Below are 46386 nucleotides of genomic sequence, written 5' to 3'. Positions count from 1 at the left end.
TACGCACAGCAATGTGTTCAGGTGACTGGTACTAATCGGCCGAGGACTTACCAACAACACCCACAACATCACCAAACACGACAGTGTTCCTGGTTGGTGTTCGCATCCACTATGTACTTCTGAAACAACACACAACAAACAAATAAACACTGTTGTGTGACAGTTGTTTCACAGAGTTACGGCGGCTATAGCGGAGGGGAAACGCCCGGCCCCATTCCGAACCCGGAAGCTAAGCCCTCCAGCGCCAATGGTACTGCACCCTAATCAGTGTGGGAGAGTAGGACACCGCCGAACACAATTTCAGAAAGGCCCCGCAACCCTCGTGGTTGCGGGGCCTTTCTCATTGGTGATCAGCTCAGGTGGTGGACGTCCGCCAAGCCGTATACGGGCGTGGGGATTCCTTCATATCGCGCCTTCAGCTGTAGGGCGAGATACAGCGAATAGTGGCGCGACTGGTGCAGATTTCCGCCGTGGAACCACAGGCCCGGTTGCTGGGTGGGCTTCCACATGTTCCGCTGTTCGCCCTCCCAGGGGCCCGGGTCCTTGGTCGTCTCGGAACCGAGTCCCCACACCTTTCCGACACGGTCGGCGACCTCCTGTCCCATGAGGTCGGCGGCCCAGCCGTTCATCGATCCGTACCCCGTGGCGTAGACGACCACGTCGGCGTCGATCTCGGTCCCGTCGGCGAGCACCACCGAATTCTCGGTGAGGTGGTCCAGTTGACCGTGGACCAGCTTGATCGTTCCGTCGGCGATGAGTTCGCTCGCGCCCACGTCGATGTAGTAGCCGGACCCGCGGCGTAGGTACTTCATGAAGAGTCCGGAGTCGTCGTCGCCGAAGTCGAGCTCGAAGCCGGCCGCCTCGAGTCGTTCGTAGAATTCCTTGTCCTGTTGGCGGATCTGGTCATACACGGGTATCTGGAACTGGTGCATGATCCGGTAGGGCAACGAGGCGAAGGTGAGATCGGCCTTCTTGGTCGTCATCCCGGAGGCGACCGCCTCCTCGCTGTACAGGGAACCGAGGGCGATGGACCGCAGCGAGTCGGATTTCACGATGTGGGTCGAGGAGCGCTGCACCATCGTGGCGTCGACGCCGTTGTCCACCAGCGCCTTGCAGATGTCGTGCGCGGAGTTGTTGGAGCCGATGACGACGACCTTCTTGCCGAGGTAGCCGTCCGGTCCGGGATGTGCGCTCGAGTGGTGTTGCTCGCCGGCGAACACATCCTGCCCGGGGACCGAAGGGACGGCAGGTTTGCCGGACATCCCGGTCGCGAGGACCAGCTGCGTCGGATGGAGCGTGAGGCGCTCACCGTCCCGGTCGACCTCAACCGTCCACCGTGACTCGGCCTCGTCGTACTCAGCGGACAGACACGTCGTCTTACTCCAGTACGGAACCTCCATGACCTTGGTGTAAAACTCGAGCCAGTCGCCGATCTTGTCCTTGGGTGCGAAGACCGGCCAGTTGTCGGGGAACGGCAGGTACGGGAGATGGTCGTACCAAACCGGGTCGTGCAGGCACAGCGACTTGTAGCGTTTGCGCCACTGGTCCCCGGGACGGTCATGGCGATCGACGACGACCGACGGCACGCCGAGCTGGCGGAGTCGTGCGCCGAGCGCGATACCGCCCTGCCCGCCGCCGATCACCAGCACGTACGGTTGCGCCGACCGTCCGAGCGACAGTTCCTCGTCGGCCTTCTTCTCCGCCCAGGAACGGGTGTCGGGGTCGGAACCGTGCACCGCCCCGAGCGGTCGATTCGGGCCGGCCGACTCCTCGTGTCCCTTGAGTTCCTGCATCGTCGTCAGCAGCGTCCAGGCCTTGTCCTCCCCGGCGTCGCGCCCGCCACCGTCGGTGCCGTCGTCGTCGCGACGGATGCGCAGGTGTCCCTCACACCGTCCGACGGCGGTCTCGAACGCGATGAACGCCGAGACGACGCCGTCCCCGTCGTCGGTGGCCGGTTCAGTGGTGGTGAAGTTCGACGGGCGGGTGTCCGCGAGACGCGCGGTCAGCATGTCGGCGATCTGCTCGTGGCCCTCCACCGTCTTGATGTTCCAGGTGAATGCTGTCAGGTCGCGCCAGTAGCTGTCGGTCAGAAACGCGTTCGTCGCGCGGGCGATGTCGTCTGCGGCGAGTGCGGATTCGAACTCACGCAGCCAGGCGTCCATCCGCTCCTGCGGGGTGCGGTCGAGATGGACCAGCGGTTCCAATGTCTGAGTCATGATGCCTCCTCGAGATGTGCCCCGCGAACGTGATGTGGAACACAGCGGGTTGTGGACAGCAGACGCCCCGGCGCCGGGTGGCGGCAAGGGTTGCAGGGGGTTGCGAGGGGCGGGGTACGTTGTCGTCGTCTGTGACGTGACGCACAATCGAAGAGATGAACGCTTACGAGTCGGCCTCCGAGCTGGAGCCCGCGGTGCACGCCGGCGACGATCCGCGCGAGTTCGCGTCCGTTCTCAGCGCGGTTCACGACGCGGCGATGTCGGGCGGGCGCATGCCGGCGCGTCCGCGGAGCGTCATCGACGACTCGTGGCAGCGACTCCGGCGTGCCGGTCTCGACCCGGACGTGGACTGTGCCGGGGAACGGACGCTTCAGCTCGAGGAGCTCGAGGAACGCCGCCGACGCTCCGGCCTGGCGGAGGTCGTGGACGAGCTGGCACGTGGCCTCGACTCGCTGATCGCCGATGGCGACAACATCCTGGTCGTCTCGGATGCCGATGGGCACGTGCTATGGCGGAGCGGATCGTCGAGGGTGCTCACGCGCGCGGACACCCTCGGGTTCGTCGAGGGTGCCGACTGGGCCGAGGGCTCGGTGGGGACCAACGCGATCGGTACGGCACTGATGTCCGGGCGTTCGGTGCAGGTGTTCTCTGCCGAACACTTCGTGCGCAGTCATCATTCGTGGACCTGTACCGGTGCACCGATCAAGGACCCGCGGACCGGTGAGATGTTGGGGGTGGTCGATGTGAGTGGTCCGGCCGCCACCATCCATCCGACCACCTTGGCGCTGGTGCATGCGGTCGCCCGGCTGGCCGAATCGCAACTACGCGAGAGCCACCACCGACGGCTCGATTCGTTGCGGGCGGTGGCCGCGCCGATCCTCGCCCGCATGCCCGGCCCAGCGTTGGCGGTCGACACCGACGGGTGGGTCGCCGCCGTCGACACCGTGTCCCCGCGATCGCGACTGATCCTGCCGCCGCGGCTCGGCCCCGGCCGCATCTTCGTGAATGCGCTGGGGGAGTGCGACGTCGAGGCGTTGCCCGGCGGGTGGTTGGTGCGCGTCGCGGAGACCTCGGACGCATCGACCACACGGGTGACCGTGCGGGTACCGCCGGACGCGCCGGGTATCCGAAACGTCGAGGTCACCGTCGAAGGCGCGAGCGGTGCCTGGACCCATCGCTGTTCGCCCCGGCACGGCGAGATCCTCACCCTCCTGGCGCGACGGCCCGGCGGCGTCACCGCGGCCCAGATGTCGAACCATTTGTTCGGCGTCGACGACCGAACGGTCACCGTCCGGGCCGAGATGTCCCGGCTGCGCAAGCACTTCGGTGGTCTGCTCGTGGCGGGCCCGTACCGGTTCGTCGACGGGGTCGACGTCGAGGTGCTCGCCCCCGAGATCACCACCGTGCACGACTGATCTACACGGGCTCAGTCGTACTCGGCGACCACGAGCCCACGGTCGAAGGCGTATACGATCGCCGCCGCCCGGTCGCGGAGGTCGAGCTTCGTGAAGATGTGGTTGATGTGGCTCTTCACGGTCACCTGCGAGATACCGAGGGCCGCACCGATTTCCGCGTTGGTGCGGCCCCGCGCGATCAGGCGGAGGACATCGGTCTCGCGGTCGGTGAGCCCGGGCACGGCGCTCACCTGCTCGCGACCCGACCGTCGGAAGCCATGGAGAACGCGTTCGGTCACCGCCGGATCCAGGAACGCGCCGTCGCGAACCACCGCGCGGACCGCCCAGATCAGCGCCTCGGCCGGCGAATCCTTGAGGATGAACCCGGCCGCTCCGGCGCGCAGGGCACGGGACAACAGGGCGTCGTCGTCGAAGGTGGTCAGGATCAGCACCGGCGGCGGCTCCCGCAGGGTGCGCACCATCGTGGTGGCGGTGATGCCGTCGACGTCACGCATCCGCAGATCCATCAGGACGATGTCGGGCCGGTGTTCGGCGATCCCCGCGAGGACCCCGGAACCGTCCGCGCATTCACCCACGATGTCGAAGCCGTCGCGCAGGCGCAGGATGCGACGCAGGCCCGTACGGATGAGCTCCTGGTCGTCGACGAGGAGGACCCGGATCGGGTCGGTCGCGGGATCGGTGGGCGCGGTCGTCGTCATACGGGCACCCCTGCGGTGACCGGTCGCGACGGCAGCGTCGCGTGTACCGACCAGGTGCCTGCGCGATGTGATGTGTGGAGCGTGCCGCCGAGCAGTGCCGCGCGCTGGGTCATTCCCTCGATACCGGTGCCGTCGCATTCTCGAGGCCGATCCTCGGTCGCCGGGTTCTCGACCGTGAGAGCCACCGCATCGGCCACCGACACCGAGACCGAGGCCTGCTTGGCCACCGAGTGTCTGACGACGTTGGCCAGGGACTCCTGGGTGATCCGATACAGCGCCGCACCGACCGGACGTGGCAGCTCGGTGAGGTCGCCGACGAGGCTGAAGTCGATGTCGACGCCGGCCTTGCGGTAGTCCTCGACGAGCCGGACGAGGTCTCCGGCGCCCGGTGACGGGGCCGTCGATCCCGTCGGCTCGGTCGTCCCCAATACGTGGACGATGGTGCGGATCTCGGTCATCGCCTGTCGACCTTGGCGTTCGGCGTCGGAGAGTGCCTCCAGTGCCTCCTCGATGTCACGATCCTGTTCGAGCACGCGACGGGCGCCGGTGACGTTGAGCATGGTGATCGACAGGGAATGCGCGATGACATCGTGGATCTCGCGGGCGATCCGCTGTCGTTCGTCGCTCGCGGCGCGGTCGGCACGCTCGGCGAGCACCCGGGCCCGGTTGTCGGCCAGACGCTTCTGGATCAGCATCATGTAGCCGATCAGCCAACCGCACGCGACGCCGAGCGCGTAGATGGCCGGTGACTCGAGACCGCCGACGGCGCCGAACCACACGATGACGGCGAAGCAGGCCGCCGTCACGATCAGTCCGCCGAGAAGGGGATACATCGCGGCGGCGATCGCCGCCACCAGGACGAGTTGGAGTGGGGCGGCGTCGGTGGGCGTCGGGACCATGAGGAAGCAGACCGTACTGGTGATCACCGCAGAGCACGGGTACGAGGTCGGCGGCAGGGTCAGGTCGAGCACCAGCGAGAGCACGGCGAGGACCAGCGCCGCGATCACCCACCCGATCTGATCGAACGGGAAACGTTGTGCCGTCGACACCAGGGTGACCACGACGCTCGACGACAGGATCACCGCGGGGTACAGCGGCGGGTAGTCGCCGCCCGCCCGTTCGATCCGCCGGCGCAGCCCCGCGCCCATCTCCGCTGTGAAGCCCGTCACCGTTCCAGGATAGTTCCGCAGAACTGCCGAACGTCCGCCTCACGGTGGATTCGGCTGTCCACCCTGGGGTGGAGAACCGGTCAACCCGCGGGATGGCGACTCGGGACTTTGGCCTCCATAGCGTTGTGAGCAGCCGATATCGCCGACCGAGGAGGACATCATGAGCACGCTGCGGACACGACCCCGGCGCTGGGAGCGCCTCGAGACCCGACCAGGGCCGACAGATCCCGCCCTGGCCCCGCCGATCGACGCGGTGCGTGGCGTACCGGTGCCGGGCCACGCGGGGTTCGGCCGTCCGGTCGTCGTCGGAGTCGACGGGAGTGACGCCTCACTGCGTGCGGTGAAGGTCGCCGTTCGACTGCTCGGCGATTCCGGCGACCTGATCCTGATCTGCGCCACGCGGCGTCGTCGGAAAGAAGCGAGCACCACGCTGCACGACGCCCTCAAGGACGAGTCCTATCTGCTCTCCGGTCAGGCGAGAGTCGACGAGACCCTGCGGACCGCCGCCGAACTCGCGAGGTGGCACGGTGCACGGACGGTGTCGACCATGAGCGAGGTCGGCGACCCGACGACGGTCCTGCACCGGGCGGCCGGACGGGTGCGGGCCGGTGCCGTCGTCATCGGTACCGGTGGGACACGACCGGGCTGGACCGCCCGACGTCTCGCCGGACGACTCGACGCCGACGTCACTCTGATTGTCACCGACGGGTCGGTCCATCTGCGCCGACGGGCGGCGCGGCTCGACGATGTCCGCGACACCACCTGGACCTTCCCCTGGCCGGCGCCCGCACCGCGACCCGCGTAGCAACGGCCGCGTGACACGATGTGCAGATGCACATCACCGACGAGTCGAGGCTGCGGGAGATCGTCGGCCATCCGATGGAGATCATCCGCGACAAGGCGCGGAACTCACTCGCCGACGTCGACCGGGAATGGCTCGCGGAGTCGCCGATGGTGTTCCTGGCGACCGCCGACGAACTCGGACGGATCGACGTGTCGCCCAAGGGCGACCCGGCCGGCAAGGTCGTCCACGTCATCGACGACCGGCACATCGCGATACCCGAGCGGCCGGGCAACCGTCGTGTCGACGGCTACGTGAACATACTCCGGAACCCCAACGCGGGCACCATCTTCGTCGTACCCGGTCGCGGGGACACGCTGCGGATCAACGGCCGCGCCCGCATCGTCGACGACGCCGACTACTTCGACGACCTCACGGTCAGCGGTAAGCGACCGATCCTCGCGGTGGAGATCACCGTCGACGAGGTGTTCTACCACTGTCCCAAGGCGTTCCTCCGGTCCGATCTGTGGAAGCCGGACTCATGGCGACCCGACGCGCTGCCCTCGGTCGCGGAGATCACCCGGCGCGTGATGCCCGAAGCGGGCAACGAACGGTTCACCGAGGACAGCTTCCGTCCCTACCTCTACTGAGGGCGGCGAGCTACGCCGAGGTGTCGTCGAAAGCGCCGACGAGTGCATCAGCGATCTCGTCCGCGGGTTCGAGGGGAACAGTGTGATGACTGCCGCTGTGCAGCATCGTCACCCGCGCCGAGGGCAACAATGCCCGTACACGCCGTGAGACGACCCTCGGATCGTGCGCCCGGCTGTCGGGGGCGACTATCACGGTCACCGACCCGCCGTCTCCCAGTGCCGAGAGTGCTTCATCGGTGGGCCGTTTCGGAACCACGGTCGGCGCGGTGGGGAACCGGGCTCCGGCGCAGTACATGTCACGCCAGTCGGGGTTCAACGCGGCCCCACCGGTCTCCCATCGGAGGAAACGCCGGAGCCGCCCGGGGTTGGGAGACAACAAGACTGGCAGAGCCCGCAGGAGATAGGTCGTGCGCAGGCCGGTGAAGGACGAGGTGGGGTCGACGAGCGCGAGCCGGTCCACCCGGTCCTTGCCGGGACCGACCGCGTAGGCCAGCGCGACCATGGCACCGTAGGAGTGGCCGGCGAGGTCGACGCGTGCGGCGCCGAGCCCGTCGAGGACGGACGACAGCCAGTCGAGTAGGTCGCCTGCGGTGTCCGGGGGCCGGGTCACGTGGGAACGGCCGACGTCGTTGATGAGGTCGACTGCGTGTACCCGGCGTGTTCGTGCGAGGGAGCCGGCGACGTTCACCCAGGCCATCGAGGTCGCCCCGCCGCCTGGCAGCAAAATCACCGGTCTGGTCCCGGCCGGTCCGAAACTGTTGACTCGCGTGGTGCCGAACCGACTGCCGATGTCGAGTGGTGTGGCGGACGACCTCTGCACGAGGGCGTCGTAGTGGGCGAAGAACGTGGCGCCGTCGGGCGTGGCGGCAAAGGTGTCGATCGTCGGGCGGACCTTGGCGAACATCGGACTCCCTCCGGCAAATTACTCGATTATCGAGATACTAGACTGTCGAGTGGTGACGAGTACAGTAACCGTGTGAACAACGACGACCTCGTGCACCGGTTGCGATCGTTGACCTTGGAGCTCGATGTGTTCGGCTCCGCTTTCGCCGCCCGAAACGAATTGCACGCCACCGATCTCCGAGCCCTCGTCGCGCTGTTGGACCGGCAGCGGTCAGGCGACGTCGCGTCGCCGGGTTGGCTGGCCGGTCATCTCGGCCTCAACAGCGCATCGACGACGGCCCTGATAGATCGCCTGGAGACGAAGGGCCTGGTTTCGCGCTCGCGGGACGGCACCGACCGTCGGAAGGTGGCGCTGCACGTCACCGACGCGGCTCAGCAGATGGGGTGGTCGTTCTTCGGACCGCTCATCGAGCAGGTCATCGCCGTGGCCGACGGATTCTCCGACGATGAACTTGCCGCCATCCGCACCTTCCTCGATCGGGTCACGACTGCGGTGGCCGACGCTCGCAGCCGCTGACCGAGACCGGGCATCTCATTTTCGTGGTGACGGTCATACCGATACCCTCGAAGGGCGATGCGGCACCGACGACACCGGTGCCCTCACCGACGACGGCGAAGGGATGGCCATGGGCCGGTACATCGAAGCGTTCACACGGGCAGCCGACGATCGGGAGGCGTTCTGGCTCGACGCCGCCACCGGCGTCGAATGGATCACCCCACCCACCTCCGCACTCGACGACTCGGCCGCCCCGCTCTACCGCTGGTTCCCGGACGCGACGCTGAACACCTGCGCCAACGCCCTTGATCGCCATGTGTCGGCGGGACACGGCGACCGGATCGCGCTGATCTGGGATTCGGCGATGGTGGGCGAGGTCCGTCGGTACTCCTACGCCGAACTGCTCGACGAGGTCTCACGATTCGCCGGTGTCCTCACCGGGCAGGGGATCGGTTACGGCGATCGCGTGGTGATCTACATGCCGATGATCCCCGAGGCGGCCGTCGCGATGCTGGCGTGCGCGCGGATCGGCGCGGTGCACTCGGTGGTCTTCGGCGGTTTCGCCGCTCGTGAGCTCGCGACCCGTATTGACGACGCCGAGCCGGTCGCCGTCCTCACCGCCTCGGGCGGTCTGGAACCGGGCCGGGTCGTCGAGTATCTGCCGATGGTGGCCAAGGCCATCGAGTTGTCGGCCACGCCGCCGCGTGTCGTCATCGTCAAGGACCGTCCCGAGATCGGTGGTGCCGCAGCAGATCACGAGGGATGGCTCGACTGGGACGACGCGCTCGCCGGGGCCGATCCGGTCGAGCCGGTTCCGGTGAAGGCCACGGACCCGCTGTACATCCTCTACACCTCGGGGACCACCGGGAAGCCCAAGGGCGTCGTCCGCGACAACGGCGGGCATGCGGTGGCCCTGACATGGTCGATGGCGAACATCTACGACATCTCTGCCGGCGACGTGTGGTGGACCGCCTCGGATGTGGGGTGGGTCGTCGGACACTCCTACATCGTGTACGGGCCCCTCCTCGTCGGAGCGACATCGGTGATGTACGAGGGAAAGCCGGTCGGTACCCCGGACGCGGGCGCGTTCTGGCGTGTCATCGGTGAACACGGGGTGAAGGCGTTGTTCACCGCACCCACCGCGATCCGCGCCATCCGCAAGGCGGACCCGGACGCCACCGAACTGAGCAAGTACGACGTGTCTTCGATCGAGATGTTGTTCGCGGCGGGCGAGCGACTCGACCCGGACACTTTCACGTGGGCCTCGGAGGTGCTCGGTGTCCCGGTCGTGGACCACTGGTGGCAGACCGAGACCGGTTGGGCGATCGCGGCGAATCTCCGTGGGCTGGAGCCGATGCCGATCAAGGCGGGCTCGCCGACGGTCGCCGTTCCCGGCTACCGCGTGGGCGTCGTCGACGCCGAGGGCAATTCGCTGGACCCGGGCGAGGAGGGCAACATCGTCATCGGTCTGCCGCTGCCGCCCGGAACCCTCGCCGGGTTGTGGCGCGACGAGGAGCGGTACCGCAAGTCCTACCTGGCCGCCTTCGACGGCTATTACCTGACCGGCGACTCCGGCTACATCGACGAAGACGGCTACGTGTTCGTCCTCGGCCGCTCGGACGACGTGATCAACGTTGCCGGACACCGGCTTTCGACCGGAAGCATCGAGGCCGTCGTGGCCTCGCATCCGGCGGTCGCCGAGTGCGCGGTCATCGGCATCCACGACGACCTCAAGGGTCAGCGACCCAGTGGTTACGTGGTGCTGAAGTCGGGTGTCGACATCGAGGCGGACACGCTGCGCGACGAGCTGGTGGCCAAGGTGCGCAACGAGATCGGTGCGGTCGCGACCTTCCGCGACGTCACGGTGGTGTCGGCACTGCCCAAGACGCGGTCGGGCAAGATCCTGCGGAAGACGATGCGCCAGATCGCCGATCACGAGGAGTACACCGTCCCGTCGACCATCGAGGACCCGGACGTGCTGACCGCCCTCGCCGAGCAGCTCAAGGGCTGACGGGCGTCGAGGACGTGCGCGACCGCATCCTCCGCACTGCGATAGCCCTCGTCCCGTTCGTCGGGCTGGTCGGCACGATCGTCATGACGGTGATCGATGCGCTGTCGCCGGGAGGCGAACTCGGCCGGGATCTGCTCGAGAACTCGGTGCTGTGGATGATCGGCGTCCAGGGCTGGATGACCGGTTGCGGCCACATGTTTTTCGGCGAGCCGATCGCGGAATCGATCGGCTGGCCGTCCAAGACGCCGTGGCAGTGGGAGGTCGGTCTCGCGAGTCTGGCGACCGGCGTGCTCGGTGTCCTCGCCTCCGGTTTCGGTGACGAGTTCACCCTGGCCACGATCCTCGCGTTCTCCGTGTTCTATCTCGGTGCGGCCGTCGGACATGTACGGGAGATGGTGACCCGCCGGAACTTCAAGGCGGGCAATGCCGGACCGATCTTCTTCTTCGACGTGCTGGTGCCGGTCTACCTGATCGTGTTGTACACGGTCGTCGCCTAGCGCAGACTTGGTCGCGTGCAGATGGACAAGCACGACGAGCTCCCCGTCGATCCCGACGAACGCCCGCTGCACTTACGCGTGCACGCCCTCGCGTGGGTGTTCGCGGGAGGGCTGATCGGTACGGGCGTGCGGTACTGGGCGGAGAAGACATTTCCGGTCGCCGACGGGCATTGGCCGTGGGCGACCTTCGCGGTCAACGTCATCGGCGCTTTCGTTCTCGGTGCGTTGCTGGAGCTTCTTGCGCGGCTGGGGCATGACGAGGGCTGGCGTCAGCGGGTTCGGCTGTTCGGCGGCACCGGCATCTGCGGGGCGCTGACCACCTACAGCACGTTCGCGCTGGAGATCTCGGAGCTGACGCGCGCCTCGGCGGTGGCGACGGCACTTGCGTACGCGGTGGTCAGCGTCGTGCTGGGTCTGCTCGCGGCAGGCGGCGGGATCGCACTCGCCTTGAAATTCACGACCCGATGGGCGGCGCGGTGATCGCACTGGCCGTCATGGCGGCCGGCGCGCTGGGTGCGGTGACGCGGTTCGTCGTCGACGGTGCCGTCAAGTGGAGATGGCCGACGATCACGCCGTGGGGAACCTTCGTGATCAACGTCACCGGTTCGGCACTGCTCGGGGTCCTCGCCGGCCTGGTGCTCTTCCACGGTGCGCCACATGAGCTGCAGGCCATCCTCGGGACCGGATTCTGTGGCGGCTACACGACTTTCAGCACTGCCAGCTTCGAGGTGGTCCGCCTGGCGGAGAACAGGCAGCGGCTGGTCGCCGGCGGGTACGCCGTCATCACGCTGCTCGCCTCGGTGGCGGCATGCGCCGCGGGCATGGCCGCGGCCTGGACGGTGTGAGAGAGACCCGCCCAGAACGCGATTCGGCCCCGCCGCCTCGACGAGGGAGCGGGGCCGAATACTGTGGGTCAGCGGCTCATTTGAGCTCGGCGCTGCTCTTGTTGAGCACCCGCCGGGCGATGATCAGATTCTGGATCTGCTGGGTCCCCTCGAAGATGTCCAGGATCTTCGAGTCGCGTGCCCATTTCTCCACCAGCAACCGCTCCGAGTAGCCGAGGGTGCCGGTGAGTTCGACGACCTTGTTGGTGACGTCGGTGGCGGTGCGGCCCGCCTTCGCCTTCGACATCGACGCCTCGGTGGAGTTGGGCTGCTTGTTGTCGGCCATCCAGGTTGCGCGCATCGTGTGCAGGTAGGCGGCCTCGAAGTCGGCCTCCATGCGCAGGAACTCGGCGGCAGCGGCATGCTGGTCGGCGGCGGGACGGTCGTAGTCGACCTCGATGCCGGCCTCGTCGAGCACGCGGCGCAGTTCCTCGAGCGCGGCCCGCGCGACTCCGACAGCCATTCCCGCGACGAGGGGACGGGTGTTGTCGAAGGTCTGCATGACCCCGCCGAATCCCTTCTTGGTGTCCACCTCCGGGGAGCCGAGCAGGTTCTCCTTGGGGATCCGGCAGTTCTCGAAGCGGATGACCGCGGTGTCGGAGACGCGGATGCCCAGCTTGTGTTCCAGGCGAACGACTTCGACGCCCGGATGCTCGCGCGGGACCACGAAGCTCTTGATGGCGGCGCGGCCGAGGCTCTTGTCGACGGTCGCCCACACGACGATGTGGGTGGCACGCGAGCCGGCGGTTACGAAGATCTTCTCGCCGTTGATGACGTACTCGTCGCCGTCGAGGGTCGCGGTGGTGCTCACGGCAGCGGAGTCGGAGCCGAAGCTCGGTTCGGTGATGGCCATCGCGGCCCACACCTTGCCGAACCGTTCGAGCTGCTGGTCGGTGGCCACCGCGGCGATGGCCGAGTTCCCCAACCCCTGGTAGGGGATGCTCAGCATGAGACCGAGGTCGCCCCAGCATGTTTCGATCACATTGAGGGCCGACTGCATGTTGCCGCCGTTGACCACCGCACCCTCTTCGCGCGGCTTGGCCTTCTTCTGCTGGCTACGTCCGCCGTCGGCGCCCGCGCCGGCCTGGCCGGTCTCGGCGAGTCCGTCGTACAGGCTGGCCAGGGTGTCGAGCTCGACCGGGTAATCATGCTCGCGCAGATCGTATTTGCGCGAAATGGGCCGGAAGATCTCCGCCGCCGCCTGGTGTGCCTGGTCGATGGTGACGTGCAGCTTCTTCGGGAGTTCGAGATTGATGCTCATGTCAGTTTCCTTCGGTCACAGGCGGTCTAGAGGACGACGATGCCTTCGCCGATGCCGGCGCCGCGGAGGTCGCGGTACCAGCGCTCGACCGGGTGCTCCTTGGTGAAGCCGTGGCCGCCGAGGAGCTGGACGCCGTCGAGGCCGATCTGCAGGCCCTTGTCGATGGTGAGTTTGCGGGCGAGGGCGGCTTCGCGGGCGAAGCTCAGGCCCTGCTCGGCGCGTGCGGCGCCGCGCAGCGTCACGAGGCGGATCGAGTCGACCTCGGTGGCGATGTTGGCGACCATGAACGCGACCGCCTGGCGGTTGGAGATCGGCTCGCCGAAGGCCTCACGCTCGTTGACGTAGGGGATCACGTAGTCGAGGACGGCGCGTGCGGTGCCGGCGGCCAGCGCCGACCAGCCCAGGCGCGACAGGCGCACCACGTCACGGTAGGCCGCGAAAGCCGCGTCGCGCTCGCCGGCGATCAGCGCCGATTCGGGAACGGCGACGTCTTGCAGCAGGAGTCGGCCCATGCCGGCGGCGCGGACACCCATGCCGGGATCGGCTTCGACGATGAGGCCCTTCGAGTCGGACTCGACCAGGAACAGGGCGGGCTTGCCGTCGAGCTGGGCGCCGACGACGAACAGCTCCGACGAACCGGCGGCCGGGACGAAGGACTTCACGCCGTTGAGGCGGTAGCCGCTGGGTACGCGGGTTACCTTGGTGCTCAACGCGAATGCATCGAACAGCGGCTTCGGCTCGGCGATCACGACAGCGGACTGCGGCACGTTCTCGCCCGCGAAGTCGGGCAGGTAGGTGCGCTGCTGGGTGTCGGTGCCGAAGTTGGTGAGGGTGGTGGCCACGCCGCTCGGTGCGAGGAGCGGGAGCGCCAGGCCCATGTCGCCGTAGGCCATCGCTTCGGCGACGAGCGCGTTGGTGACGACCCCGCGCTCGGAGGCCGCGCCGTCGAAGTCCTCCGGCACGTTGATCATCGTGATGCCGAGCTCGGCAGACCGCTTGACCAGGTCTTCGGGGGCCGCCGCGGCGGCGTCGGCGTCGTGTGCGGCCGGACGCAGGAGCTCGGTGGCGAACTCCTTCACCGTCTCGGCGATCATCTGCTGTTCGTCGTCGGGGGTGAGGTTGAAGTAGTCCTTGGGCGTGCTGGTGAGGCGCTTCGCCTGGCCCGAGCCCCCGCCTTGGGCGGCCTTGAACGCGCGGTTCGCCGCCCCGAGGGTCTGGAAACCGGTCTTGGTGCCCTGGTAGGCGATGCGGTTGATCGGTTCGCGGATCTTGTACTTCTCGGCGAACTCGGAGCCCGTCACCGTGGTCAGTACGCGCATCGCGGTGCCGATGAAGTTGCGCGGGTGCGGGTTGCGGCCGACTGCGGAGGTGTCGCGCGGTTCGGTGTGGGTTGTCATGATCACCAGCCGTTTCTTTCCAGTCGCCCCGGTGGGGGTCTGTGCGTGGATCCACGTGTGGGTGGAGGGTCGATGCGACCTATCTTACTCGGTAGTAAGTCCATACCTTACTTCGGAGTAAGAAGTTTGTCACGCACTTGCCCGACACCACCGTTCCGCATACCCGCTACGCTGGCCGCATGACCCTCGATCACCGCCGCGAACAGGGCTTATCAGGCACTCAGGTGGTGGGCGCGACGACCGTCGCGGTGGTCGGTGCCGCCGCGCTCGGCGCCGCGTGTGTGTTCAGTCCGAGTGGTGTGGAGAGCGGACCGCCGCTGTGTCCGTTCGCGGTGATGACCGGCCTTCCGTGTCCCGGCTGCGGACTCACCCGGAGCTGGGTTGCCTTCATGCACGGCGACGTCGGGTCCGCGTTCACCTTCAATGTCTTCGGTCCGGTGTTCCTGGTGCTCACCGCGGTGACCGTCGTCGCGGCGACGGTCACCCTGGTGCGCCGTCGCGGGGCGCTGCTCGCCGGTTGGCGCGACCGCGTGCTCGGACCCGTCGGTGCCGTCCTGCTGGGGGTGTGGCTGACCTACGGTTTCGTGCGGATCCTCGACGCCGCGTTCGGGTGGGGCTTCTTCCCGGTTGTCGTCTGAACGGGCACAGTGGAGTCATGCAGATCACCCACTTCGGCCATTCCTGTCTGCTCGTCGAGATCGACGGGACCAAGGTGCTCTTCGACCCGGGGAACTTCTCGCACGGGTTCGACGGCATCGACGATCTCGACGCGATCCTGATCACCCACCAGCACCCTGACCACTGCGACGTCGCGAAGCTGCCCGAGCTCGTCGCCGCGAACCCCGACGCGATCCTCTACGCCGATCCCCAGACGACCAAGCAGCTCAACGACGACGACGTGGCCGGCGCGTGGACGGCCGCCCGCAGCGGCGACCAGATCGAGATCGGTTCGCTCACCGCGCGTTTCACCGGCGGCCGGCATGCCGTCATCCATCCCGAGATCCCGGTCATCGACAACGTCGCCTATGTCCTCGGGACCGCCGACCAGCCGGGCCAATTCATGCATCCGGGGGACTCGTTTTACATTCCGTTCGAGCATGTCGATGTTCTCGCGCTGCCGTCGGCCGCGCCGTGGATGAAACTCAGCGAATCGGTCGACTACCTCCGGGCGATGGCGCCGCGCGTCGCCGTCCCCATCCATCAGGCGGTCCTGTCCGACGCCGGCAGCGGCATCCACTACGGGCGACTCGCGGACATGAAGGACGACGCGACCGAGTTCACGGTGCTGGAAAAGGAGAGCGCCGCGCAGGTGTGAGGGGCCGGGAGGTGGCTTCGACTCGGTTCGTCGCTGCGCTCCTCACCGGCTCAACCAGCGAGGGGGGCCTGCGAGCGGGCTCCCTCCGGTCCCTGAGGAGCGAGCTTGCGAGCGTGCTCCCTCCGGTCCCTGAGGAGCGAGCTCGCGAGCGTCACGAAGGGTCGACGCGCAGCGCCCCCAGCACCTCGTCGTGCAGCAGTCCGTTGCTGGCGATCGCACTGCCGCCGGCGGGTCCGGGCGTGCCGTCGAGGGCGGTGAAGCGTCCGCCCGCCTCGCGGACCAGGATGTCGAGCGGCGCCAGGTCCCACAGCGAGACCTCGGGTTCGGCGGTCACGTCGACCGCACCCTCGGCGACGAGGCAGTAGTTGAAGAAGTCGCCGTAGCCGCGCACGCGCCACACCCGGTCGGTGAGGTCGATGAATTTCTCGCGGATGCCGCGATCGGCCCAGCCGGACAGGCTCGAGAACGCGAGGCTGGCCGACCCGAGGTCGGCCACTCCCGACACCGACAGGCGTCGGACATCCTCGTCGTCGAAACGCACGTGCGCACCGAGACCTGTTGCCGCCCACCAGCGTCGGCGAAGTGCCGGTGCCGAGACAACCCCGACCGTGGGCACGCCGTCGATGAGGAGCGCGATCAGCGTGGCCCATACCGGGACGCCGCGGACGAAGTTCTTGGTCCCGTCGATGGGATCGACGACCCACTGCCGCCCGGAGAGCACGGCGTCGCCGCCGAACTCCTCGCCGAGCACGGTGTCGGCGGGGCGACGGGCCGAAAGGCGTTCGCGGATCAGGGTTTCGCACGCCAGGTCGGCATCGGACACCGGTGTGAGGTCCGGCTTGTCGTCCACCTTCAGGTCCACGGCGCCGAAGCGGTCCATGGTGAGTGCGTCGGCGGAGTCGGCGAGGGAGAGTGCGAGCTCGAGGTCGTCGCTGAACGTCGTCGGACCGGGAGGGACGGACATGCCCGGTAGGGTAGCTGTCATGGTGCTGACCGTGACGTTCACCCTGTTGATCGCGGCTCTCGTGGTGGTGCTGGTGGTGCAGTGGCAGCGCGGCCGCAATCCGCAGCCGATGTCGGCGGCCAAGGCCTCCCAGTTCGTACAGGGCACGTTCACGGTCGTCGGGGTCTCCGACCGCGACGACGAGCCGACCAAGAGCGCGGCCGACAAGGACGGAAACCGGTTCTGCACCATCTCCGGGACGATCGTCGGTCCCGAGACCAGTCCGACCGAGGTGTACGGGACGCTCGTGCTGGGCGCGGGCGACCCCTGGCCCCAGGTCGGCGACGATCTGCCGGTCCTCTACAAACCGCAGAAGGCCGCGACGTCGTGGCGGTTCGGGGTGATGCCCGAAGCCGGTCCCGGCCCTCTGTAGATCCGCCGGGCGCTGACGCGCCCGACTGTCGGTACTCTGGATAACCGTGCATCCCGACGTGACCGCAGACCTCGACTCCCTCGACGCCACCTTGACCACCGTGGAGAAGGTGCTCGATCTCGAGGAGCTGCGTCGTCGCATCGACGAGCTCGAGATGCAGGCGTCGGACCCGGACCTCTGGAACGACCAGGACCACGCCCAGAAGGTGACCAGCGAGCTCTCGCACGCGCAGTCGGAGTTCCGCAGGGTCTCCGAGTTGCGCCAGCGCCTCGAGGATCTCCCCGTTCTCTACGAACTCGCCGAGGCTGAAGAGGGTGACGACAAGACGGCTGCGCTGGCCGACGCCGATGCCGAACGTGAGAGCCTGCGGACCGACATCGAGGCGATGGAGGTCAAGACGATGCTCGCCGGCGAGTACGACTCGCGCGACGCCGTCGTGAACATCCGTTCCGGCGCGGGCGGCGTCGACGCGGCGGACTGGGCGCAGATGCTGATGCGCATGTACATCCGGTGGGCCGAGCAGAAGGGCTATGGCGTCGAGGTCTACGACACCTCCTACGCCGAAGAAGCGGGCCTCAAGAGCGCGACGTTCGCGGTGAAGGCCCCGTACATGTACGGCACGCTGTCGGTCGAGCAGGGCACCCACCGGCTCGTGCGTATCAGCCCGTTCGACAACCAGAGCCGCCGTCAGACATCGTTCGCCGAGGTCGAGGTGCTGCCCGTGGTGGAGACCACCGACCACATCGACGTCGACGAGAACGACATCAAGGTGGACGTGTACCGCTCGTCGGGCCCCGGCGGGCAGTCGGTCAACACGACCGACTCCGCGGTCCGGCTGACCCACATCCCCACCGGCATCGTCGTGACCTGTCAGAACGAGAAGAGCCAGCTGCAGAACAAGGCGTCAGCGATGCGCGTGCTGCAGGCCAAGCTGCTCGACCGCAAGCGCCAGGAGGAGCGCGCCGAACTCGACGCACTGAAGGGTGACGGCGGTTCGAGCTGGGGCAACCAGATGCGCTCCTACGTGCTGCACCCGTATCAGATGGTGAAGGACCTGCGGACCGGCGTCGAGGACAACAATCCGACGTCGGTGCTCGACGGGGAGCTGGACAAGTTCATCGAGGCCGGGATCCGCTGGCGGATGGCGACCGCCGAAGCGTGATGCGCGATCCCGGAGTCCTGCTGCTCGCCGCGCCGCCGAGCCCGACCGAGGTCTTGATCGGTCGGGTATATGTGTGGATGGCCACCAACGGCTTGGAGATCCTCATCTGGATCCTGGGCGCGGTGCTGCTCGCCCGATTGATCCGGTGGGGCGCCGACAAGTACGCCTCCCGTGTGGACTCGCGGTTCTCCACCAGCGACCTCATCGTCCAGACCGAGGACGCCAAACACCGTCGCGCTCTGGTCGACGTGGTGGCGTGGACGCTGATCGTGGTGATCGCGATCATCGTGATCATCCACACGCTGTCGGTGTTCGGAATCCCGTTGAGCGGGTTGACCGGCCCCACCGCGGTGATCGGTGCCGCCCTCGGCTTCGGTGCGCAGCGCATCGTGCAGGACATCCTCGCCGGCTTCTTCGTCGTTGCGGAGAAGCAGTACGGCTACGGCGACGTCGTCAACCTGACGGTGACGGGCAACGCGCCTGCCGAGGGCACAGTCGAGGACGTGACGCTGCGGGTGACCAAACTGCGCACCGCCGAGGGCGAGGTCATCACCGTCCCCAACGGCCAGATCGTCAAGGCCACCAACCTTTCGAAGGACTGGGCGCGCGCGGTCGTCGACGTCCCGGTCCCGTCCGAAGCCGACATCGGGCTCGTCAACGACACGCTCGACCGGGTGGGCCGGGAGTTCTACGCCCTGCCCCGGTGGCACGACCTGCTTCTCGACGCACCGTCGTCCCTCGGTGTCATCAGCCTCGAGCTCGACGCCATCACGGTGCGCATGGTCACTCGTACGCTTCCGGGCAAGCAGTTCGAGGTCGGGCGCGCGCTGCGTGTCCACATCATCCGAGCGCTGGCGCGTGAAGGTATCAATGTGCCCGCCCGCGAGGTCCGGTCCGCGGGTGGGCCGCCGGCGACACACGCCGATCAGGGCAATCGGGACGGGGGAGACTGATGGCTGAGACACCGAATTCCCCGCGCCGGAACGAGCCGGCTGGGGACAGGCCTGACGAGAGCCTGCCCCACGACGAGCAGCCCGGCGAGGGTGGGCCTGGTAGAGACATCCCCGCCGACGACGCCCCGACACAGATCATCCCGACGCAGGGCATCCCCCCCGAGGCCCCACCGCCGCAGCAGTCGCCGGACGAGTCCGACGGCAAGCGAGGGCACGACTGGCGGCACATCGCCCGCACCCGGATGCGGACCAGCACCGCGATCTTGGTTACGGTCTTCCTCGCCTGTTGCGTGCTGTACGGATACACCTCGCAGCGCTACGGTGTGGTGTACTCACCGGCACGGCCCGCGCCGACGACATCGCAGACGGTCGAACCGACGTACGAGCCGCCACCGTCGACGTCGTCATCCACGACCACCACCTCGACGGAACCGTCGACGACCGACTCGACCAGTGGCGTCGAGGGTACGGACGGCTCGTCGACGGACGGGGCCCCGGCGCCCGCGCCCGGTACGAGCCGCGAGACCATCCCGGGTCTGCCCAACATCCCGCTCCCGAATTTCGGCGGACAGACGCCGACCACCACGGTCCCGACACGCTGAACCGGCGGGGAATTCGCTGGTCAGGCGGGTGGCTGAGCTGGGGCGTCGTGCCTGAACGCACTCTCAGGAGTCGTCGTTACACTGGCACATCGTGATCAAGCTGGAGAACGTCACGATGCAGTACAAGGCGTCCAGTCGACCCGCTCTGCGAGATCTGAGCTTCGAGGTCGACAAGGGGGAGTTCGCGTTCCTGATCGGTCCGTCGGGATCAGGTAAGTCGACGTTCTTCCGTCTGCTCCTCAAGGAGGACCGCCCGACGAGCGGCGAGGTGTACCTCGGGGAGTTCCACGTCAACAGACTGAAGGCGCGCAGCGTGCCGAAGCTGCGGCAGTCGATCGGGTGTGTGTTCCAGGACTTCCGTCTGCTCCAGAAGAAGACGGTGGCCGAGAACGTCGCGTTCGCGCTCGAGGTGATCGGTCGGCCTCGCTCCACCATCCAGCGGGTGGTGCCGGAGGTGCTCGAGTACGTCGGCCTGGAAGGCAAGCACGATCGCATGCCGAACGAGTTGTCCGGCGGCGAGATGCAGCGCGTGGCCATCGCCCGCGCCATCGTGAACCGTCCGCTGGTGCTCCTGGCCGACGAGCCCACCGGCAACCTCGATCCCGAGACCAGCGAGGAGATCGTCGACGTCCTCGACCGGGTCAACCGCCGCGGCACCACGGTGGTGATGGCCACCCACGACCGCCACATCGTCGACGCGATGCGACGACGGGTTCTCGAGTTCGACAGCGGCCAACTCGTCCGCAACGACCCGCAGGGCGTGTACGGAATCGGCTGACGCGCAGCCCGACCCGACACACTTCCCCGAGACCCAAGGACTGTCTGAGCAGACATGCGAGCGAATTTCATCATCAGCGAGGTTCTCCACGGACTCCGCCGCAACGCGACCATGACCATCGCGATGATCATCACCACCGCGATCACGCTGGGAATGTTCGGCGGTGGGCTCCTGGTGATCCAGATGGCGGACAAGAGTCAGCAGATCTTCCTCGACCGGGTGGAGATGGAGTTCTATCTCAATCCCGAGGTGACCGAGCGTGATCCGCAGTGCGAGTCCGACCCGTGCGCCCAACTTCGCCGCGGGCTCGAGAACGAACCCGGCGTCACCTCGGTGACCTACCTCGACAAGGACGAGGCCTTCAAACGCGCGAAGGAGATCTTCGCGAACAACCCCGATCTCGCCGAGAACATCGTCGAGGGCACGTTGCCGGCCTCGCTGCGTGTGCGGGTGTCCGATCCCGGCCAGTTCGATGCGGTGCTCACCAAGTACGCGACGCGGAAAGACCTGGGGGTGGACGCCTTCAAGGACGACCGCAAGCTCGTGCAGCGGATCTTCAGTGTCCTCGACGGCGTCCGCAACGCGACCTTCGCCATCGCTTCGGTCCTGGCGATCGCCGCCATCCTGTTGATCATCAACACGGTTCAGGTCGCGGCGTTCACCAGACGGACCGAGGTGTCGATCATGCGCCTCGTCGGCGCGACCCGCTGGTACACCCAGTTGCCGTTCCTGCTCGAGGCGGTGGTGTCGGCCTTCGTCGGCTCGATGCTGGCCATCGGCGGTCTGCTGCTGGCCAAGAAGTTCTTCTTCGACAACGCGTTACGCGAGCTGTACGGGGTCAGCTTCTTCGCCCGGATCGAGCTGACCGACGTACTGTTCGTCGCACCGTGGCTGGTGCTCGGCGGAATTGTGTTGGCGGGTGCGACCGCGTATGTCACGCTTCGTGTCTATGTCCGGGAATGATCGGTCCGTCGGGGCGGTTCGGATTGTCGGCGATCAGCAACCGGTCGGTCACCAACAGGGCGATCGACCACACTACGAGGAGGTGAGTGCATGCCGAAGGAAAAAGGACGCAATGTGATCGCGTCCAACCGCAAGGCGCGGCACAACTACGCCATCCTCGACGTCTACGAGGCCGGCGTCGTCCTGGTCGGCACCGAGGTGAAAAGCCTGCGGGCGGGCAAGGCCTCGCTGGTCGACGCGTTCGCGACGATCGACGACGGCGAGGTGTGGCTTCATGCCCTGCACATCGCCGAGTACGGCAACGGCTCCTGGACCAACCACTCGGTCCGCCGCAAGCGCAAACTGCTGATGCACCGACGCGAGATCGACAACCTCGTCGGCAAGATCCGCGACGGCAACCTCACGCTGGTGCCGCTGTCGATGTACTTCAACGACGGCAAGGTGAAGGTCGAGCTCGCGCTGGCCCGCGGCAAGCAGGCGCACGACAAGCGCCAGGACATCGCCAAGCGGACCGCCCAGCGTGAGGTCGAACGTGAGGTCGGCCGCCGCGTGAAGGGCATGGGCTGACTCACGCGCCGGTGTCGGCCTGACCCTGTTGCTCAGTCGGCGTTCCCGGCGACGTGTTCGGTCCGTTCTGGTCGTCGGACTCGGAGCCGCTCTCACCGTCCTGGTTCTGTCGGCCCGGCAGGCCGCCCATCCCGGGCCCACCCATCTGCGGTCCACCCATCTGTGGTCCACCCATCTGGGGACCGCCACCCATTCCGGGCCCGTTGCCGCCCTGCTGCCAGACGGCGGCCGGCGACGGCCGCTCGGGCGTCGTGTTGTCCCCGGTGATGTAGCCGGCGCCGAAGCCGAGTGCGCCCGCGACGATGGCCAGCCCGGCTGCACCGGCGATCAGGGCCGACCGGGCCGGCGCGGTCTTCGGGGTTACCGGGCGCGGTTCGCCGACCGGGCCGCGTGAATCGGGTGAGTCGCCCGCGCCGATGGACTCATGGGAGTTCGCTCCCGGGGTCGGCGCCGGGCTGATCGGCGTGGTCGCGGCGTCGTCAGATGTCGTGGGTGCCGGCGGGGCCGGGGAGGTGCTGTCGGGGTCGTGTCCGCCAGGGGTCGGGGGCGTCATGTCGGTCTCGCTCTCGTCGGTCGGCCGAGTCCGTCCTCGGCTCACGAGGTCTCCACGATCCCGGCGGTGTCTTGGTCGACGCTGTCGGTCAGCTGTGAATGCGCTGGTGATCGCGGCGAACGGTAGCCGACCGGTAATGGGAATGAACTCTGAGTGACGAGTTGTTAGACTGAAGTGCTCGCTGACATCCGTCGGCGGCAACCTACTCGGGGCTGATCGGTTTCGACTTCGTGCGTCGAGATAGGGGAAGCGTGTCGGTGCAGGCTGGAGACCACCGTGAGCGTCGCAGCAACCAATTAAGCGCCGATTCCAATCAGCGCGACTACGCCCTCGCTGCCTGAGTAGCGCCGGCTAGTCTGTCGGCCCGGGTTATGCTCCCAGACCCGGTTGCCGGCATCATCCATGGGAGCTCACCGTCCTCGCCGGTCGCGGGTGAGGTCGGAACATCAAACAGCGACTGGGATCGTCATCTCGGCTTGTTCGCGTGACCGAGAGATCCGAGTAGAGACATAGCGGACTGCACACGGAGAAGCCCTAACAACACGACGGAGGACCCGGGTTCAATTCCCGGCAGCTCCACGAGAAGGCGCCCCACCGGACTCGGTGGGGCGCCTTTCGTTTCGCGCCGGCCGGTTCGCTAACCGGTACTCAACGCATCGAGCGTCGCGCTCTCGCGATGCTTGCGTCGTTTGGTGACGACGCCGTGGGTCGGGCTGAACAGGTAGACACCGAAGAACGCGATGCCCTGGACGAGGACGACCATCCCGCCGGGGGAGGTGTCCTGGTAGTAGGAGACGTAGAGGCCGATGACCCCGCAGATCGCCGAGATCGCGGGCGCGATGACGAGCATCCGGCCGAAGCGATCGGTGAGCAGTCGGGCCGTCGCGCCGGGGATGATGAGCATCGCGACCACGAGCACGATGCCGACCACCTGCAACGCGGTCACCGCAGTAAGGGCGAGCAGCGCGAGAAGGGCCGCGCCGAGCAGTTTCGGGCTGAGTCCGATCGCGAAGGCGTGCGTGCGGTCGAAGGCGTAGAGGGTGAAATCGCGCCTCTTGAGCAGCAGCAAGGTCGCCACGATCGCACCCAGGATCGCGATCTGCACGAGATCCGACGTCGAGACGCCTAAAAGATTGCCGAAGATGATGTGGTTCAGGTCGGTCTGGCTCGGCGTCACCGAGATCAGCACCAGGCCGAAGGCGAAGAGGGTGGTGAAGACGATGCCGATGGCGGCGTCCTCCTTGACCCGGCCGCCGTCGCGGACTGCGCCGATCAATGCCACGGCCAGGAAGCCGAAGATCACCGCACCGATGGCGAACGGCACGCCGACGATGTAGGCGAGGACCACGCCCGGCAGCACCGCGTGCGAGACCGCGTCACCCATCAGCGACCAGCCGATCAGCACGAGCCAGCACGACAACAGCGCACACACGACCGAGGCGATCAGCGTCGCCCACAGGGCACGCGTCATGAACGCGTAGGCGAACGGGTCGAGAAGGATGTCGACGATGTTCACGAGGCCTCCTCGTGGCGGTCAGACCCGAGGCGCCCGGACTCGAGACGCTCGGACTCTTCGCGTTCGGACGTCGGCCGGGCGAGTGGATCGAGCCCGAACGCGCGGACGAGGTTGTCGGTGGTGATCACCTCGGCCGGCGCGCCCTGCGCGATCACGCGGCGCATCAGCAGGATCGCCTCGTCGGCCAGCTCGGGCAGGACCTGGAGATCGTGCGTGGACACCAGGATCGTCGTCCCGGCATCGGCGAGTTCGCGTAGCAGTGCGGTGATGGTCCCCTCGGTGCGTTTGTCGACGCCGGCGAACGGTTCGTCGAGCAGCAGGATCTCGGCTTCCTGTGCGATGCCGCGGGCCACGAAGGCCCGCTTGCGCTGTCCGCCGGACAACTGGCCGATCTGGCGGTCGGCGAAGTCGGTGAGCTCGACGCGTGCGAGGGCTTCGTCGACGGCGTCGTGGTCGGCCCGCTTGGGGCGGCGCGTGAACCCGAGATGGCCGTAGCGACCCGTCATCACGACGTCACGGACCGACACCGGGAAGCTCCAGTCGATGTCCTCGGACTGCGGCACGTAACCGAGCGCGCCGGCTCGACGCGCCGCGGTGGGGGTCCGGCCGCCGAGCCGGACCGTGCCGGTCGTCGGGGTCACCGACCCCACGATCGTCTTGAACAGTGTCGACTTGCCCGATCCGTTCATGCCGACGAGGCCGCACACCTGGCCGGCAGGTACTCGTACCGACGCGTGGTCGAGGGCGAGGATGTCGCCGTACCGCACGGTCACGTCCGTCACCTCGATGGCGGAACCGCTTGTCGCTGAGACGTTCACGTGTTGCTCCCGGTCAGGCCCGACACGATGGTCGCGACGTCGTGGCGGATGAGGTCGAGGTAGGTGGGTACGGGGCCGTCGGCCTCGGAGAGCGAGTCGACGTACAGGGTGCCGCCGAACCGGGCGTCGGTCGCGTTCACGACCTGTCGCATCGGGGCGTCGGAGACCGTGGACTCGCAGAACACGCCGGGGACACGGTTCGCCCGGACGAAGTCGATCGTCTCGGCGACCTGTTGCGGCGTCGCCTGCTGTTCGGCGTTGACCGGCCAGATGTAGCGCTCGACGAGTCCGGCGTCGCGGGCGAGATACGAGAAGGCACCTTCGCAGGTGACGAGGGCCCGCTCGTTGGCGGGTAGTCCGGCGAGTGCGGAGGTGAGATCGGTCTGTACCTGCTGGAGCTGCCGCTTGTACGCGGTCGCGTTCGATTCGAAGGTGCCGGCGCCGTCGGGGTCGAGCTCGGTGAACGCGCGCACCATGTTGTCGACATAGATCTGCACATTCACCGGACTCATCCACGCATGCGGATTGGGCTTGCCCGCATAGGCATCCGACGCGATGTCGATCGGTTCGACACCCTCGCTGACAACGACGTGCCGGACGTCGAGGCCGTCGACGAACTGGGCGAACCAGGCTTCGAGATTGAGACCGTTGTCGAGGACGAGCGACGCGGTCGCGGCCCGACGGATGTCGCCGGGAGTCGGCTCGTAGCCGTGGATCTCGGCACCCGGCTTGGTGATCGACTCCACCTGCAGACGGTCGCCGGCGACCTCCGAGGCGATGTCGGCGAGCACGGTGAACGTGGTGAGCACGACCTTCTCATCGGGCAGCCGACTCGACAGCGTGCATCCCGCGAGGATCGTGCACACGGCAGCAAGCAGTGCCCCGACGGTGACGAACCGGCGACGCACGAGCTTGGGCATGCCGACACTATAGTTTCGGTTCGCCGAACTTTCTAGTTCGGGGGGTACGTGCCCTGGAACAGCGTCATCGGCGTATCGCGAGGAGATGGAACTCGGCGAAGCGATGGGCGTCATCGGCACGTTTGACGGTGCGCCACTCCTCGTCGAAACCGGCATCGGCCAGGGCCGCCGCCATCCGATCCGGGTGCCAACGCCACGCGGGTGCCACCCGATGGTCGAACTCGACGATCTCGTCGTCGGGGGTCGTCTGACCGGCGACCAGGACGGTGCTGCCCGCGGCCATCCGCTCCGCCCAGCCGCCCACGATCTCGGGCACGGAGTCGGGTGGCACGTGGATCAGGCTGAAGCGGGCCAGTACGGCCGCGACGGTGACGTCGGCGAGCTCCGGAGCGTCGATGCGGGCGTCGCCGGAGACGAACCGGACGCCGGGGTGCTTCGACCTCGCGATCCGCAGCATCGCCGTACTCGGGTCGACGCCGACCGCGTCGAACCCGAGTGCGACCAACTCGGCGGTCAGGAGCCCCGGCCCGCAACCGACGTCGAGCACCGTTCCTGCGACACCGCTGTCGCGGACGTGCTCGACGAACGCCCCGAAGGCGTGGCGCTGCAGGATGTTAGTGAACGGGGACGGGAAGGTCTCGGCGTACAGATCGGCGAGCTCGTCGTAACCGGGCTGCGAACTCACACGACTCCCGACGCCCGCAGATCCTCGATCTCGCGGGCGGACAACCCCAGCAATCCGCCGTAGACGGCCTCGTTGTCGCAACCGGGGGCGGGGGGACCGGCGTTGCGGATGCCACCGGGGGTGTCGCTGAACTGTGGCACGACGCCGGGACCGAGGACGGTGCGCTGCGCGCGTTCGTCGTAGTGTTCGGCGATCATCCCCCGTGCCTGTAGATGCGGGTCGGCGACCACCTCGGCGACGGAGTTCACCGGTCCGACAACGACTCCCGCGGCACCGAGTACTTCGGTCAGCTTCTCCGGTGTGTACTGCCGCGACCATTCGCCGATCAATTCGTCGAGCTCGTCCTGGTTGCGTCCGCGCGCGGCGTGATCGACGAAGCGGTCGTCGGTCGCGAGCTCGGGTTGTCCCATCGCCGCGCACAGCCGGGCGAACACCGAATCCTGGTTGGCGGCGATGATGACGTGCGTGCCCGCACTGGTCGGGTAGAGGTTCGACGGAGCGATGCCGTCGAGCCGGGTGCCCGACGGGCCGCGGACGACGCCACCTGCGTCGTAGTCCGCGATGGCCGATTCCTGCACGGCGACACATGATTCGATGAGGGATGTGTCGACGACCTGCCCCCTGCCGGTCACCGCACGCCGGTACAGTGCCGCGAGGGCGCCCTGCGCGGCGAACATGCCGGCCAGGGTGTCGCCGAGTGACAGCGCCAGCCGGGGCGGGAGCTGTCCGGGGTAGCCGTTGAGATACCGCAGACCGCTGGCGGCCTCGGCGACGGAGGCGTACCCGGCTCGTGTCGAATCCGGGCCGGTCTGGCCGTAGCCCGAGACGCGCACCACGACGATGCCCGGGTTGCGTGCGGACAGTACGTCCGGGCCGATACCGAGCCGCTCGAGCGTTCCGGGACGGAAGTTCTCGACGATGATGTCGGCCCGTTCGACGAGATCGAGGAACAGCTCGCGCCCTCGGTCCGCCCGCAGATCGAGGGTTACCGCTTTCTTGTTGCGGCCGTGCACCGTCCAATAGAAGCGGTGACCGTCGACCTCCGCCTGTCCCCAGGTGCGGATCGGATCGGGCTTGCCGGGCGGTTCGATCTTGATGACGTCGGCGCCCATGTCACCCAACAGCCGTGCCGCGTGTGGTCCGGCGATGAGCGTGCCCAGTTCGAGGACGGTGACGCCGTCAAGCGGGCCGGCGGGACGGTCGCTCATCGGTCTCGGCGAGGTGTCGGTCATCCAGACAGTGTGGCCGGTCACCCGGCGTGCGCCAAGGGTCGACCCCGGCTGGCCGGCGGATCGCGGCGCGGTCTCGCCTGCTGCCTCGACGCATCTGAACTTTTGAAACAAATAGCCCCCAATGTGTCAATGGGGACGAGCTGTCGCTAGGGTGTGTGTCGTCGAACACACCGAAGGGGCGGGAAGAACATGGTTGATCAGGCGTCGGGCACGGGACTGCTGCCGGACATCCGGCTGGCCGACATGGTGTCGGGAGTCGCGTCGTTGCGTCGTGACGCCGGCACGATTCTGCGGACCCTACCGGCGATGCTGCCCACACCGCCGACCACGAAGATGTCCATCGGCAAGCGGTTCCAGCAGAGTGCGCAGAAGTACCCTGACCGGGACTTCCTCCGGTTCGAGGGTGTGTCGATCACCTACCGCGAGGCCAACGCTCGGGCCAACCGGCTCGCGGATTTCCTCACCCGCGAGGGTGTCGGGCGCGGTGACGTGGTCGCGGTGCTCTCGCGTAATCACCCCGATGTCGTCATCGCGATGTTCGCGATCGTCAAGATCGGGGCGATCTGCGGAATGCTCAACTTCAACCAGCGCGGTGCGGTGCTGGAACACAGTCTCGGACTCATCGAGCCGAAAGTGGTTCTCTATCAGTTCGATCTGCTGGAGGCGCTGGAATCGGTGCCGACCGGATGCCGGCCGGACAAGGAGTTCACCTTCGCCGAACTCGCCACACTGACCGCGCGCTGCTCACCGCTCGACCGGCCGGTCACCGACTCGATCGAGGTCGGGTCGACCGCGATCTACATCTTCACCTCGGGCACAACGGGTTACCCGAAGGCGAGCAAGATGAGTCATTACCGCTGGCTGGTGGCGATGAACGGCATCGGCGGGCTGGGAATCCGTCTGCGCGGCGACGACGTCATGTACACGGCGTTGCCCTTCTACCACAACAACGCTCTCACGATCTCGGTCTCGTCGGTCCTCGCATCGGGAGCCTGCCTGGCCATCGGCAAGCAGTTCTCGGCGTCGAAGTTCATCGACGAGATCATCGAGAACAACGCCACCGCGTTCGCCTACATCGGTGAGCTGTGCCGCTATCTGCTCGCGCAGCCGCCGAAGCCGACCGATCGCGCGCACCGCCTCCGGCTGGCCGTCGGCAACGGTCTGCGCCCGGACATCTGGGATGCCTTCACCGAGCGGTTCGGTATCGACCGCGTCGTCGAGTTGTATGCGGCGAGCGAGGCGAACATCGGTTTCATCAACGTCTTCGGCTTGTCCAAGACGGCCGGGTTCTCGCCGTTGCCGTACACGATCGTCGAATACGACGAGGAGACCGGCGAGCCGCTGCGCGGTCCCGACGGGCGGGTGCGGCCGGTCGGGAAGGGTGGTACCGGATTGCTTCTCGCGCAGATCAATTCACGGGTACCGTTCGACGGTTACACCGACCCGGCCGCGACCGAACGAAAGATCGTCCGCGACGCGAAGCGCAAGGGCGACAGGTGGTTCAACAGCGGCGACGTCGTCCGCGATCAGGGCTTCTCGCACATCGGCTTCGTCGACCGCATCGGTGACACCTTCCGCTGGAAGGGTGAGAACGTGGCCACCACCGAGGTCGAGGCGGTGCTCGACGCGCACCCCGCCGTCGAGGAGGCGGTCGTGTTCGGTGTGCCCGTTCCGGGGGTCGACGGCAAGGCCGGCATGGCGGCGGTGAGCCTGCGAGACGGCGAGACCTTCGACGCCGACGGTCTCGCCCGGCACGTTCGCGACGGTCTGCCCGCGTACGCCGTGCCATTGTTCGTCCGGATCGTCGAGGCGCTGGAACACACCTCGACGTTCAAGAACATGCGCACCGAACTCCGCAAACAGGCTTACGGGCAGACCGGCGACGATCCGCTCTACGTGCTCGTCGGGGAGAAATACGTCGAGTTCTATCCGGAGTTCGTCGAGGAGTTGGCCGGCCGGCCGACGCGCTGAGGTCAGGCGCCGCGCAGCGCGGACAGGCGCTCGCCGACGAAGTCGAGCGCGCTGCGCTGCCAGAGCCCGATGTGATCGAGCATGGCGTGACCGCCGCCGGGGACTGGGATGAACTCGGCGTCGACGCCCAGCGCCGAGAGCTCGGCGATGCCCTTGCGGGTCCGCTTCGCGAGCGTGCGGGTGTCGGCGTCGCCGTGCACCGCGACGACCCGCGCGCCGGGCTGGATGTGTCGCCAGTCGGCGAACTGCCACCACGGCGCCAGGCCGAGGACGCCGATGACCCGGCGGTCGGCGGCGAGATGGGCGGCCACGCGTCCGCCCATCGAGTGTCCGATCGCGACCACCGGCACGCCCGGGTGCCGTCGGCAGATCTCGTCGAGTGCCGCACGGGCGGGGAGCAGAGGTGAATTGTCGTCGCCGTTCCAGCCGTACACGCGGTAGCCGACCTGGTGGACGCGCACCGACCGGCCGAATCGCAGTCGCAGCGACCAGGTGAACGGGTACATGCGCAGGGCGGACGGCTGCCAGGGGCTGAACGGTTTGTGGCTGTTGTCCGTGCCGCCCGGCAGGACGAGCACGAGCAGGCCGGGGGATCGGCGTCCGGGGGACAGCAGTCCCGACAATCCGGCGATCAGCATGTGTGCAGGCCCCTTCGATGCGACGTCGACGATCGTCTCACCGTAGCGATTCGGTCTCCGGGTCCGGACGGATCGGTTCGTCGACCGGGCGAACGGCGTGTGGAGTGGCACAATCGCGGTCATGGCACATCCTCGCGCTGGTACCTTGGCCCTGCCCGAAGACCTCGTCGACGTGGACGCCCTGGTGCGTGCCTATTACGACAACACACCCGACCCGTCGGACCCGTTGCAGCAGGTCGTGTTCGGGACGTCGGGGCATCGCGGATCGAGCTTCGACAACGCGTTCAACGAGGCCCACATCCTCGCGACGACGCAGGCGATCGTCGACTACCGCCGCTCGGCCGGGATCTCCGGTCCGCTGTTCATCGGGTTCGACACCCACGCTCTCTCGGTCCCCGCCTGGCGCACCGCACTCGAAGTGCTCGCGGCCAACGAGATCACCGTCTACACCGCCGAGAGCGACTCGTTCACACCCACGCCGGCGGTCAGCCGCGCCATCCTCATGTTCAACCAGGACAACCCGGGGGTGCTGTCCGACGGCATCGTCGTGACGCCGTCACACAATCCGCCGCGGGACGGCGGATTCAAGTACAACCCGCCGACCGGCGGTCCCGCGGACACCTCGATCACCTCGGTCGTCGCGGCGCGGGCGAACGAACTGCTCGAGCAGAAGCTCGACGGTGTCGCGCGCATCCCGTTCGAGCGCGCGCGCGGCAGCGAGTTCGTGCAGGACTACTCGTTCCTCCTCAACTACATCGACGGACTCGGCGACGTGGTCGACATGCGAGCGATCCGCGACGCCGGCATCCACATCGGCGCCGACCCGCTCGGCGGCGCGTCCGTCGGCTATTGGGCGCTGCTGGGCCTCCGATACAACCTCGAGCACCTGACGGTCGTGAATCCGACGGTGGACCCGACGTTCTCGTTCATGACGCTCGACACCGACGGCAAGATCCGGATGGACTGTTCGTCGGCCAACGCGATGGCCTCGCTCATCTCCTCCCGTGATTCCTACGACATCGCGACCGGCAACGACGCCGACTCGGACCGGCACGGCATCGTCACGCCCGACGCCGGTCTGATGAACCCCAACCACTACCTGGCCGTCGCGATCGATTACCTGTTCACGCACCGGCCGCAGTGGTCCGAGTCGGCGGCGGTCGGCAAGACGCTCGTGTCGTCGTCGCTGATCGACCGGGTGGTCGCCGGGATCGGACGACCGCTGCTCGAGGTTCCCGTCGGCTTCAAGTGGTTCGTCGACGGCCTGTTGAACGGTCGCGTCGCCTTCGGTGGCGAGGAGAGCGCCGGGGCGTCGTTCCTGACCTTCGACGGCAGCCCGTGGTCGACCGACAAGGACGGCATCATCATGGCGCTGCTGGCGTCGGAGATCCTCGCGGTGACGGGCAAGTCGCCGTCGCAGCGCTACGCCGAACTCGCCGAGGAGTACGGGACCACGGCGTATGCGCGGATCGATGCGCCGGCCAGCCGGGAGCAGAAGGCGGTGCTGTCGAAGCTGTCGCCGGAGCAGGTGACGGCGACGGAACTGGCGGGCGAACCCATCTCGGCGATCATGACGACCGCACCGGGCAACGGCGCACCGATCGGCGGCCTCAAGGTCACGACGGAGAACGCCTGGTTCGCGGCTCGCCCGTCGGGCACCGAGGACGTCTACAAGATCTACGCCGAATCCTTCAAGGGCGCAGACCATCTCGCGCAGGTGCAGAGCGAGGCGCAGCAGGTCGTCGACGCGGCGCTGGGGGCGTGAGCGAGTAGCGGGCCGGCCGTGGCGGTCACCGCCCCGTTCCGGCCGGACGTTCCCTCAGACAATTTTCAGCGCGACGCCGTTATTGTCGGAATGTGAGCAAGAAGCGCAAGCCGGGAGCATCGGTGCCCCGCACCACCAACTCGAAGTATCAGCCGAGCGCGCCGTCGAACACGATGACCTACGTGCTCGGCGGCATCGCCGTCCTGGTGATCGCGGGCCTCGTGATCGGCGGGATCTGGTGGAGCGGACGCGATCAGGGTGACACCGATCAAGCCGCGCTGGCGTCGAGTTCGACGATGATCGTCGGTCCCGAGACCGCTCCGCTCATCGACGTCTTCGAAGACCCGATGTGTCCGGTGTGCAAGGTGTTCGAGCAGCAGTCCGGACCGGCCATCACCAAGGCCGTCACCGAGGGCAAACTCCGCGTGCGCTACCACACACTGCACTTCCTGAACTCGCGGTCGGCGACCGGTGACTACAGCTCGCGTGCTGCCGGTGCGCTGACCTGCGTGGCCGACGAGCAGAACACCGATCTGTTCCTGCGGTTCCACAGCGCGCTGTTCGCCGCCCAGCCGCCCGAAGACGGCACCGGCAACATCAGCAGCCCCGAACTCGCGCGGCTCGCGACCGAACAGGGCGCGACGCCGGCGACCGCCACCTGCATCACCGACAACGCAAAGGTCGCCCAGGCCGAGGAGAACGCCCAGAAGTCGACCGACGAACTGTCGAAGGCGACCGGCGGACAGGTCGGCACGCCGACCGTGCTGCACGACGGCGAGCCCGTCAACGGCGTCCTCGAGGGCACCGGTTGGCTCGACAGCATCCTGGGTGGCGGCAACTCCTGAGTCGCGGGACGCCGATTCGACACCACTCGGGTCGGCGTCCTGGCGATTTGGCTGGTATCGCCGAGATGGTGTAACTTCGCCAGTGCCCTTGAACAGGGCGGAACAACAAAATACGGGGCTATGGCGCAGCTGGTAGCGCACCACACTGGCAGTGTGGGGGTCAGGGGTTCGAGTCCCCTTAGCTCCACCGAACGAAGCCCGTTCCGACAGATGTCGGGACGGGCTTCGTCGTTGGTGGGATAGAGTCTGTCGAACCGAGTTGCGTAGGGACAAACGGTTGCGCGCTCTACGGAGGCGGCAACGTGTTCTAGCTACCGGATTCGAAGTAGGGTGCGATATCCCTGACGAAATCGGTTGTGCCAGAAGCTGCGAGAGCATCGAGGAACTGTTCGGTGGTCACCGGTGGGCGACGACGCTTGTCGGCGGTTTGGGCTACAGATGCCACCGCACGCGCCGGATTGCGGTGGAGTAGGTCCAACAGGAATTGGTCGGAGCTGCGTATGTGCAGCCCCAGCGGCTCCACAACTGCATTGGGAAAATGCTGGGTGTTGTCGGTGACGATCGCGGCCGCGTGGCCTCTCACGGCGGCTGCGACAACGTGTCGGTCGTCAGGATCGGGCATTCCTGAGATTGCCTCTTCAAGTGGTTCCCAGCCTTCGACGCACGCGTCCTCGAAGGCATCGTTCATGGCGTCGACCCGCAAGCGTGCGGTCGCCTCTGAGACTCGTCCCTTTGTCGCCCGATTGATACCGCGCACCGTCTCGTCCATGATGCGGTTGCTCCACAGCGGGTAGTACGCCCGTTGCTCGGCGAAGGTGAGCAGCAGATCGGCCTTGTGGATCGGCACCAGAACACACGCGTCGAGCATCACGCGAAACCCCGCCACTACCGCTTGCGCTCCTCGGCAATCTCGCGGCGAGATGTGCGCATGGCTTCCCGATAGTCCTCGGCGGGCACGTCGTACAGACCGCTGTCTTCGGCGTCATCGACGAGAGCTTGCAGTGCCCCGCGCCGCTCGATTGCGCGCTGTGACTGGTACTCGAGTAGATCGCCTAACTTCACGCGCCGGTGACGGCTGCCTTCTACGGTCTCGTAGGGGATTCTGCCGCTCTCCAGCAGTTTGATGAGAGTAGGGCGGCTGATGCCGAGGTAGTCGGCAGACTCCTGCGTCGAGAGTTTCTGGTCGACCGGAGCGACAACGACCGCGCGGTGCGCGCGCATCGCATCCACGATCTGTGTCAGCGTCCGATAGACCTCGAGCGGGAGAGGCACTTCTTCACCGTCGGGCCCGACGAGTGCGGCAGGCTCGTGGTGGTGATCAAGGAACCGCGACAAATCCATGAGGGCGTCGAGGTCGGGGGCGTCGGTCGGGGGGAAGAACGTTCCTGTTCTGCGCGGTGCGGTAGTCGGGCTCATTTAGCAAGTTTGCCGACTAATCGAAATATCCGCAATCCCTTTGGTGGCTGTACTGGCAGAGGGGGTCAGGGGTTCGAATCCCCTTGGCTCCACCTGAATGAAGCCCGTTCCGACCGATGTCGGAACGGGCTTCGTCGTCGAACGGGTCGGTTCAGTCGCGCCCGATGCCCACCGGCATGGGGAGGATCTCGACGCGGGCGAGGCCCGAGGTGACGGCCGGGTCGGTGGCGCTGATGGCCCGGACATCGTCCTCGGAGTCGGCGCGCACCACGCCCAGGCCCCAGTCCCCGGCCGGGTCGACGACGGGACCGAAGATCACGGCGGTGCCGTCGGCGAGGAGCCTCGACCAGTACGCGCCGTGCCGGCCCATGATGGCGGCCTCGTCGTCGGACATGTCGCCGGGGCCGAAGGTGGGACGCGGCGGGACGAGTTTGTACACGAAGTGGGTCATGTTCTGACGCTCTCTCTCTTCAGGGGTGGGTAGATTCGATGACGTCGACGCAGGCCGCCAGGGCGGTGGCCCAGCCGCCGGAATACGCGCCGGAGCTGTAACCGCCTGGCGCGGCGCAGTCTTCGCGAAGCTGTTCCTCGCTCAGGTGCTCCCAGCCGCGGTGTTCCACGGACACCCGCGTCAGTGCCGGACCGAGCGAGGTGAACGCCAGCTCGACCTCGGTCGGCTCGGGGGTGTTCAGCCACGACATGACGAACCGGCTCGGGGGTTCCCACACCGCGAGTCGACCCCATTCGGCGGTCGTGCCGTCGTCCCAGGTCTCATAGACCCGGCCGCCGGTGTACTCGTCGATGGTCACCGTCCGTGCCCGGTCCCCGCCGATCGACATCGGCTGCAGCGGCCACCAGACCCCGATGGTCCGGACGAAGGTGGTGAAGACGTGGTCGAGATCGCTGCGTACGGTGGTGGATTGACGTATCGGCGGTCGCCGGAGCGGGAGAACGGCACCGCCATCGCGACTCCCGGCGTCGTCGACCTCGCGTTCACCCGGCACGGTTCACCTCGTCGTCGGTCAGTCCGCGTTCGGCCTCGACCAGTTGGCGCGCGACGTCGAGAGATGACGCCCACATGGTGTCGAGCAGGTCGCGTAGTCGGTCGATGCCCTCGGGTCGGGCGCGGTAGATGCGTCGGGTCCCCTCGCGGCGCTCGGCCAGCAACCCGGCGTCCTTCAACACCGTGATGTGCTGGGAGATCGCGGTGCGGCTGACGTCGAACCGGGCGGCGATGTCGCCCGCGGACAGCTCCTCGCCGGAGACGAGTTCGAGGATGGCGCGGCGACGGGGCTCCGCCATCGCGCGCAGGGCCTCGTCGACGCCCGGGGACTTGTCGGTCACGCCCAGAGTCCGATCGAGTTGCCGTCGGGGTCGGCGAACATGGCGAATCTGCCGTACCCATCCGGGAGGTCCGTGGGCGGTATGAGTGCCTTGCCGCCGAGCGTCTCGGCCCGGTCGAGGGACGCCTGCAGATTATCGACGCGCATGTAGACACTCACCCCACCGGTCCCGCCGGGTTCGGACACGGCGCCGATGCCGCCGGAGACGGCGCCGTCACCTGCGCCGGTGTCGACGAGCGAGTATTCCGGGCCGGAACTGTCGTCGATGGTCCAGCCGAACAGATCGCGATAGAACGCGGTGAGACGGGTGGGGTCATCCGAGGTGATCTCGAAGAATGCGACTGGTGCTCCCATGAGGACTCCTTGTGCCGGTATATGTCGGTAATGGCTAACGTTAGCGATCGCTGACGGAACACGCAAGGGTGTGGAGAGCCATGAGCGGCCTCGGCCCGTGCCCTAGAGTCCAGCCATGGGTGTCGCACTGTCGTCGGAGGTCGTATGGGGGATTCGGTGAGTCACGACCGGCCGTGGCGGCGCCCGGGTGCTCTTCGCTACGGCCTGCGGCGGTTGCGGAACGCCGTACGTCCGCCGGTGACCATCTACCCGGCACCCGACGACATGATCAAGGATGCCGACGTCCCGGTGGTGATGCGCGACGGGGTCACCCTGCGGGTCAACGTGTATCGGCCGGCGGGGGATGGTCCGTTTCCGGTCCTGCTCTCGGCGCACCCCTACGGCAAGGACGCGCTGCCGGTCCGGACGCGGTTCGGGTGGAAGATCAACTTCCAGTACCGGATCATGAATCAACCTGCGCCGTATCGCGTTTCGAGTGAGACGGGCTGGGAGGCGCCCGACCCCGCGGTCTGGACCTCGCGGAGCTACGTCGTCATCAATGCCGACCTGCGCGGCGCGGGGACCTCGGAGGGAACCGGATCGCTGCTCTCCGACGCCGAGGCCCTCGATGTCCACGACCTGATCGAGTGGGCCGGCCGGCAGTCCTGGTCGACCGGAGCGGTCGGCATGCTGGGCGTGTCGTATCTCGCGCTCTCGCAGTACAAGGCGGCCGCACTCCACCCGCCCCACCTCGCGGCGATCTGTCCGTGGGAAGGGTTCACCGACCTCTACCGCGACTTCATGAAGCCCGGTGGAGTCGACGAGAGAGGGTTCTCCCGCATCTGGGCTCTCGTCACCCGGAAGGCCGCCCGGTTGTCGAAGGACATCGGTGCCGAACGCCGCCGCCACCCCCTGCGAGATGACTGGTGGCAGAGCAAGACACCGAATCTTACGGCCATCGAGGTGCCGATGCTGGTGTGCGCCAGTTTCTCCGACAGCAATCTGCACAGCGCGGGTTCGATGCGTGCGTTCGAGCGGGCCGGGTCGGCTCACAAGTACCTGTACACCCACCGCGGACCGAAATGGGCGACGTTCTACAGCGACGACGCGGTGGCGACCCAGCACGCGTTCTTCGACCGACACCTGCGCGGGGACACGACCAGGACCCTGCCACGGGTCCGCCTCGAAGTCCGGGGGTCGCGGACCGAGGTCACCGATGTACGCGAGGAACATGAGTGGCCGCCGGCGGCGACCACGTGGACCGAACTGCTACTCGCTGACGGTGATCGTCTGACCCGGGTCACCGGGGGAGGCGTGGCGAGTGGTTCGTCGGTTCTCGACCTGCGCGGGGCCGGGCTGGCCTACGACCTTGCCATCGATTCTCATCTCGAACTCTCCGGACCGATGAGTGCTCGACTATGGGTTAGCCTGCCGCGCGGTGGGGATGCGACGTTGTTCGTGGCAGTGGAGAAATGGGCCGGAACGCGGTGGGTCCCGTTCGAGGGTTCGTACGGATACGGCCGGGACCGCATCGTGACGGGTAGGCAGAAGCTCTCCCTGCGAGCACTGGACCGCGATGCATCGTCGGTGGCCCGGCCGGTGCACAGCTTCGACCGCGTTCAGTTGCTGGAGCCCGGTCAGATCGTGGAGATAGAGGTCGGACTCGGTTCGTCGGCAACATCTTTCATGCCCGGCGATCGCCTGCGGCTGGTGCTCGCGGGACGGAACGTCGACCGGGGCAACCCGTTGACCGGACATTTCCCCGCCCGCTATCAGACCGGTCCCCGCGGAACGTGTCGGATTCATCGGGGCGGAGATCATCCCTCGATGCTGACGGTGCCGCTGATCGAGGCGACGAATCCGGCGGCCGGTCTGAATCCGTGACGACAGCTGAGGAGAGTACGTGGTGACGACCGAACCCCCGACCTGGCTGCTACTGCCGGGAACCCCGCTGTCGCCGGCGGTGTGGGACGGCGTGCGTGCCGAGCTGGCCGAGTACGGACACGTGATCACGCCTGCGATCAGCCCGCCGCCGGGTTATGCGGATGACGACCTACCCGCGCGGCTCGCCGCCGGGGTCGCGGAATCGGCTGCGTCCGAGGCGCCCTGGCATGTGGTGGGACATTCCTTCGGCGGACAGGTGGCCCTGGAACTCGCGATCCGGCGCCCCGAGCTCGTCTCCCGCCTGACGCTGCTGTGCACCCGAGACACGCCCTTCCCGGCATTCGACGCTGCGGCAGCCGCCGTCGAGGCCGACACCGTCGATGTCGACGGCACACTCGGACGCTGGTTCAGCGCAGACGAATTGCGCAACGATGGACCGGTCGTCCGCTACGCTCGCGAAGCCGTGGCCGCCGCGGACCACGCGTCCTGGGCGTCGGCGCTGCGCGCGATCGCCCACTTCGACTGTTCGCAACGCACCGCGTCGATCTCGTGCCCGGTGACCGTGGTCGCGGCCGAACACGACACGGTGTCCGACGTCGCCTCCATGAGAGCCATGCATCAGCGGATACCGGGATCGGACTTCATCGTCTGCGCCGGGGCCTGGCATATGAGCATCTTCGACGACCCGGCCGCGGTGGCGCGAATCCTCCTCTGACGACCGACGAATCTCGACCGTCGGGCTTCAGGTCGCGTCGGCGATGATCTGCCGCTGGGCCGTGAACATCTCGGCCAGATTGTTGCTGACCGTGGTGTCCATCGCGGGCGGTGCGTCGTCAACCGTGTTGTGCGTGACCGTGAACGATACGCCCCGCTCCTCGCCGACCACGATGATCCCGGCGAGGTGAACCTCGATCGCACCGACCTCGTACTCGCCGGTCATCCGGACCGCTTTGTAGTCACCGTCGATCGGCAGCTCGACCTTCTCGAGCGCGAGAGTGACCGGGACGTCGCCGTCCTCGAGGGTCAGCGTGAAAGACGAACAGGCGGAGACGATCTCGTCGAACTCGTCGTAACCGTTGTCGGCCGGCTTGGTCACGTCGGCACTGTAGTTGTCGAGACCGAAGAGTGTCTCGTTGGAGGACGAGGTCTCGGTGAGCTCGCGCTCCGCGCGTTCGTTGCCGGTCTGCTGAGACTGGACCAGCGTCGCACACTTCTCGTTGTCCACGGTGCTGCCGTCGTCGTCGTCGGTACTGCCCGTCTCCGTGCTGAATTCGCCCGTGATGTCCGGGAACTGGTCTTCGGGCAGCACCAGTTGGAGGGCCGAGGCGGTCGGGATCGACGGTTCGTCGTCGCCACCACCGCGCAGGGTCAGCGCCAGCACCACCGCCACCACGACGATCAGTACGAGGACCAGTCCGCCGCCGCCGATGAACCACCACTTCTTGCTCCCGCTCTTGGCCGGAGGGGGTGATTGCTGACCGAACGGCTGGCCATACGGTTGTTGGCCGTACGGCTGCTGGCCGTAGGGCTGCCCGCCATAGGGCTGTTGGCCGTACGGCTGCCCACCGTACGGACCCGGGTTCGGCGGCTGGCCGGGAGCCGGCTGCGGCCCGCCGGGTTGGTGACCGCCAGAAGGCGGCCAGCCGGGTTGCTGCGGCCCCTGCGGACCCATGGCGGTCGGCTGGTTGGGGTCGTAGGGACTGCCCACGGTCGGCTCCTCCTGGTCGGTGACCTCGGGAGATTACCGCGCTTCGATGGGGGCATCGCCGGGTTTCATGCGACCGAATGAGCGACGTCCGGCGGACGGGTCCGGACGTTCACAGGAGCGCGGGCGGTGGGTATTTCGGTTCGTACAGCGTGATCTCCCCGGCGCCGGGGACCTTGACCCGGACAGTCACGCCCCAACCCTCATCGGTCGGTGTGCCCGCGAACTCGGCGCCCCGGCCGGCGAGTTCGCGCATGGTGGAGTCGAGATCGTCGCACATGAACGACACGTCGAACTTCTGATCGGTGCGCCCGGCGCTTCCCTCGTGCTCCCAGGCATTCTGGTGCGCTCCGAGTTCGCTGGGACCGGTCTGGAAGATCAGCCAGCCGCCGCCCGTGTCGACGTGCGGGAAGCGCAACACGTCGCGGAAGAAGGCGCGGGCGGCGTCCGGGTCGTCGCAGTAGATCAGTGTGTGCACCGCGGTGATCATGGCGATCAGAGTAGTCCGGCCGCGGGAGTCGAACCGGCGTTGTTCGCAGAAGCCCGAACCGGCTCCCAGCGCTGAATCTCCGTCCCCGTGAGTCGGCGCGAAGGGCAATATACCCTTCAAACCTGTTGAGGGGGAGGCAAATTCGCTGGGAGGACGATCCCGCGCCGGTTGCTGGCCCTTCGTGGCTCGTCGCTAACGCTCCTCACACCTCCGGGAGCAGGGCTGGGACCTGCGGGTTTACAGTCTTTCGGATGAGGCAGTAAGGGGAAGGTCAGCTCACCGCCTTGGCGACCAGCGTCGCGATGGTCTTTTCCGCCTCGGTGTCCAGGGTGCTGACCGCGAACGACGTCGGCCAGAATCCGCCGTCGTCGAGGTTGGCGTTCTGGGTGAATCCGAAGGTGGAGTATATCGCTCCTAGTCGTCGTGCCCGCTGCGGAAGAAACACACCACCTTGCCCTTCAGCGCGTAGGCCGGTTGTCCGTACCAGAGCTTCGGTGCGAGGTCCGGTGCGGCCGTGGTGACGATCGCGTGGATGCGTTCGGCCAGCGCGCGATCGGCCGGGTCCATGCTCTCGAGCTTCGCGAGCAGATCGAGTTCCTCGGCCGCCTTCTTGTTCCCGCGCCTGCGGGTCTTCTCCATCTCGAGTTCCGCGGCGCGCTCCTTCATCGCGGCCCGTTCCTGATCGGAGAATCCTCCAGAGCTGCCCATTCGCGTTCCCTTCGCGGTCGACGGCCTCGGGGCCGAGGCAGCTCTCACGGTAGTGCGGCGGGTCTAGGGGCTTCTCGATTCCGAACCGGTCACAGGTCTCGACGCGGACTCACACCCGCCCTCGCAGGATCGCGTTCCAGTACAGGCGCGGGAGGGCATATCGGTCGAAGGCCCACGCACTCCGGCGCGGTTTGAGCGGGTCGATGACCGACGGCAACGACGACGTGATGGTCCCGTCGCGGTCGAACTCGGCGGCGATGAGATGATGTGCGTCCGTCGCGATCGGAGCGACGGTGTACCCGTCGTAGGCGGTGAGCTCCTCGCCGGCCCGCGCGGCCGCGATGTTGTCGGCGAGCACCGAGATCTGCCGTCGCAACCCGCCGCCCGACGGGTCGGTCGCGATCGCGGCGCCGTCACCGGCTCCCCAGATGGACGGATGGGTGCGGTGACGCAGCGTGTGGGGATCGATGTCGACGAGCCCCCGGCCGCGGGCGCCGGCCAGGTCCGAGTCGGTCACCAGGTCGGCACCTCGGAAGGGCGGGACGAGGTGCAGCATGTCGTAGTACACATCCTGGGTGTCCGAGCCGGTGACCACGGTGACCCGGCGATCGACCGGATGCAGTCGTACGGAGCTGTCGAGCAGCACGCGGACGCCGAGTTCGTCGAGGCACTCCGAGAGGCGGGCGTCGAGGGCCGCGACGCCGAGCAGATGGGGCCGGTCGACGGTCATGGTGATGTCGAGCGACTCGAGGATTCCTCGACGCCGCCAGTGGGCGGCGGCCAGGAAGAGTGGTTTGAGTGTGGTCCCGGTGCAGCTGACCGGCGGACGCGGGACGGTGAACACGGCCCGTCCACCCCGCGGCATCGAGGTGACGAGATCCCAGGTCTGTTCGGCCCGGTCGAGATAGTTGCTGGCCACCGCCGGGTCGGCGATCGCGAGCTCGATCCCCGGCATCGCGTCGTGATCCGGTACGAGTCCGACGGCCAGGACGAGGTCCCGGTAGCCGACGTCGGCGCCCGAGACGCAGCGGACCGTCCGCTTTCCCGCGTCGACGACGACGGCGGTGTCGCGCAACCACGTCACCCCGTCCGGCGTCACCGATCGCTGCGTGCGCTCGGCGTCCTGCAGCGTCGCCTGACCTCCGCCGACGTAGGAGAGCAGTGGGCGGTACGTGTGGACGGCCTGCGGTTCGATCACCGCGACATCGGTGACGCCCAGGCGCAGCAGTCGCGCCGCCGCGCTGAGGCCGGCGTTTCCGCCGCCGACGATGACGACGTCGAAGTGTCGGGTCTCGCGAGATGAGGCCATGCGGGTCAATACCCGGCCGGGCGCTCGGGAAAACCGGGGGAGCCGGCTGCCGCGTGCCGGAGCCGCCTCGGCCGGGTCCTCGTGGTCCGAGAGCTGGGTGCGACCATGGACCGATGACCGCCACGCTCGTCGCCAAGGACGTCGCCGGGGGATATGCCCACCGCGTCCTCTTCGACCACCTCGATCTCACGGTGGCACCCGGCGACGTGATCGGCGTGGTCGGTGCGAACGGTGCCGGGAAGACCACGCTGCTGCGGGTACTCGCCGGTGATCTCGCGCCCCTGGAGGGGACGGTGACCCGTGCACCGTCCGACGCTTTCGTCGGATGGTTGCCGCAGGAGCACGAACGGGTTCCCGGTGAGGTGGTGCGTGCGTACGTCGCCCGCCGGACGGGGTGCGCGGCGGCGACGGCGGCGATGGACGCGGCGGCGGACGCGTTGGCCGACCCCGACGCCGCGGCGCCGGGAGATCCGGCCGAGACGTATGCGGCCGCGCTCGACCACTGGTTGGCCACCGGGGCGGCCGATCTCGACGAGCGGTTGCCCGCGGTCCTCGCCGACCTCGGGCTCGGTGACGGCGTCATCGACCCGGATGCCACCCTGATGGCGGATCTGTCCGGTGGGCAGGCCGCGCGGGTCGGGCTCGCCGCGCTGCTGTGCTCGCGGTTCGACATCGTGCTCCTGGACGAACCGACCAACGACCTCGATCTGGACGGTCTCGCGCGCCTGGAGGAGGTCGTGGCCGGCATGCGGGGCGGCGTCGTCCTGGTCAGTCACGATCGAGAGTTCCTCGCGCGCAGCGTCACCCGGGTGCTCGAACTCGATCTCGCGCAGCACACCAACACCGTGTACGGCGGCGGATACGAGAGCTACCTCGAGGAACGGGCGGTTGCGCGTCGTCACCGTCGCGAGGAGTACGAGGAGTTCGCGGCCAAGAAGGCCGACCTCGTCGCCCGGGCTCGGATCCAGCGTGAATGGTCGAGTCAGGGTGTCCGCAATGCCATCCGGAAAGCGCCGGACAACGACAAGGTCCGACGCCGCGCCGCCACCGAGTCCAGTGAGAAGCAGGCGCAGAAGGTCCGGCAGATGGAGAGCCGGATCGCACGGCTCGACGAGGTCGCCGAACCGCGCAAGGAATGGGTCCTCGAGTTCACCATCGGGTCCGCGCCGCGCTCCAGCTCGGTGGTCGCCACTCTCAACGAAGCGGTTGTGCGACAGGGAGATTTCGTGCTGGGCCCGGTGTCGTTACAGGTGAACGCCGGCGAACGCATCGGCATCACGGGCCACAACGGTGCCGGCAAGACGACGCTGCTGCGGCTACTGCTCGGTCGCGTCGAACCCGACGAGGGGACCGCGCGACTCGGGACCAACGTCGCGATCGGCGAGATCGACCAGGCGCGTGGCCTGTTCACCGGTCCCCGGCCGCTGGCCGAACGGTTCGAAGCGCTGGTCCCCGAATACTCCACCGCGGACGTGCGGACGTTGCTCGCCAAGTTCGGCTTGCGGGCCGATCACGTGGACCGGCCGGTCGGAGAGCTGTCGCCCGGCGAGCGCACGCGGGCCGGGCTCGCCCTGCTGCAGGCGCGGGGCACCAATGTCCTCGTCCTCGACGAGCCGACCAACCACCTCGACCTGCCGGCCATCGAGCAACTCGAGTCCGCCCTCGATTCCTACGACGGCGCAGTGCTTCTCGTGACCCACGATCGGCGCATGCTGCAGAACGTGCGCGTCGACCGGCACTGGGACGTCGACGGCGGCCGGGTCGGCGAGCGCTGAGTTCTCTCAGCCCGCGAGCCGGGTGTCTACCCCACGCACGTCCGCGGGCAGATCCTCCTCGGCGCTCCCGAGCCCGAGGTGCTCGCGCAGGGTCGTGCCCTCGTACCCCGTGCGGAACAGGCCGCGGCGCTGCAACTCCGGCACCACGTAGTCCACGAAATCGTTGAAGGTGCCCGGGGTTTGCGCACTCGACACGATGAACCCGTCGGCCTCACCGCCGGTGAAGGACTCCTCGATCTGATCCGCGACATCGGCGGCCGTGCCGACGAACTGCGGCAGCAGGACTCCCTGGGCGTAGAGCTTGCCGATGTCGCGGAGGGTGAGACTGTCCCGCTCGGAGAGGCGTCGGGCGACGTCGAACAGCCCCTGTGTGCCGCTCACCTGGACGTCTTCGACGGGAGCGTCGAGATCGTAGGCGGAGAAGTCGTGGTCGGTGTGAACCGACAGCGTGATCAGGCCGGAGATCGGATCGGCGAGTTCGTTGTGGAACGCCTGCTTCTCCCGGGCGATCGACTCGGTCTCGCCGATGAACGGGATGAACGCCGGGAAGATTGTGACGTGGTCGGGATTTCGGCCGAAGTTCACCGCCCGCGACTTCACGTCGTCGTAGTAGGCCCGGCGTCCCTCCGGGGTCGGGTCGATCTCGAAGATCGCCTCCGCCCACCGCGCGGCGAAGTCCTTGCCGGTGTTCGACGACCCCGCCTGGATGAGTACCGGGCGATGCTGCGGTGAGCGGGGCTGGTTGAGCGGACCCCGCGTGCGGTAGTGCGTGCCTTCGTGGTCGACGGTGTGGATCTTCGACGGATCCGCCCAGACGCCGGACTCCTTGTCGGCGGTGACGGCGTCGGCATCCCAGCTCGACCACAGCTTGATCGCCGTGCTGACGAACTCCTCGGCACGCACGTACCGCTCGTCGTGTCCGACGTGGTCGTCGAAGCCGAAGTTCTGCGCCTCGGCCTGCGACAGCGACGTCACGATGTTCCACGCGATCCGTCCACGGGTGAGGTGATCGAGGGAACCGAAGACGCGCGCGAGTTCGTAGGGGTGAAAGTAGGTGGTGGACTTGGTGACCGCGATACCGAGTCGCGTGGTGACGGCGGCGATGCTCGCCGCGACCAGGCTCGGATCGATCGTCGCGGCGGCCTGAGTGCCGCGCCGGAAGGGTTCGGACTGGTCGCCGCCGAACCGGACCGGTGCGGCGAGCAGGTCGGCGAAGAAGGCGAAATCGAACTTGCCGCGTTCGAGGATGCGGCCGACCCGGTGGTAGTGGTCTGGCCCGAAGTGGTCGGTCTCCGAGCCGGGATGACGCCATGCGGCGTGCGAATGGGTGACGGGGGAGGCGATCAAGAAACCACCGAGATGGAGCTGACGGGTCACGGATGATGTCCTTCGGTCTGGGTCGCCGGAGCGAGTCGGGGAGGTGCCGCCACGGGCAGGGAGGTGATCGGGACAAGTCAAGGCGCGCCGAACGCCGAGGGCGAGGGTTGCGCCCGGGGTGATCGCAACAGGCTCTTGACATACAACCAATTGGTTGTATGTTTGAGACGTGGCCGAGAACGCAGGCGAACCGACAGACGAGGACCGGGCCGACGCCCTGTTCCACGCGCTGTCGGACCGCACCCGTCGTGACATCCTGCGACGCGTGCTCGCCGGCGAACACTCGGTCTCGGTGCTCGCCGCGAAATACGACATGAGCTTCGCGGCGGTACAGAAGCACGTCGCCGTCCTGGAGAAGGCCGGTCTACTCACCAAGCGTCGTTCCGGACGCGAGCAGCTGGCCAGCGGCGATGTCGCGGCAGTGCGTTCGGTGGCCTCGATGCTCACCGAGCTCGAAGCGGTGTGGCGTGGTCGTATCGCCCGCATCGACGATCTGCTCACGCTCGAATCACCCTCACCCACAACCACAGCGGAGGAATGAACAATGCCTGTCATCGATGTGACACCCGACCTGGACGCCCGGACGATCACCATCAACGCCGAGTTCGCGGCCCCGATCGAACGGGTGTGGCAGATCTACGCCGATCCGCGTCAGCTCGAGAAGATCTGGGGCCCGCCCACCTATCCGGCGACCGTCGTCGACCACGACCTGCGCCCGGGTGGCAAGGTCACGTACTACATGACCAGTCCCGAGGGCGAGAAGTTCGGCGGCTACTGGAAAGTCGAATCGGTGGACGAGCCCACCGGCTTCACCTTCCTGGACGGCTTTGCCGACGGGGACCTCAACCCGATCACCGACATGCCCGAATCCCGCAATTCCTACGCATTCACCGAGACGGACGGTAAGACCGTCGCCACCTTCATCAGCACCTACGACTCGGCCGAGGCCTTGCAGAAGGTGCTCGACATGGGAGTCGTCGAAGGTGCGTCGTCGGCGATCAACCAGATC

Annotated in this window: 49 protein-coding genes, 1 tRNA gene, 1 rRNA gene, 1 other RNA gene and 1 pseudogene (1 of these 53 running past the window's edge); 28 read left to right on the top strand and 25 right to left on the bottom strand. The window is 67.4% G+C overall.

Features of this window, described 5'->3' with window-relative positions:
• Window positions 1-177 precede the first annotated feature (177 nt).
• Window positions 178-294: ribosomal RNA gene (gene rrf / locus KB201_RS13235) — 5S ribosomal RNA — on the top strand.
• Window positions 295-350: 56 nt separating this feature from the next.
• On the opposite strand, the gene KB201_RS13230 is transcribed toward rrf, so the two are convergent.
• On the bottom strand, window positions 351-2216 hold the full coding sequence (locus tag KB201_RS13230) for an NAD(P)/FAD-dependent oxidoreductase (protein ID WP_211539440.1): 1866 nt from the start codon (window positions 2214-2216) through the stop codon (window positions 351-353).
• A 155-nt stretch (window positions 2217-2371) separates the two neighbouring features.
• On the opposite strand from KB201_RS13230, the gene KB201_RS13225 reads away from it, so the two are divergent.
• The gene (locus KB201_RS13225) at window positions 2372-3631 is read left to right on the top strand and encodes a helix-turn-helix domain-containing protein (RefSeq protein ID WP_211539439.1); all 1260 of its coding nucleotides are present in this window, start codon (window positions 2372-2374) and stop codon (window positions 3629-3631) included.
• An 11-nt stretch (window positions 3632-3642) separates the two neighbouring features.
• Here KB201_RS13225 and KB201_RS13220 read toward each other — a convergent pair whose 3' ends face one another.
• Both KB201_RS13220 and KB201_RS13215 read right to left on the bottom strand, forming a co-directional pair.
• Entirely contained in the window at window positions 3643-4329 is a 687-nt protein-coding gene (locus KB201_RS13220; RefSeq protein WP_211539438.1) for a response regulator transcription factor, read from the bottom strand.
• Window positions 4326-5498, bottom strand: a complete 1173-nt coding sequence (locus tag KB201_RS13215; protein ID WP_307848069.1) for a histidine kinase — start codon at window positions 5496-5498, stop codon at window positions 4326-4328. Before KB201_RS13215 ends, KB201_RS13220 begins: the two co-directional genes overlap by 4 nt.
• Window positions 5499-5658: 160 nt before the next feature.
• On the opposite strand from KB201_RS13215, the gene KB201_RS13210 reads away from it, so the two are divergent.
• Window positions 5659-6303: a universal stress protein gene (locus tag KB201_RS13210; RefSeq protein WP_211539437.1), complete on the top strand. Its 645-nt coding sequence runs from the start codon at window positions 5659-5661 to the stop codon at window positions 6301-6303.
• Between the two features lie 26 nt (window positions 6304-6329).
• Entirely contained in the window at window positions 6330-6929 is a 600-nt protein-coding gene (locus tag KB201_RS13205) for an MSMEG_1061 family FMN-dependent PPOX-type flavoprotein (protein ID WP_211539436.1), read from the top strand.
• A gap of 10 nt (window positions 6930-6939) precedes the next feature.
• On the opposite strand, the gene KB201_RS13200 is transcribed toward KB201_RS13205, so the two are convergent.
• Window positions 6940-7833: an alpha/beta fold hydrolase gene (locus tag KB201_RS13200; RefSeq protein ID WP_137810743.1), complete on the bottom strand. Its 894-nt coding sequence runs from the start codon at window positions 7831-7833 to the stop codon at window positions 6940-6942.
• A 72-nt stretch (window positions 7834-7905) separates the two neighbouring features.
• Here KB201_RS13200 and KB201_RS13195 point away from each other — a divergent pair, with 72 nt between their 5' ends.
• From KB201_RS13195 to KB201_RS13175, 5 genes are all read left to right on the top strand, one after another.
• Window positions 7906-8349, top strand: a complete 444-nt coding sequence (locus KB201_RS13195; RefSeq protein ID WP_065631567.1) for a MarR family winged helix-turn-helix transcriptional regulator — start codon at window positions 7906-7908, stop codon at window positions 8347-8349.
• Window positions 8350-8458: 109 nt separating this feature from the next.
• A complete protein-coding gene (locus KB201_RS13190) occupies window positions 8459-10339 on the top strand; it encodes a propionyl-CoA synthetase (RefSeq protein WP_211539435.1) in 1881 nt (626 codons plus the stop codon).
• A 14-nt stretch (window positions 10340-10353) separates the two neighbouring features.
• Window positions 10354-10836, top strand: coding sequence for a DUF6790 family protein (locus KB201_RS13185; protein ID WP_211539434.1), 483 nt, complete (start codon window positions 10354-10356; stop codon window positions 10834-10836).
• Between the two features lie 15 nt (window positions 10837-10851).
• Window positions 10852-11316, top strand: coding sequence for a fluoride efflux transporter CrcB (gene crcB / locus KB201_RS13180; protein ID WP_211539433.1), 465 nt, complete (start codon window positions 10852-10854; stop codon window positions 11314-11316).
• The gene (locus tag KB201_RS13175; protein WP_211539432.1) at window positions 11301-11681 is read left to right on the top strand and encodes a CrcB family protein; all 381 of its coding nucleotides are present in this window, start codon (window positions 11301-11303) and stop codon (window positions 11679-11681) included. The genes crcB and KB201_RS13175 overlap by 16 nt, the downstream gene beginning before the upstream one ends.
• 76 nt (window positions 11682-11757) lie before the next feature.
• Here KB201_RS13175 and KB201_RS13170 read toward each other — a convergent pair whose 3' ends face one another.
• Complete coding sequence (locus tag KB201_RS13170; RefSeq protein WP_211539431.1) at window positions 11758-12981, bottom strand: acyl-CoA dehydrogenase family protein; 1224 nt, start codon at window positions 12979-12981, stop codon at window positions 11758-11760.
• A gap of 26 nt (window positions 12982-13007) precedes the next feature.
• A complete protein-coding gene (locus KB201_RS13165; protein ID WP_211539430.1) occupies window positions 13008-14378 on the bottom strand; it encodes an acyl-CoA dehydrogenase family protein in 1371 nt (456 codons plus the stop codon).
• A 179-nt stretch (window positions 14379-14557) separates the two neighbouring features.
• Here KB201_RS13165 and KB201_RS13160 point away from each other — a divergent pair, with 179 nt between their 5' ends.
• Both KB201_RS13160 and KB201_RS13155 read left to right on the top strand, forming a co-directional pair.
• Window positions 14558-15016, top strand: a complete 459-nt coding sequence (locus KB201_RS13160) for a DUF2752 domain-containing protein (protein ID WP_211539429.1) — start codon at window positions 14558-14560, stop codon at window positions 15014-15016.
• 17 nt (window positions 15017-15033) lie between these two features.
• Window positions 15034-15693, top strand: a complete 660-nt coding sequence (locus KB201_RS13155) for an MBL fold metallo-hydrolase (protein WP_058253672.1) — start codon at window positions 15034-15036, stop codon at window positions 15691-15693.
• Between the two features lie 151 nt (window positions 15694-15844).
• On the opposite strand, the gene hisN is transcribed toward KB201_RS13155, so the two are convergent.
• On the bottom strand, window positions 15845-16657 hold the full coding sequence (gene hisN / locus KB201_RS13150; protein ID WP_058253671.1) for a histidinol-phosphatase: 813 nt from the start codon (window positions 16655-16657) through the stop codon (window positions 15845-15847).
• A gap of 19 nt (window positions 16658-16676) precedes the next feature.
• On the opposite strand from hisN, the gene KB201_RS13145 reads away from it, so the two are divergent.
• The 7 genes from KB201_RS13145 to smpB all read left to right on the top strand — a co-directional run bounded on the left by KB201_RS13145 (window position 16677) and on the right by smpB (window position 22094).
• On the top strand, window positions 16677-17069 hold the full coding sequence (locus KB201_RS13145; protein WP_058253670.1) for a hypothetical protein: 393 nt from the start codon (window positions 16677-16679) through the stop codon (window positions 17067-17069).
• Window positions 17070-17115: 46 nt separating this feature from the next.
• Window positions 17116-18231: a peptide chain release factor 2 gene (prfB, locus tag KB201_RS13140; RefSeq protein WP_058253669.1), complete on the top strand. Its 1116-nt coding sequence runs from the start codon at window positions 17116-17118 to the stop codon at window positions 18229-18231.
• A complete protein-coding gene (locus KB201_RS13135) occupies window positions 18231-19184 on the top strand; it encodes a mechanosensitive ion channel family protein (RefSeq protein WP_058253685.1) in 954 nt (317 codons plus the stop codon). Before prfB ends, KB201_RS13135 begins: the two co-directional genes overlap by 1 nt.
• A complete protein-coding gene (locus KB201_RS13130; RefSeq protein ID WP_078113715.1) occupies window positions 19184-19786 on the top strand; it encodes a hypothetical protein in 603 nt (200 codons plus the stop codon). Before KB201_RS13135 ends, KB201_RS13130 begins: the two co-directional genes overlap by 1 nt.
• A 91-nt stretch (window positions 19787-19877) precedes the next feature.
• Window positions 19878-20564 (top strand): cell division ATP-binding protein FtsE, encoded by a 687-nt coding sequence (gene ftsE / locus KB201_RS13125; protein WP_058253667.1) that lies wholly within the window; start codon window positions 19878-19880, stop codon window positions 20562-20564.
• A gap of 54 nt (window positions 20565-20618) precedes the next feature.
• Window positions 20619-21527 (top strand): permease-like cell division protein FtsX, encoded by a 909-nt coding sequence (ftsX, locus tag KB201_RS13120; protein WP_058253666.1) that lies wholly within the window; start codon window positions 20619-20621, stop codon window positions 21525-21527.
• 90 nt (window positions 21528-21617) lie between these two features.
• Window positions 21618-22094, top strand: a complete 477-nt coding sequence (smpB, locus tag KB201_RS13115; protein WP_058253665.1) for an SsrA-binding protein SmpB — start codon at window positions 21618-21620, stop codon at window positions 22092-22094.
• Window position 22095: 1 nt separating this feature from the next.
• Here smpB and KB201_RS13110 read toward each other — a convergent pair whose 3' ends face one another.
• Complete coding sequence (locus KB201_RS13110) at window positions 22096-22647, bottom strand: hypothetical protein (RefSeq protein ID WP_139114259.1); 552 nt, start codon at window positions 22645-22647, stop codon at window positions 22096-22098.
• A 208-nt stretch (window positions 22648-22855) separates the two neighbouring features.
• Here KB201_RS13110 and ssrA point away from each other — a divergent pair.
• Window positions 22856-23229, top strand: a transfer-messenger RNA (tmRNA) gene (gene ssrA, locus KB201_RS13105).
• Between the two features lie 55 nt (window positions 23230-23284).
• On the opposite strand, the gene KB201_RS13100 is transcribed toward ssrA, so the two are convergent.
• The 5 genes from KB201_RS13100 to KB201_RS13080 all read right to left on the bottom strand — a co-directional run bounded on the left by KB201_RS13100 (window position 23285) and on the right by KB201_RS13080 (window position 27818).
• Window positions 23285-24163 (bottom strand): metal ABC transporter permease, encoded by an 879-nt coding sequence (locus tag KB201_RS13100; protein ID WP_058253663.1) that lies wholly within the window; start codon window positions 24161-24163, stop codon window positions 23285-23287.
• On the bottom strand, window positions 24160-24981 hold the full coding sequence (locus KB201_RS13095; RefSeq protein ID WP_078113714.1) for a metal ABC transporter ATP-binding protein: 822 nt from the start codon (window positions 24979-24981) through the stop codon (window positions 24160-24162). The genes KB201_RS13100 and KB201_RS13095 overlap by 4 nt, the downstream gene beginning before the upstream one ends.
• Complete coding sequence (locus KB201_RS13090; RefSeq protein ID WP_211539428.1) at window positions 24978-25901, bottom strand: metal ABC transporter substrate-binding protein; 924 nt, start codon at window positions 25899-25901, stop codon at window positions 24978-24980. Before KB201_RS13090 ends, KB201_RS13095 begins: the two co-directional genes overlap by 4 nt.
• 64 nt (window positions 25902-25965) lie before the next feature.
• Entirely contained in the window at window positions 25966-26586 is a 621-nt protein-coding gene (locus KB201_RS13085; RefSeq protein ID WP_058253660.1) for a trans-aconitate 2-methyltransferase, read from the bottom strand.
• A complete protein-coding gene (locus KB201_RS13080; protein WP_058253684.1) occupies window positions 26583-27818 on the bottom strand; it encodes a CaiB/BaiF CoA-transferase family protein in 1236 nt (411 codons plus the stop codon). The genes KB201_RS13085 and KB201_RS13080 overlap by 4 nt, the downstream gene beginning before the upstream one ends.
• Before the next feature lie 189 nt (window positions 27819-28007).
• On the opposite strand from KB201_RS13080, the gene KB201_RS13075 reads away from it, so the two are divergent.
• Entirely contained in the window at window positions 28008-29789 is a 1782-nt protein-coding gene (locus KB201_RS13075) for a long-chain-acyl-CoA synthetase (RefSeq protein ID WP_211539427.1), read from the top strand.
• Window positions 29790-29791: 2 nt separating this feature from the next.
• Here KB201_RS13075 and KB201_RS13070 read toward each other — a convergent pair whose 3' ends face one another.
• A complete protein-coding gene (locus KB201_RS13070; RefSeq protein WP_091344483.1) occupies window positions 29792-30550 on the bottom strand; it encodes a serine aminopeptidase domain-containing protein in 759 nt (252 codons plus the stop codon).
• On the opposite strand from KB201_RS13070, the gene pgm reads away from it, so the two are divergent.
• The 3 genes from pgm (at window position 30549) to KB201_RS13055 (ending at window position 33224) form a co-directional block, all read left to right on the top strand.
• A complete protein-coding gene (gene pgm, locus KB201_RS13065) occupies window positions 30549-32192 on the top strand; it encodes a phosphoglucomutase (alpha-D-glucose-1,6-bisphosphate-dependent) (protein ID WP_058253658.1) in 1644 nt (547 codons plus the stop codon). The genes KB201_RS13070 and pgm overlap by 2 nt on opposite strands.
• Window positions 32193-32284: 92 nt before the next feature.
• Complete coding sequence (locus tag KB201_RS13060; protein ID WP_058253657.1) at window positions 32285-33037, top strand: DsbA family protein; 753 nt, start codon at window positions 32285-32287, stop codon at window positions 33035-33037.
• A 114-nt stretch (window positions 33038-33151) separates the two neighbouring features.
• Window positions 33152-33224, top strand: a tRNA-Ala gene (locus KB201_RS13055).
• A 120-nt stretch (window positions 33225-33344) separates the two neighbouring features.
• Here the strand turns inward: KB201_RS13055 and KB201_RS13050 are convergent.
• From KB201_RS13050 to KB201_RS13025, 6 genes are all read right to left on the bottom strand, one after another.
• Window positions 33345-33923 (bottom strand): PIN domain-containing protein, encoded by a 579-nt coding sequence (locus tag KB201_RS13050; protein WP_058253656.1) that lies wholly within the window; start codon window positions 33921-33923, stop codon window positions 33345-33347.
• Window positions 33923-34453, bottom strand: coding sequence for a helix-turn-helix domain-containing protein (locus tag KB201_RS13045; protein WP_058253655.1), 531 nt, complete (start codon window positions 34451-34453; stop codon window positions 33923-33925). The genes KB201_RS13050 and KB201_RS13045 overlap by 1 nt, the downstream gene beginning before the upstream one ends.
• 151 nt (window positions 34454-34604) lie before the next feature.
• Window positions 34605-34904 (bottom strand): YciI family protein, encoded by a 300-nt coding sequence (locus tag KB201_RS13040; RefSeq protein ID WP_058252449.1) that lies wholly within the window; start codon window positions 34902-34904, stop codon window positions 34605-34607.
• A 19-nt stretch (window positions 34905-34923) separates the two neighbouring features.
• Complete coding sequence (locus KB201_RS13035; RefSeq protein WP_058252450.1) at window positions 34924-35457, bottom strand: hypothetical protein; 534 nt, start codon at window positions 35455-35457, stop codon at window positions 34924-34926.
• The gene (locus tag KB201_RS13030; protein ID WP_082652949.1) at window positions 35447-35797 is read right to left on the bottom strand and encodes a helix-turn-helix transcriptional regulator; all 351 of its coding nucleotides are present in this window, start codon (window positions 35795-35797) and stop codon (window positions 35447-35449) included. Before KB201_RS13030 ends, KB201_RS13035 begins: the two co-directional genes overlap by 11 nt.
• The gene (locus tag KB201_RS13025) at window positions 35794-36150 is read right to left on the bottom strand and encodes a VOC family protein (RefSeq protein WP_211539426.1); all 357 of its coding nucleotides are present in this window, start codon (window positions 36148-36150) and stop codon (window positions 35794-35796) included. Before KB201_RS13025 ends, KB201_RS13030 begins: the two co-directional genes overlap by 4 nt.
• Before the next feature lie 144 nt (window positions 36151-36294).
• Here KB201_RS13025 and KB201_RS13020 point away from each other — a divergent pair, with 144 nt between their 5' ends.
• Together KB201_RS13020 and KB201_RS13015 are read left to right on the top strand one after the other, a co-directional pair.
• Window positions 36295-38013 (top strand): CocE/NonD family hydrolase, encoded by a 1719-nt coding sequence (locus KB201_RS13020; protein ID WP_211539425.1) that lies wholly within the window; start codon window positions 36295-36297, stop codon window positions 38011-38013.
• Window positions 38014-38035: 22 nt separating this feature from the next.
• A complete protein-coding gene (locus KB201_RS13015) occupies window positions 38036-38728 on the top strand; it encodes an alpha/beta fold hydrolase (protein ID WP_254859766.1) in 693 nt (230 codons plus the stop codon).
• Window positions 38729-38755: 27 nt separating this feature from the next.
• Here KB201_RS13015 and KB201_RS13010 read toward each other — a convergent pair whose 3' ends face one another.
• From KB201_RS13010 to KB201_RS12995, 4 genes and pseudogenes are all read right to left on the bottom strand, one after another.
• Window positions 38756-39721 (bottom strand): hypothetical protein, encoded by a 966-nt coding sequence (locus tag KB201_RS13010; protein WP_211539424.1) that lies wholly within the window; start codon window positions 39719-39721, stop codon window positions 38756-38758.
• Window positions 39722-39830: 109 nt separating this feature from the next.
• Window positions 39831-40208 (bottom strand): VOC family protein, encoded by a 378-nt coding sequence (locus KB201_RS13005; protein WP_211539423.1) that lies wholly within the window; start codon window positions 40206-40208, stop codon window positions 39831-39833.
• 271 nt (window positions 40209-40479) lie between these two features.
• Window positions 40480-40916: pseudogene (locus KB201_RS13000) on the bottom strand (DUF1801 domain-containing protein).
• A gap of 109 nt (window positions 40917-41025) precedes the next feature.
• Window positions 41026-42225: an NAD(P)/FAD-dependent oxidoreductase gene (locus KB201_RS12995; RefSeq protein ID WP_211539422.1), complete on the bottom strand. Its 1200-nt coding sequence runs from the start codon at window positions 42223-42225 to the stop codon at window positions 41026-41028.
• Window positions 42226-42338: 113 nt separating this feature from the next.
• Here KB201_RS12995 and KB201_RS12990 point away from each other — a divergent pair, with 113 nt between their 5' ends.
• Window positions 42339-44000, top strand: coding sequence for an ABC-F family ATP-binding cassette domain-containing protein (locus KB201_RS12990; protein ID WP_159371229.1), 1662 nt, complete (start codon window positions 42339-42341; stop codon window positions 43998-44000).
• A 6-nt stretch (window positions 44001-44006) separates the two neighbouring features.
• Here the strand turns inward: KB201_RS12990 and KB201_RS12985 are convergent, their stop codons facing one another.
• A complete protein-coding gene (locus KB201_RS12985; RefSeq protein ID WP_211539421.1) occupies window positions 44007-45377 on the bottom strand; it encodes an LLM class flavin-dependent oxidoreductase in 1371 nt (456 codons plus the stop codon).
• Window positions 45378-45546: 169 nt separating this feature from the next.
• On the opposite strand from KB201_RS12985, the gene KB201_RS12980 reads away from it, so the two are divergent.
• Entirely contained in the window at window positions 45547-45918 is a 372-nt protein-coding gene (locus tag KB201_RS12980; protein ID WP_159371227.1) for a helix-turn-helix transcriptional regulator, read from the top strand.
• Between the two features lie 3 nt (window positions 45919-45921).
• A protein-coding gene (locus KB201_RS12975) for an SRPBCC domain-containing protein (RefSeq protein ID WP_058252460.1) crosses the window boundary here: on the top strand, window positions 45922-46386 show its 5' portion. 21 nt of this gene lie beyond the right edge of the window; only the first 465 of its 486 coding nucleotides appear in the window; the start codon lies at window positions 45922-45924; its stop codon lies off the right edge, out of view.

Origin of the sequence: Gordonia sp. SCSIO 19800, from assembly GCF_018132775.1 — a bacterium.
In the GTDB taxonomy this organism is placed as follows: domain Bacteria; phylum Actinomycetota; class Actinomycetes; order Mycobacteriales; family Mycobacteriaceae; genus Gordonia; species Gordonia hongkongensis.
The sequence above is the reverse complement of the archived record's forward strand: the minus strand, read 5'-3'. Positions and strand labels throughout refer to the sequence as shown.

What these genes read in the sequence shown, in the direction of transcription:
- KB201_RS13205 (WP_211539436.1), top strand. Translation starts at nt 6,330, where the DNA reads ATGCACATCACCGACGAGTCGAGGCTGCGGGAGATCGTCGGCCATCCG.
- KB201_RS13220 (WP_211539438.1), bottom strand. Translation starts at nt 4,329, where the DNA reads ATGACGACGACCGCGCCCACCGATCCCGCGACCGACCCGATCCGGGTC.
- KB201_RS12990 (WP_159371229.1), top strand. Translation starts at nt 42,339, where the DNA reads ATGACCGCCACGCTCGTCGCCAAGGACGTCGCCGGGGGATATGCCCAC.
- KB201_RS13130 (WP_078113715.1), top strand. Translation starts at nt 19,184, where the DNA reads ATGGCTGAGACACCGAATTCCCCGCGCCGGAACGAGCCGGCTGGGGAC.
- pgm (WP_058253658.1), top strand. Translation starts at nt 30,549, where the DNA reads ATGGCACATCCTCGCGCTGGTACCTTGGCCCTGCCCGAAGACCTCGTC.
- KB201_RS13045 (WP_058253655.1), bottom strand. Translation starts at nt 34,453, where the DNA reads ATGAGCCCGACTACCGCACCGCGCAGAACAGGAACGTTCTTCCCCCCG.
- KB201_RS13040 (WP_058252449.1), bottom strand. Translation starts at nt 34,904, where the DNA reads ATGACCCACTTCGTGTACAAACTCGTCCCGCCGCGTCCCACCTTCGGC.
- KB201_RS13005 (WP_211539423.1), bottom strand. Translation starts at nt 40,208, where the DNA reads ATGATCACCGCGGTGCACACACTGATCTACTGCGACGACCCGGACGCC.
- KB201_RS13025 (WP_211539426.1), bottom strand. Translation starts at nt 36,150, where the DNA reads ATGGGAGCACCAGTCGCATTCTTCGAGATCACCTCGGATGACCCCACC.
- KB201_RS13225 (WP_211539439.1), top strand. Translation starts at nt 2,372, where the DNA reads ATGAACGCTTACGAGTCGGCCTCCGAGCTGGAGCCCGCGGTGCACGCC.
- ftsX (WP_058253666.1), top strand. Translation starts at nt 20,619, where the DNA reads ATGCGAGCGAATTTCATCATCAGCGAGGTTCTCCACGGACTCCGCCGC.
- KB201_RS13070 (WP_091344483.1), bottom strand. Translation starts at nt 30,550, where the DNA reads ATGACCGCGATTGTGCCACTCCACACGCCGTTCGCCCGGTCGACGAAC.
- KB201_RS13230 (WP_211539440.1), bottom strand. Translation starts at nt 2,216, where the DNA reads ATGACTCAGACATTGGAACCGCTGGTCCATCTCGACCGCACCCCGCAG.
- KB201_RS13155 (WP_058253672.1), top strand. Translation starts at nt 15,034, where the DNA reads ATGCAGATCACCCACTTCGGCCATTCCTGTCTGCTCGTCGAGATCGAC.
- KB201_RS13110 (WP_139114259.1), bottom strand. Translation starts at nt 22,647, where the DNA reads ATGACGCCCCCGACCCCTGGCGGACACGACCCCGACAGCACCTCCCCG.
- KB201_RS13165 (WP_211539430.1), bottom strand. Translation starts at nt 14,378, where the DNA reads ATGACAACCCACACCGAACCGCGCGACACCTCCGCAGTCGGCCGCAAC.
- KB201_RS12995 (WP_211539422.1), bottom strand. Translation starts at nt 42,225, where the DNA reads ATGGCCTCATCTCGCGAGACCCGACACTTCGACGTCGTCATCGTCGGC.
- KB201_RS13080 (WP_058253684.1), bottom strand. Translation starts at nt 27,818, where the DNA reads ATGACCGACACCTCGCCGAGACCGATGAGCGACCGTCCCGCCGGCCCG.
- KB201_RS13160 (WP_211539429.1), top strand. Translation starts at nt 14,558, where the DNA reads ATGACCCTCGATCACCGCCGCGAACAGGGCTTATCAGGCACTCAGGTG.
- KB201_RS13170 (WP_211539431.1), bottom strand. Translation starts at nt 12,981, where the DNA reads ATGAGCATCAATCTCGAACTCCCGAAGAAGCTGCACGTCACCATCGAC.
- KB201_RS13075 (WP_211539427.1), top strand. Translation starts at nt 28,008, where the DNA reads ATGGTTGATCAGGCGTCGGGCACGGGACTGCTGCCGGACATCCGGCTG.
- KB201_RS13135 (WP_058253685.1), top strand. Translation starts at nt 18,231, where the DNA reads ATGCGCGATCCCGGAGTCCTGCTGCTCGCCGCGCCGCCGAGCCCGACC.
- smpB (WP_058253665.1), top strand. Translation starts at nt 21,618, where the DNA reads ATGCCGAAGGAAAAAGGACGCAATGTGATCGCGTCCAACCGCAAGGCG.
- KB201_RS13145 (WP_058253670.1), top strand. Translation starts at nt 16,677, where the DNA reads ATGGTGCTGACCGTGACGTTCACCCTGTTGATCGCGGCTCTCGTGGTG.
- KB201_RS13190 (WP_211539435.1), top strand. Translation starts at nt 8,459, where the DNA reads ATGGGCCGGTACATCGAAGCGTTCACACGGGCAGCCGACGATCGGGAG.
- KB201_RS13090 (WP_211539428.1), bottom strand. Translation starts at nt 25,901, where the DNA reads ATGCCCAAGCTCGTGCGTCGCCGGTTCGTCACCGTCGGGGCACTGCTT.
- KB201_RS13175 (WP_211539432.1), top strand. Translation starts at nt 11,301, where the DNA reads ATGGGCGGCGCGGTGATCGCACTGGCCGTCATGGCGGCCGGCGCGCTG.
- hisN (WP_058253671.1), bottom strand. Translation starts at nt 16,657, where the DNA reads ATGTCCGTCCCTCCCGGTCCGACGACGTTCAGCGACGACCTCGAGCTC.
- KB201_RS13210 (WP_211539437.1), top strand. Translation starts at nt 5,659, where the DNA reads ATGAGCACGCTGCGGACACGACCCCGGCGCTGGGAGCGCCTCGAGACC.
- KB201_RS13200 (WP_137810743.1), bottom strand. Translation starts at nt 7,833, where the DNA reads ATGTTCGCCAAGGTCCGCCCGACGATCGACACCTTTGCCGCCACGCCC.
- KB201_RS13020 (WP_211539425.1), top strand. Translation starts at nt 36,295, where the DNA reads ATGGGGGATTCGGTGAGTCACGACCGGCCGTGGCGGCGCCCGGGTGCT.